59 protein-coding genes (1 of these 59 cut by a window edge) are annotated in these 57,671 nt (G+C 41.4%); 27 read left to right on the top strand and 32 right to left on the bottom strand.

The features are described from left to right. Nucleotides 1-118: 118 nt before the first annotated feature. Nucleotides 119-1,105: an NADPH:quinone oxidoreductase family protein gene (locus tag AC3ISE_RS06770; RefSeq protein WP_489223577.1), complete on the bottom strand. Its 987-nt coding sequence runs from the start codon at nt 1,103-1,105 to the stop codon at nt 119-121. A gap of 103 nt (nt 1,106-1,208) precedes the next feature. On the opposite strand from AC3ISE_RS06770, the gene AC3ISE_RS06765 reads away from it, so the two are divergent. The 5 genes from AC3ISE_RS06765 (at nt 1,209) to AC3ISE_RS06745 (ending at nt 7,989) form a co-directional block, all read left to right on the top strand. Next, complete coding sequence (locus AC3ISE_RS06765) at nt 1,209-2,276, top strand: DUF3900 domain-containing protein (RefSeq protein ID WP_489223576.1); 1,068 nt, start codon at nt 1,209-1,211, stop codon at nt 2,274-2,276. Between the two features lie 201 nt (nt 2,277-2,477). Then, complete coding sequence (locus tag AC3ISE_RS06760; protein ID WP_489223575.1) at nt 2,478-3,875, top strand: Ig-like domain-containing protein; 1,398 nt, start codon at nt 2,478-2,480, stop codon at nt 3,873-3,875. Nucleotides 3,876-4,210: 335 nt separating this feature from the next. After that, nucleotides 4,211-5,568, top strand: a protein-coding gene (locus AC3ISE_RS06755; RefSeq protein ID WP_489221085.1) for an IS3 family transposase whose coding sequence is annotated in 2 segments (ribosomal slippage) — nt 4,211-4,682 and nt 4,682-5,568 — 1,359 coding nt in all. Because the reading frame shifts where the segments join, the coding sequence is not laid out codon by codon here. A gap of 435 nt (nt 5,569-6,003) precedes the next feature. Further along, nucleotides 6,004-7,236 (top strand): hypothetical protein, encoded by a 1,233-nt coding sequence (locus tag AC3ISE_RS06750; protein WP_489223574.1) that lies wholly within the window; start codon nt 6,004-6,006, stop codon nt 7,234-7,236. A gap of 216 nt (nt 7,237-7,452) precedes the next feature. Further along, complete coding sequence (locus tag AC3ISE_RS06745) at nt 7,453-7,989, top strand: S-Ena type endospore appendage (RefSeq protein WP_489223573.1); 537 nt, start codon at nt 7,453-7,455, stop codon at nt 7,987-7,989. Between the two features lie 431 nt (nt 7,990-8,420). On the opposite strand, the gene AC3ISE_RS06740 is transcribed toward AC3ISE_RS06745, so the two are convergent. Continuing rightward, complete coding sequence (locus AC3ISE_RS06740) at nt 8,421-8,582, bottom strand: hypothetical protein (protein ID WP_489224414.1); 162 nt, start codon at nt 8,580-8,582, stop codon at nt 8,421-8,423. Nucleotides 8,583-8,588: 6 nt separating this feature from the next. On the opposite strand from AC3ISE_RS06740, the gene AC3ISE_RS06735 reads away from it, so the two are divergent. Both AC3ISE_RS06735 and AC3ISE_RS06730 read left to right on the top strand, forming a co-directional pair. Further along, entirely contained in the window at nt 8,589-9,023 is a 435-nt protein-coding gene (locus AC3ISE_RS06735) for an S-Ena type endospore appendage (RefSeq protein ID WP_489224283.1), read from the top strand. Between the two features lie 314 nt (nt 9,024-9,337). Continuing rightward, nucleotides 9,338-10,168, top strand: a complete 831-nt coding sequence (locus tag AC3ISE_RS06730; protein WP_489223572.1) for an STAS domain-containing protein — start codon at nt 9,338-9,340, stop codon at nt 10,166-10,168. 169 nt (nt 10,169-10,337) lie between these two features. Here the strand turns inward: AC3ISE_RS06730 and AC3ISE_RS06725 are convergent, their stop codons facing one another. The 3 genes from AC3ISE_RS06725 to AC3ISE_RS06715 are packed head-to-tail and all read right to left on the bottom strand — an operon-like array spanning nt 10,338 to nt 12,761. Beyond that, nucleotides 10,338-11,378 carry an alpha/beta fold hydrolase gene (locus AC3ISE_RS06725; RefSeq protein ID WP_489223571.1) on the bottom strand — a complete coding sequence of 347 codons (1,041 nt, stop codon included), beginning with the start codon at nt 11,376-11,378 and terminating at the stop codon, nt 10,338-10,340. After that, nucleotides 11,368-11,952: a hypothetical protein gene (locus tag AC3ISE_RS06720; protein WP_489223570.1), complete on the bottom strand. Its 585-nt coding sequence runs from the start codon at nt 11,950-11,952 to the stop codon at nt 11,368-11,370. The genes AC3ISE_RS06725 and AC3ISE_RS06720 overlap by 11 nt, the downstream gene beginning before the upstream one ends. A 32-nt stretch (nt 11,953-11,984) precedes the next feature. After that, a complete protein-coding gene (locus AC3ISE_RS06715; RefSeq protein ID WP_489223569.1) occupies nt 11,985-12,761 on the bottom strand; it encodes an SDR family oxidoreductase in 777 nt (258 codons plus the stop codon). Nucleotides 12,762-12,993: 232 nt separating this feature from the next. Between AC3ISE_RS06715 and AC3ISE_RS06710 the strand changes: the two genes are divergently transcribed. After that, on the top strand, nt 12,994-14,043 hold the full coding sequence (locus AC3ISE_RS06710) for a lactonase family protein (RefSeq protein ID WP_489223568.1): 1,050 nt from the start codon (nt 12,994-12,996) through the stop codon (nt 14,041-14,043). A 45-nt stretch (nt 14,044-14,088) separates the two neighbouring features. Here the strand turns inward: AC3ISE_RS06710 and AC3ISE_RS06705 are convergent, their stop codons facing one another. After that, on the bottom strand, nt 14,089-14,313 hold the full coding sequence (locus tag AC3ISE_RS06705) for a hypothetical protein (RefSeq protein WP_489223567.1): 225 nt from the start codon (nt 14,311-14,313) through the stop codon (nt 14,089-14,091). A gap of 140 nt (nt 14,314-14,453) precedes the next feature. Beyond that, entirely contained in the window at nt 14,454-14,801 is a 348-nt protein-coding gene (locus AC3ISE_RS06700) for an ArsR/SmtB family transcription factor (RefSeq protein ID WP_489223566.1), read from the bottom strand. A gap of 147 nt (nt 14,802-14,948) precedes the next feature. Between AC3ISE_RS06700 and AC3ISE_RS06695 the strand changes: the two genes are divergently transcribed. Next, nucleotides 14,949-15,161 carry a hypothetical protein gene (locus AC3ISE_RS06695; protein ID WP_489223565.1) on the top strand — a complete coding sequence of 71 codons (213 nt, stop codon included), beginning with the start codon at nt 14,949-14,951 and terminating at the stop codon, nt 15,159-15,161. A gap of 27 nt (nt 15,162-15,188) precedes the next feature. On the opposite strand, the gene AC3ISE_RS06690 is transcribed toward AC3ISE_RS06695, so the two are convergent. Next, nucleotides 15,189-15,812: a peptidylprolyl isomerase gene (locus AC3ISE_RS06690; RefSeq protein ID WP_489223564.1), complete on the bottom strand. Its 624-nt coding sequence runs from the start codon at nt 15,810-15,812 to the stop codon at nt 15,189-15,191. Further along, nucleotides 15,809-16,813, bottom strand: a complete 1,005-nt coding sequence (locus AC3ISE_RS06685; protein WP_489223563.1) for an LLM class flavin-dependent oxidoreductase — start codon at nt 16,811-16,813, stop codon at nt 15,809-15,811. The genes AC3ISE_RS06690 and AC3ISE_RS06685 overlap by 4 nt, the downstream gene beginning before the upstream one ends. Nucleotides 16,814-17,023: 210 nt before the next feature. On the opposite strand from AC3ISE_RS06685, the gene AC3ISE_RS06680 reads away from it, so the two are divergent. Further along, the gene (locus tag AC3ISE_RS06680; protein ID WP_489223562.1) at nt 17,024-17,431 is read left to right on the top strand and encodes a hypothetical protein; all 408 of its coding nucleotides are present in this window, start codon (nt 17,024-17,026) and stop codon (nt 17,429-17,431) included. A 31-nt stretch (nt 17,432-17,462) separates the two neighbouring features. Here the strand turns inward: AC3ISE_RS06680 and AC3ISE_RS06675 are convergent, their stop codons facing one another. The 4 genes from AC3ISE_RS06675 to AC3ISE_RS06660 all read right to left on the bottom strand — a co-directional run bounded on the left by AC3ISE_RS06675 (nt 17,463) and on the right by AC3ISE_RS06660 (nt 20,951). Further along, nucleotides 17,463-18,032 carry an MEDS domain-containing protein gene (locus AC3ISE_RS06675; RefSeq protein ID WP_489223561.1) on the bottom strand — a complete coding sequence of 190 codons (570 nt, stop codon included), beginning with the start codon at nt 18,030-18,032 and terminating at the stop codon, nt 17,463-17,465. Between the two features lie 95 nt (nt 18,033-18,127). After that, a complete protein-coding gene (locus AC3ISE_RS06670; RefSeq protein ID WP_489223560.1) occupies nt 18,128-18,958 on the bottom strand; it encodes an STAS domain-containing protein in 831 nt (276 codons plus the stop codon). Between the two features lie 98 nt (nt 18,959-19,056). Beyond that, on the bottom strand, nt 19,057-20,013 hold the full coding sequence (locus tag AC3ISE_RS06665) for an ABC transporter permease (RefSeq protein ID WP_489223559.1): 957 nt from the start codon (nt 20,011-20,013) through the stop codon (nt 19,057-19,059). Then, complete coding sequence (locus AC3ISE_RS06660; protein WP_489223558.1) at nt 20,010-20,951, bottom strand: ABC transporter ATP-binding protein; 942 nt, start codon at nt 20,949-20,951, stop codon at nt 20,010-20,012. The genes AC3ISE_RS06665 and AC3ISE_RS06660 overlap by 4 nt, the downstream gene beginning before the upstream one ends. A gap of 223 nt (nt 20,952-21,174) precedes the next feature. Here AC3ISE_RS06660 and AC3ISE_RS06655 point away from each other — a divergent pair, with 223 nt between their 5' ends. Beyond that, on the top strand, nt 21,175-21,687 hold the full coding sequence (locus AC3ISE_RS06655; RefSeq protein WP_224771381.1) for an RNA polymerase sigma factor: 513 nt from the start codon (nt 21,175-21,177) through the stop codon (nt 21,685-21,687). Then, nucleotides 21,688-22,602, top strand: coding sequence for an anti-sigma factor family protein (locus tag AC3ISE_RS06650; protein WP_489223557.1), 915 nt, complete (start codon nt 21,688-21,690; stop codon nt 22,600-22,602). It begins immediately after the preceding gene. Nucleotides 22,603-22,724: 122 nt separating this feature from the next. On the opposite strand, the gene AC3ISE_RS06645 is transcribed toward AC3ISE_RS06650, so the two are convergent. The 3 genes from AC3ISE_RS06645 to AC3ISE_RS06635 all read right to left on the bottom strand — a co-directional run bounded on the left by AC3ISE_RS06645 (nt 22,725) and on the right by AC3ISE_RS06635 (nt 24,995). Then, a complete protein-coding gene (locus tag AC3ISE_RS06645; protein WP_070876841.1) occupies nt 22,725-23,123 on the bottom strand; it encodes a peptidoglycan-binding domain-containing protein in 399 nt (132 codons plus the stop codon). A gap of 157 nt (nt 23,124-23,280) precedes the next feature. Next, on the bottom strand, nt 23,281-24,720 hold the full coding sequence (panF, locus tag AC3ISE_RS06640; protein ID WP_489223556.1) for a sodium/pantothenate symporter: 1,440 nt from the start codon (nt 24,718-24,720) through the stop codon (nt 23,281-23,283). Beyond that, nucleotides 24,717-24,995, bottom strand: coding sequence for a YhdT family protein (locus AC3ISE_RS06635; protein ID WP_489223555.1), 279 nt, complete (start codon nt 24,993-24,995; stop codon nt 24,717-24,719). The genes panF and AC3ISE_RS06635 overlap by 4 nt, the downstream gene beginning before the upstream one ends. A gap of 574 nt (nt 24,996-25,569) precedes the next feature. On the opposite strand from AC3ISE_RS06635, the gene AC3ISE_RS06630 reads away from it, so the two are divergent. Continuing rightward, entirely contained in the window at nt 25,570-27,105 is a 1,536-nt protein-coding gene (locus tag AC3ISE_RS06630) for a glycine betaine uptake BCCT transporter (RefSeq protein ID WP_489223554.1), read from the top strand. 80 nt (nt 27,106-27,185) lie between these two features. On the opposite strand, the gene AC3ISE_RS06625 is transcribed toward AC3ISE_RS06630, so the two are convergent. The 6 genes from AC3ISE_RS06625 to AC3ISE_RS06600 form a co-directional block, all read right to left on the bottom strand. Then, the gene (locus AC3ISE_RS06625) at nt 27,186-29,459 is read right to left on the bottom strand and encodes a choice-of-anchor I family protein (protein WP_489223553.1); all 2,274 of its coding nucleotides are present in this window, start codon (nt 29,457-29,459) and stop codon (nt 27,186-27,188) included. A gap of 214 nt (nt 29,460-29,673) precedes the next feature. Continuing rightward, entirely contained in the window at nt 29,674-29,841 is a 168-nt protein-coding gene (locus AC3ISE_RS06620; RefSeq protein WP_489223552.1) for a hypothetical protein, read from the bottom strand. Between the two features lie 40 nt (nt 29,842-29,881). Next, nucleotides 29,882-30,277, bottom strand: coding sequence for a hypothetical protein (locus tag AC3ISE_RS06615; RefSeq protein WP_489223551.1), 396 nt, complete (start codon nt 30,275-30,277; stop codon nt 29,882-29,884). A gap of 143 nt (nt 30,278-30,420) precedes the next feature. After that, nucleotides 30,421-30,927 carry an RNA polymerase sigma factor gene (locus AC3ISE_RS06610; RefSeq protein WP_489223550.1) on the bottom strand — a complete coding sequence of 169 codons (507 nt, stop codon included), beginning with the start codon at nt 30,925-30,927 and terminating at the stop codon, nt 30,421-30,423. Nucleotides 30,928-31,278: 351 nt separating this feature from the next. Next, nucleotides 31,279-31,860 (bottom strand): ATP-dependent Clp endopeptidase proteolytic subunit ClpP, encoded by a 582-nt coding sequence (gene clpP, locus AC3ISE_RS06605; RefSeq protein ID WP_070876848.1) that lies wholly within the window; start codon nt 31,858-31,860, stop codon nt 31,279-31,281. 30 nt (nt 31,861-31,890) lie between these two features. Next, nucleotides 31,891-32,580, bottom strand: a complete 690-nt coding sequence (locus AC3ISE_RS06600) for a sigma-70 family RNA polymerase sigma factor (RefSeq protein ID WP_489223549.1) — start codon at nt 32,578-32,580, stop codon at nt 31,891-31,893. Between the two features lie 361 nt (nt 32,581-32,941). Between AC3ISE_RS06600 and AC3ISE_RS06595 the strand changes: the two genes are divergently transcribed. Further along, entirely contained in the window at nt 32,942-33,517 is a 576-nt protein-coding gene (locus tag AC3ISE_RS06595) for a DUF2179 domain-containing protein (protein ID WP_489224282.1), read from the top strand. A 117-nt stretch (nt 33,518-33,634) separates the two neighbouring features. On the opposite strand, the gene AC3ISE_RS06590 is transcribed toward AC3ISE_RS06595, so the two are convergent. Continuing rightward, nucleotides 33,635-34,501 (bottom strand): PPK2 family polyphosphate kinase, encoded by an 867-nt coding sequence (locus tag AC3ISE_RS06590; protein ID WP_489223548.1) that lies wholly within the window; start codon nt 34,499-34,501, stop codon nt 33,635-33,637. A gap of 572 nt (nt 34,502-35,073) precedes the next feature. On the opposite strand from AC3ISE_RS06590, the gene AC3ISE_RS06585 reads away from it, so the two are divergent. Beyond that, entirely contained in the window at nt 35,074-35,355 is a 282-nt protein-coding gene (locus AC3ISE_RS06585; protein ID WP_489223547.1) for a hypothetical protein, read from the top strand. 118 nt (nt 35,356-35,473) lie between these two features. Here AC3ISE_RS06585 and AC3ISE_RS06580 read toward each other — a convergent pair whose 3' ends face one another. Further along, nucleotides 35,474-36,346 (bottom strand): LysR family transcriptional regulator, encoded by an 873-nt coding sequence (locus AC3ISE_RS06580; protein WP_489223546.1) that lies wholly within the window; start codon nt 36,344-36,346, stop codon nt 35,474-35,476. Nucleotides 36,347-36,498: 152 nt separating this feature from the next. On the opposite strand from AC3ISE_RS06580, the gene AC3ISE_RS06575 reads away from it, so the two are divergent. Together AC3ISE_RS06575 and yyaC are read left to right on the top strand one after the other, a co-directional pair. After that, a complete protein-coding gene (locus AC3ISE_RS06575; protein WP_489223545.1) occupies nt 36,499-37,617 on the top strand; it encodes an AbrB family transcriptional regulator in 1,119 nt (372 codons plus the stop codon). A gap of 23 nt (nt 37,618-37,640) precedes the next feature. Next, entirely contained in the window at nt 37,641-38,234 is a 594-nt protein-coding gene (gene yyaC, locus AC3ISE_RS06570; protein ID WP_489223544.1) for a spore protease YyaC, read from the top strand. A gap of 15 nt (nt 38,235-38,249) precedes the next feature. Here yyaC and AC3ISE_RS06565 read toward each other — a convergent pair whose 3' ends face one another. Together AC3ISE_RS06565 and AC3ISE_RS06560 are read right to left on the bottom strand one after the other, a co-directional pair. Further along, nucleotides 38,250-39,560: a CitMHS family transporter gene (locus AC3ISE_RS06565; RefSeq protein WP_489224281.1), complete on the bottom strand. Its 1,311-nt coding sequence runs from the start codon at nt 39,558-39,560 to the stop codon at nt 38,250-38,252. A 176-nt stretch (nt 39,561-39,736) separates the two neighbouring features. After that, nucleotides 39,737-40,600, bottom strand: coding sequence for a LysR family transcriptional regulator (locus AC3ISE_RS06560; RefSeq protein WP_489223543.1), 864 nt, complete (start codon nt 40,598-40,600; stop codon nt 39,737-39,739). A 144-nt stretch (nt 40,601-40,744) separates the two neighbouring features. Here AC3ISE_RS06560 and AC3ISE_RS06555 point away from each other — a divergent pair, with 144 nt between their 5' ends. Together AC3ISE_RS06555 and AC3ISE_RS06550 are read left to right on the top strand one after the other, a co-directional pair. After that, nucleotides 40,745-41,872, top strand: coding sequence for a 2-methylaconitate cis-trans isomerase PrpF family protein (locus AC3ISE_RS06555; RefSeq protein ID WP_489223542.1), 1,128 nt, complete (start codon nt 40,745-40,747; stop codon nt 41,870-41,872). Between the two features lie 75 nt (nt 41,873-41,947). Then, nucleotides 41,948-42,094 carry a hypothetical protein gene (locus tag AC3ISE_RS06550; protein ID WP_489223541.1) on the top strand — a complete coding sequence of 49 codons (147 nt, stop codon included), beginning with the start codon at nt 41,948-41,950 and terminating at the stop codon, nt 42,092-42,094. 92 nt (nt 42,095-42,186) lie between these two features. Here the strand turns inward: AC3ISE_RS06550 and AC3ISE_RS06545 are convergent, their stop codons facing one another. Continuing rightward, nucleotides 42,187-45,261, bottom strand: a complete 3,075-nt coding sequence (locus AC3ISE_RS06545; RefSeq protein ID WP_489223540.1) for a pullulanase — start codon at nt 45,259-45,261, stop codon at nt 42,187-42,189. Nucleotides 45,262-45,785: 524 nt separating this feature from the next. On the opposite strand from AC3ISE_RS06545, the gene AC3ISE_RS06540 reads away from it, so the two are divergent. The 4 genes from AC3ISE_RS06540 (at nt 45,786) to AC3ISE_RS06525 (ending at nt 49,431) form a co-directional block, all read left to right on the top strand. Further along, nucleotides 45,786-46,913, top strand: a complete 1,128-nt coding sequence (locus AC3ISE_RS06540; RefSeq protein WP_489224280.1) for a YibE/F family protein — start codon at nt 45,786-45,788, stop codon at nt 46,911-46,913. Beyond that, nucleotides 46,910-47,686 carry a YibE/F family protein gene (locus AC3ISE_RS06535; RefSeq protein WP_489223539.1) on the top strand — a complete coding sequence of 259 codons (777 nt, stop codon included), beginning with the start codon at nt 46,910-46,912 and terminating at the stop codon, nt 47,684-47,686. Before AC3ISE_RS06540 ends, AC3ISE_RS06535 begins: the two co-directional genes overlap by 4 nt. 794 nt (nt 47,687-48,480) lie before the next feature. After that, nucleotides 48,481-49,104: an HNH endonuclease family protein gene (locus tag AC3ISE_RS06530; protein ID WP_489223538.1), complete on the top strand. Its 624-nt coding sequence runs from the start codon at nt 48,481-48,483 to the stop codon at nt 49,102-49,104. A gap of 84 nt (nt 49,105-49,188) precedes the next feature. Beyond that, entirely contained in the window at nt 49,189-49,431 is a 243-nt protein-coding gene (locus tag AC3ISE_RS06525; protein WP_489223537.1) for a hypothetical protein, read from the top strand. 202 nt (nt 49,432-49,633) lie between these two features. On the opposite strand, the gene AC3ISE_RS06520 is transcribed toward AC3ISE_RS06525, so the two are convergent. From AC3ISE_RS06520 to AC3ISE_RS06510, 3 genes are all read right to left on the bottom strand, one after another. Further along, nucleotides 49,634-50,968, bottom strand: a complete 1,335-nt coding sequence (locus AC3ISE_RS06520; RefSeq protein WP_489223536.1) for a hypothetical protein — start codon at nt 50,966-50,968, stop codon at nt 49,634-49,636. Between the two features lie 42 nt (nt 50,969-51,010). After that, entirely contained in the window at nt 51,011-51,910 is a 900-nt protein-coding gene (locus AC3ISE_RS06515) for a DUF3895 domain-containing protein (RefSeq protein ID WP_489223535.1), read from the bottom strand. Between the two features lie 67 nt (nt 51,911-51,977). Further along, nucleotides 51,978-52,532: a GNAT family N-acetyltransferase gene (locus tag AC3ISE_RS06510; RefSeq protein WP_489223534.1), complete on the bottom strand. Its 555-nt coding sequence runs from the start codon at nt 52,530-52,532 to the stop codon at nt 51,978-51,980. A gap of 104 nt (nt 52,533-52,636) precedes the next feature. Between AC3ISE_RS06510 and AC3ISE_RS06505 the strand changes: the two genes are divergently transcribed. Next, nucleotides 52,637-53,179 carry a GNAT family N-acetyltransferase gene (locus AC3ISE_RS06505; RefSeq protein WP_489223533.1) on the top strand — a complete coding sequence of 181 codons (543 nt, stop codon included), beginning with the start codon at nt 52,637-52,639 and terminating at the stop codon, nt 53,177-53,179. 323 nt (nt 53,180-53,502) lie between these two features. Here the strand turns inward: AC3ISE_RS06505 and AC3ISE_RS06500 are convergent, their stop codons facing one another. Next, complete coding sequence (locus AC3ISE_RS06500; RefSeq protein WP_489223532.1) at nt 53,503-53,826, bottom strand: ArsR/SmtB family transcription factor; 324 nt, start codon at nt 53,824-53,826, stop codon at nt 53,503-53,505. Beyond that, on the bottom strand, nt 53,827-54,246 hold the full coding sequence (locus AC3ISE_RS06495; protein ID WP_489223531.1) for an SRPBCC family protein: 420 nt from the start codon (nt 54,244-54,246) through the stop codon (nt 53,827-53,829). 170 nt (nt 54,247-54,416) lie between these two features. Between AC3ISE_RS06495 and AC3ISE_RS06490 the strand changes: the two genes are divergently transcribed. The 3 genes from AC3ISE_RS06490 to AC3ISE_RS06480 form a co-directional block, all read left to right on the top strand. Beyond that, a complete protein-coding gene (locus tag AC3ISE_RS06490) occupies nt 54,417-55,247 on the top strand; it encodes an aminoglycoside adenylyltransferase domain-containing protein (protein ID WP_489223530.1) in 831 nt (276 codons plus the stop codon). A 579-nt stretch (nt 55,248-55,826) separates the two neighbouring features. After that, complete coding sequence (locus tag AC3ISE_RS06485) at nt 55,827-57,113, top strand: phytoene desaturase family protein (RefSeq protein ID WP_489223529.1); 1,287 nt, start codon at nt 55,827-55,829, stop codon at nt 57,111-57,113. Between the two features lie 10 nt (nt 57,114-57,123). Further along, on the top strand, nt 57,124-57,671 hold the 5' portion of the coding sequence (locus AC3ISE_RS06480) for an RNA polymerase sigma-70 factor (protein WP_489224279.1). The gene runs 316 nt beyond the window's last position; 548 of the gene's 864 nt are visible here — the first part of the coding sequence; the start codon lies at nt 57,124-57,126; its stop codon lies off the right edge, out of view.

The following is a 57,671-nucleotide window of genomic DNA, read 5'->3' as shown; positions in this document are numbered from 1 at the left end:
TAAACTAGATCACGGGACACAAGAGGGCTAACTCTCTAGGCGTGAAATACGTTTAGTTAACTGGATTATACACATAAGCAAATGAAAACGCAATGATTTAATTGAAAATTCTATCTTCTTACATTTTCACAAGTGTTCTGCCCCTGACTTCCCCATTTAAAATTTTTTCAACAATGGACGGAATTTCTTCTAAAGACACTTCATTCACAATTTCTTTATCAAGATTGGCCGGCTTCAGATCAGACGCAAGTCTCTCCCAGACGGTCAGCCTCTTTTCCATCGGGCAGTAGACGGAATCAATTCCCAATAGATTAATGCCTCTTAAAATAAATGGATAAACACTCGCTGCAACCTCTGCTCCGCCAGTCAAACCGCTTACTGCCACGGATCCTCCGTATTTAGTTGCGCTCAGCAAATACTCAAGTGTTTTTCCCCCGACTGGATCAACTGCAGCGGCAAAAAGCTGTTTGCGAAGCGGTTTACCGTCGTCAGAAGTAACTTCTTCTCTCGATAAAATTTCTGAAGCTCCCAGCTGCTTTAAATACGCATGCTCTGATTTTTTTCCGGAACTCGCCGCAACCTCATAGCCTATTTTAGATAAAATATCGACGGCAATGCTTCCGACTCCGCCTGTTGCACCGGTAACCAGCACTTTTCCATTTTCAGGAGCCAGTCCGTTTTCTTCCAGCCTCAAAATGGATAATGCTGCTGTAAATCCAGCAGTACCCAGAATCATTGCTTCTTTTAACGTTAACCCTTCAGGCAGCGGAACAACCCATCCTGCAGGGACACGTGCGAACTCACTGAAACCGCCAAAATGAGAGATTCCGAGTTCATAGCTTGTAACGATGACTTCATCGCCCTTTTTAAAAGATTTGCTGCTGGACTCTGTGACCGTGCCTGCTAGGTCAATGCCTGGAACCATCGGGTAATTTCTTACGATCGATTCAGGAAGCGTCGCTAAGCCATCCTTATAGTTAATGCTGGAGTATGCAACCTTAATCGTGACATCACCCTCCGGCAAGTCTGACAGCGTCAGCGGCTTTATTTCCGATTGGATCTTATCCTCTTGCTTATCAATGACAAGGGCTCTGAACTTTTCCATAGAATCGACTTCCCTTCTTCTTTTAATAAAGCCATTGTAATAGATTGACTGCCATAGTCCAATCTTTTACACTTGAAGAACTGAAAAAGAAGCAGGTGAATCTATGGAATTTAAAATTAACTATCTTTCTTTTTACCTCATCCAAGTGGATGGAAAAGAAGAGAATGCCAATAAACAATATAAACATTTTCAAACTTTAACAACTGAAGAGTACGAAGGAAACGCGCTGAAAGATTTCTTGGATGGAGAACTGAAGAAAATCGTCAAACGCAAAGTCGAGAAGCATCCGCGCAGTGAACAGGTTCCGACGAAACTTGGATACTTTGTCGTAGAACCCGGCTATGAGCTTGATTCCAACCCAAACTACAACCTTTTCCATAAAGCGCTGACTGCTGATACAAAGGATTCGTTTAAAGAAGCAAGCGAGCGATTTGTGGGAGCTTATCTGGATGCAAGTGCCGTTCGGGGCGGGGCTTTTTTAGTTCTTTCCGCCACGCCTGAAAAGTATTTTGAAGATACTTTTCTGTTCATCTTAAAATGTGATTTTGAGCCGAAAGTTGCCTCAATCTCTGATGAATCAACCCTGATCCGCAACGTGCAGATGGCCATCACAACAAAAAACATGAAATCCATCCAATACCCGTACATGCCTGAAGAAGGTATGACTGAGCCGGGAGAGCTGAAAATTCATCAGGCCTCACATGCACGCTACTTTGAAGACTTCCTGAAATTCGTCGAATACGGAGAATCCATGCCGGAAATCATGAAAACCCAAGTCATGAGCATGGTCCAGGAGCACGTGCTTGAAACATACGAAGAAAACAGCCAGGAACGCCAACAGTTCGAGCATGACATGGAAATCTGGGAAGCCAGCGAAAAGCGTGAAATTCAAGAGCGTCTGGATACCCATCAAGTCATTGAAGCTGCAGCGCAGATTGTCGAACACACACCTGAAGCTGAGCTGAAAATGAAGCTTGGTGAAACTTCCATTAAAGGATTGCTTGCAGACTATGGCGAGAATATTCACTTGGGGAAAATCAATGGCAGATATGTGCTCTTGGTTGAAGCCGATACGATTCAGTTTGAGAAAGGCGTTTCACCGATTGAGTTTCACCGGCCGGAGGAGCTTGGGGAGATTATTGAGAGAATTGAGCGAAAGAGTGCTGATTAATAATAGGATTTTCATGACGGTTAAGGGTTTTAAGGCCCAAGCGTATAATACTGAACCGTGCAACAGGATACCTTGACCTATAAGTCAAGGTATCCTGTTTTCTTTCTAATTTATAGGTATTTAGAATTATAAGATGGTAATTTTAAGTATTTCATAGTACTATTAGTATGTTCTTAATAAAGAATAAGGGAGAGGTTAGTTGTGCGTAAAAAATGTATCATTTCATTAGTTGCTGTAGGTCTATTTGCTTCATCATTGTCGGTAGGTGCTGTAAAAGCTGAAGGAAACGAGTACGAACTGTCTAAAAAGAGTATTGAAAGTCAAATTGAAAAACCACTTAATAAAGGAATCATTGATTCACGCACATTTAATCAGCTTGAAAAAGAAGTAAAAGGATCTCAATCTTACTTAACAAATAGTTTAAATAAAATGGGAGTTATGAGCAGCGCCGCAGCCAGCGATGAAGAATATTTGCTTGAAATGGAATACAATGACACTTTTAATACTGCAAACGCCTCTTCGTATAATAAGCCAACAATAGGACAATTGCTTCCTTTATATGATGTAGATTTTCATAAAGTCGTTGTACCGCAAAATGGTTTGCTAATGGTAGCTGGGGGGACTAACTCCTATGCTATTGATCTAGCATTTGCCGCTATGCAAAAAGATTTTGTTGAGAATGATAAATTAGTATATTTGGGTTCTGAGTATGAAGAGGGAATTGAGTACCAGGTGTACCAGGCTAAGGGGGGCACCTACTACGTAGGCGTTATCGACAATGATAACGATTACTTTGATGACAATACAGAAGAAGATTTATATGTACTTGCAACTGCATTCGCAGACAATGTGGCTCCAAACAAGCCAACTGTCAACAAGGTAGATAATAATGACAAAGTTGTAACCGGCAAAGGTGAATCTGGTGCCACAATTACTGTTAAAAATGGAAATACAGTAGTAGGTTCTGCTAAAGCTGCATCTAATGGTAATTTCACTGTTAATATGGCCGTTCAAAAAGCCGGTGCAAAATTGACAATCACGGCCAAGGATAAGGCGGGAAATGTTAGTGCAAGTGTGTCAGTAACTGTTGTAGATGGGACAGCACCAAGCAAACCAGGTGTAAACAAAGTTGATAACAATGATAAAGTTGTAACTGGAAAGGCAGAGGCCAACTCTTCAGTTACAGTTAAAAGAGGTGATGCATTATTAGGAACAACAAAGGCGGCAGCTAACGGTTCTTTCTCTGTTTCCATACCTGTTCAAGGAGCAGGCGCCAAGTTGACAGTTACAGCCAAAGACAGTGCAGGAAATGTAAGTACATCTGCATCAGTGACTGTAGCAGATGTAATTGCCCCTACAAAGCCTACTGTTAATAAAGTCGATAGCAATGACAAAGTTGTAACCGGCAAGGCTGAATACAATTCTACAATCACAATTAAAAATGGGAAAACTGTACTGGCAACAGGAAAGACCCCAAAAAGTGGATCATTCTCAGTTGCTATACCGGTTCAAAAAGTGGGCGTTAAGTTAACTGTTACTGCAAAAGACGGTGCAGGAAATGTAAGTTTAGCCACTACCGTTACAGTAGTAAAGCATTAAAACCTTACGAAAATGATAATTTTTAGGTGACAATCTATTCAAAAGTCTTGTTTATTATTAATAGATGAAAAGAGGCTGTGACAAAAAGGTTTCAGCCAAAGAAAAATCCGAACTATTATGTGAAATTCCAACTTGAATTTCGTTTTAGTTCGGATTTTTTCTTTGGCTCTTTTCATAAATATTGTTGCTGCCAGACTAAATGTTAGAAACTTTAAGTGGATTGCAGCGGAAGGAACTTGACTCCTGCGGGAAATAGAGCAAATTGGGAGACCCCACAGGCATGAAGTGCACCCCTATTGTTGGACACACATCTAACAACAGGAGGTGTACTTCAATTGCGTAATTTTACATTAGAAGAAAAAATTCAAGCCGTACAACGTTATTTGAATGGTTTAGTAAGTTATCGAGAATTAGCTAAAGAGGTTGGAGTCGATCACTCCGTTCTCCGAAACTGGGTGATGCTGTTCAAACATCATGGTGACCAAGCATTCTCCTTTCCCTATACAAACTATTCGCCAGCCTTTAAACTGAGGGTAATTCAATTTACAAATGAAACGAATTACTCGATTCGAGAGGCATCGGCCATTTTCCACCTACCAGATCCTTGTATGCTCCGTAGGTGGAAGAAAAAGTGGGAGATTGGTGGTGAAGATGCCCTTAAAATAAAGGAAAAGGGGCCATCTGCCATGTCATCTCATAATCAAAAGAAAAAGAATAAGAAAGAAAATTCCTCTGACCCATCTATAGAAGAACTGAAAAAAGAAAACGAACTTCTTCGTATGGAGAATGCGTATTTAAAAAAGCTGCGAGCCTTAGTTCAGAAAGAATCAGTAAAACACTCAAAACGCAAGTAATCTATGAACTAAGGCACGAATTCCCTGTTAACCAACTGGTGAAGATTGCTGATTTGCCGAAAAGCACCTACTATCACCGCGTTCAATTATGGAAACAGCCGGATCCTGACCGCAAGTGGAAAAGGAGAATTCGCTTCATTTACCGTAAGCACAAAGGACGCCTTGGCCATCGCCGTATCACAGATGTCCTTCAAGCCAAAGGGTATATGATTAACAAGAAGAAAGTCCTTCGTATTATGAAAGAGATAGGGCTTCAATGCATCGTACGAATGAAGAAGTACAAATCCTATAAGGGCGGGGTCGGAAAAACAGCTCCAAACATCTTAAATCGTAAATTCAAGGCCGAAAAACCAAATCAGAAGTGGGTGACAGACATCACGGAATTTAAATTGTTTGGACAGAAATTATACCTGTCCCCTATTCTGGACCTGTTTAATGGCGAGATTATCACGTATACGCTCAATACAAGGCCTACGTTTGATTTAGTAGAGACGATGTTGATAGAAGGCCTACAGCGCGTGAACGAAAACGACGAACTCTTACTTCATTCTGACCAGGGCTGGCATTATCAAATGCCTCGATACCAGCACATATTAAAAGAAAATCACATTACTCAAAGCATGTCTCGAAAAGGAAACTGTTACGACAACGCCGTTATAGAAAACTTTTTCGGGATATTGAAATCAGAATTTCTGTACTTACAACAATTCGAGAGTATAGACCACTTCAAGAAAGAACTCGAAGAGTATATACACTACTACAATCATTTGAGAATCAAATCACGATTACAACGTAAAAGTCCAGTGTCTTATCGAACTAGTTTTGAGCAAGCTGCTTAGTAAATAAAGTGTCCAATTTATAGGGGGCAGTGCAGCAACGCCGAGGAGGCTCCCATGCTCCCCGCGGAAAGGAACGGACATTATTTATCATGAAAAATCACATTTTATGCGAAAATAGCCCTTTCATGGAATCGTTTTCACACTATTCAATGTTCGGCTTTCATTCAGGAGATGATCGTTACGTCCTAGTCTCTCAGATTGTAGACAAAAGGCATTCGGATATTCTTTATCCGAATGCCTTTTGTCATTTTTGTGAATTCTTTGCTGTTAGTCTACGCCATTGTTCATTCTTCGTGTAATGATTACCAGCCGCCCTATGTTTTCTGGAAATATGAAACTGATTAAAATAGTTTGCCCTTTTTTTGCACCTGGTCTATCTGTCCATTCATATCATATCTTTTGTTCATATGCTAGTACTGAAAGGTGGTGACCACTATGAGTTATTCGCATAGCGATAGTTATGGATTTTGCAAGGAGTGCTATAAGCAAAAACAGTTTTGCACATGTCAGCCTTCCTGCTCTTCAGACATAGGCAGTCAAGAGATAACTGAACTTTGTGAGCAAACATTTTCAGAGCATAATCCACAATCTCAATCTATAGGGGAACAAGAACAGCAGCAACAGCAGCATCAGGGAGGTCTTGAACAAGCGCAGGGTCCTCAAATTCAAGACCAAATTCAAGAAGGTCAAAGGCAGGGTCCTCAATCGCAAAAACAATTGCAGGGCGACCAAACGCAGGGAAATCAAACTCAAGGTCCTCAAACGCAAGGCCAAACTGAAATTCAAGAACAAACGCAAATTCAAGACCAGACGGAAGATCAAGATCAAACTCAAGGTCCACAGCTGCAAGCTCAGAGACATGGCGATCAAACCATGGAAAACAACCAGACCATTTCAACCCCAGTGGACGTAGATGGTGTCAATGTGAATGTAGAATGCGGCGATTGTAAGCCTATTATTATCTTTCAAGATGATTTCTTTGAAAAACATAAGAATAGTAAGCACCGCGACCAAGGGGGTGATGACATGGAAAAATGTACATGCAAGGAAAATAAATGTCCAAAGGATTGTGATTGCTGTGTCCAAAATCTTGCGGATCTTCTAAGAAAGGTTCAGGAATTTCAAACGACTTTAGCAGCACCAGCAGATCGGGCAATTGACATTTATTTTAGCTCTCTCACAGGTTTAGTAAATCCCGCTGAAGGACAGGTGATTACAGAGGTAGTGGATTGTTCGGTCCTTAGATTTAGACCTGCTGATCAGATTACGGTTGTCCCCAATACAGCCGTGCAATTATGTGATGTTGCAGGTATATGCGCGACAGATACAGATGCTACACCTGAAGTTTCCAATGTTTTTGAATTTCTCCTTCAACAAGCTAATGATGACACAGAAGAATGCTCGTGCAAAAAGAAGAAAAAGCCTTGTAATTGTCCTTGCTGTGCCTCAGGTATTGGAGCAGAGTTAAGATGTACAGCTACTTTCGGACTGCTCCTTGATGTTTTTATCAAGGGACAAACTTCCCCCCTCCCTCTCTATGTACTGACGGTAAAAGACTGTCTAGCCTACTTTGTTGATGACATTACTGCTCCAACCGAGATTTGTGTTTTCACATTATGCGCAATTAGCGGGTTTACTGTAGTAAGTCAAATATTAGGCACGATTTAATAGAACCTCAAACAGCTCCACTTTAATGATTCAAAAAATTCTCAGCAGGTTTATTTAACAAGTTTAGTATGTTTAAGGATAGAATTCTCCTGATCAGTAATTCCCTCTCATTCAAAAATGGATGTTTGTGCTGATTGATTAGCCTGTACGCCGAGGAACACCGGACATATATTGATAGGGAAACTAAAACCTAGGACTCAAGGAGGAAAAAAGTTAATGATCATTAATTCAGACGGTAAACCATGTGGCTGTAGAGAGGTTGAAAAATGCACGTGCAGAAAAAAAATGGGGGATTATCCAAAGATGCACCATTATGAAAAATATGAGATGCCTAAGAAAAATTGGCATGATGAAAAGGATCCTTGCCCGGATCGTGTAAAAGGGTTCAATTTATGCAGAAAAAGAAATGAATTAAGATGTTTTAAACATTGCGAGCCGATTTCTCAGCCTTGTGATACATTGTTTTATAACTATTTTACAAGCAGAACCAATTTTGAATTCAGCGGATTGGTTGTGGTTACGAACACAGGAAATCCTACTAGCGGCTGCTCCATGCAAGTTCGTGTAACAGATAGAGCTGGTACAGCAGAACTTGTTGCAACAGTTAGTGCAGGAGCATCAGTTCCAATCTTTGTTGAAGGGTTAATCTCACTTGATATTGCATGTGTAGATGGACAACTGCCTCTACCATCAACTTGCAGCGGTGAAGTCATCTTTGACCTGGAATACTGTGCAACAAAAAATTGCTTATAAACAACGTATATCGATTATTATTAAATTTCCTCCATTTATATAAATGAGTGAAAATCGACAGAATTAGTTAATAACAGCAAATACAACTCATCAGGTAAAAATCCATTTATCTTGTCTTAATCTAAGTGAATCTCTGTCTAAAAACGAGACAGAGATTCACTTTTTTGATGTGTAAATCAAAAAAAATTCCCTTATGCTGGCGGATTATAGAACACACCTTTCATGGCATGAACCATATTTTTCATACATCATCAATGCTTTAAACCAATATAAATACCCAAAAATGGGCGTTTGCACTGATGCCAAGAATCCCATTTTACATATGTTAGTAGTATCTTTACCGAGGGTACAGGGGAGGAAGCTTTATTATGTTTATAGATAAGCCGTGTGGATGTAAGGGCTTCAAACGATGTAATCGCTGTGAAAGTACTTCAAACAGCCCGATCATACACATTAACGAATGTGAGAATCATAAAAAGCGCAAATGCAAAGACGACAATCATTGCGATAAAGACAGATGCAAATGCAATCATTGTGATATAGACAAATGTGAATGCGACCATTGTGAAATAGTCAAATGCGAATGCAATCATTGTGATATGGATAAATGCAAAGATGAAATTATACTCTGTGTAGAAGAAACTAAAGGCTTTGATTTCTGTCGCAAAAAAGAAGAATTAAGGCTCTTTAAGCATTGTGGACCCATTTCCCAGCCATGTGATGCTGAATTTTATAACCATTTTACGAGCAGGGCCAATCTTGAATTTAGCGGCTTGATTGTGGTTAAGAACACAGGGAATCCCGCTTGCGGCTGTTCCATGCAAGTTCGTGTCACAGATAGATCCGGTACTGAAGTTGTCGCGACAGTCAGTCCCGGAGCATCCGTCCCAATCTTTGTCGAATGTTTACTCTCACTTGATATAGCATGTTTACCAAGTGAAGCAGAATTGCCTTTACCAGCAACATGCAGAGGTGAAGTCATTTTTGACCTGGAATACTGTACAACAAACTGTGTTTCAAAACATCATTATTAAATATAGGACGTTTCTTTTTTAGTTATTTTAAAGAAGAAAAAAACCGCACGAGTGAGTTTTTATCGTGCGGTTAACTATATACAATTAACTGGACTGTGTGGGAATCAAACCTGCCTTGGCACTCAGTTCTCAAGCATTTTTGAAGACCGTACATGCTATCAGTGCCGCAAGCTGTGTTGTTCAGCCAACCATCGCATTTGAAAATAATTGTTTTGTTCTTTATATTTTTTAATCAACCCCTCCCTCACTGTCTATTCCTCCAAAAATCTTATATACTTAACCTATCTGAGTTTCAAAAGGGGAATGGATTCCGAATGAAGGAAGAGCTGCATTATATCGGCCATAAAATACAGGAAAACGCTAGGCAAATCACACTGAATATACCAAATGTTCAAGACACACAACACACACAGCAGCTAGATAAATCCGGATTCCCATTAAGAGAACGTATTGCCTATCGGGATGAACTGATTGGATATTTAGGACAGGCTTTATGCGGAGAATCTGTAAGTGAGCAAGTGGAAAATTGGAGCATCAAAATTTCTAAGCGGGCGATTCATTTTAATGTACCGTTAAGCCAATGTCTGCGTGCAATTGCCGCTTACCGTACAGCATTATGGGATACTCTCACTGAAGAGCTCCATAAAAATAATTTTTCAGCCATCACAATGCTCGATGTGTCAAAAATCATTGACCCCCTAATTGATAAAGCATCCAGTGTCACAGGCAGTGTTTATGAGAATCACAGCAATGAATTAATGGAAATTGCTTATTCAGCGCTTGAAGAATTATCTGTTCCAGTTGTTCCGATTGCAGACGGCATCGCCGTAATCCCCCTTGTTGGCGCAGTCGATACGCGCCGCGCTTCTTTAATTATGGAGATTGCTCTTCATGAAGGAGCCCGTCTGAATGTAGAGCATATGATTCTGGATGTATCCGGAGTTCCAATCATCGATACAATGGTCGCTGATCAAATTTTCAAAATTGTTAACGCTCTGAAGCTGAGCGGCATTGATACCGTTCTGACAGGCATTCGCCCTGAGATTGCCCAGACGATTATGAGCCTTGGATTAGATTTTAATGCAGTAACTACGAAGTTTAATATGAAACAGGCTTTGCATGATTTCGGTTTTCGAAAACATTAAAAATGTAAAAAGAGAATGCCGTATGCACTCTCTCCTAACAAGTTAACTTTCTGTTGATAAGGTTGAAAAAAAACGGAAATAGACAATGCCTGCAAAACCTAAATACTCAATCACAGGTGAAAGTTCATATTGCATGGGTTCATCATAAAAATACATGCTCATCCTCCATTCATAAACTTGGATTTGATCGCTTCGGCAGCCAGTCTGCGAGAAGTTCCGGCAGCTGTCCATCTTTTACAGTTAGAGGAACATGACCGTTCTGAATCAGACGGAATTCTTTATCTTCGCTTGAGATCAGCTTCATGATCGGTTCGCTTTGTTCTTTTGGTACCAAGCGGTCAAAAGCGGACGCAATGACCAGGACATTGGCTTTTATGTTTTTCAGGTCTGCTTTTTGACCATTTATTTTCATTTTGCCTTTTACTAACTTATTTTTTTTCACAAAATCGTGAATCAAGTCTTTTAAAAAAGCTCCTGGGATGGGAATGTAGCTTTTCGTCCATTTGTTGAAACGTCGCCACTTCATGACGTATTCCGGATCTTCGGCCTTTGCAAGAAGAGTGAGATAGGGGCTGTAATAGATTGGAGATGTGAGCAGCCGTATGCCTGCTTCAACATGGCTTGCAGGAAGGACTCCATATTGATCGATGATTTCATTCAAATCGAGATCTTTCTCTTTCAGAGCTTTTGTCCATTCATCAAATAACGGAACATGCCGAAAGTCGATTGGAGTTGAAAATAGGATTAAGTTGCGGATTGATTCTCCTGCGAGAGAAGCATAGATTGCAGCAAGTGTTCCCCCAAGACAGTAGCCAATTAGAGATAAGTCCGCTGCACCTGAATGGCAAAGAGCAAACTCCGCTGCCTCTTTTATATAAAGCAGAATGTAATCAGCAATTGAAAAATCTTTATCTTCATAATCAGGGATTCCAAAATCAAGCAAATAGACATCAAAACCATTATTGATAAATGATTCGATTGCACTGATGCCTGGCTGTAAATCAAGGATAAACGGCTCATTTACGGGAGAATAAACCATGAAAAGAGGCGTGCTGTATTTCCGTACAGACGGCTTATAACGCCACAGCGTCGCTTTATTTTTTTTCCAGACTGCTTCTTTTTCAGTAAATCCAGTCTGGATATCATCATCATTAAAAACACTCGTAAAATTCTTCCACCGCTCCAGTTCAATATCCTTTTCAGGTTCCATGGATGATGGTTCCTCTCTTCTTTTTTTCTCTTTTTTCTCCGCGGGTAATGATAAGATCTGAAGTTTTTTCTTCTGAATTTGCAGTTTGCATTCCCAATGTCTGCTCGGACTTTCGCTCATTCAGGGATTCTTCAAAACGTTCACGGTACTCTTCAAACAATTCTTCGATCATGTTCTTTGCTTGATGCTTCTTTACTTTTTTCATCTCTTTCATCAAACACTTAAGTGAATCCTCCAGGCTTTCTATTTTATCTTCAATCTTCCCGATAGCCTTGCAAGGACTTCGCTTCAATTCATGCAGCCCTGCTGTCATGCTTTCTGCTATTTCTTCGGCCTGTGTAATGAGTCCAGCAGCATATTTCATATCTTCTTTGCTTGGCAGGCTACGGGAAAGATCCATTATTTTTTCCGCCATTCCGCTTGCAGACTTCACTTTCAGAGCTCCTGATTTTAAGAGAACTTCTGCTGCCTGAACGATGCCCTTTTGATTTAATCCTGCCTGAATCATTCCGTTTAGCAGCTGCTCGAGTTCTCCTCCCTTTTCTTTTAAAAGATCATAAAAACGTTGATCCATTTTCTTTTACTCCTCTTCTTAAATGAATTTGATTATACTAATGCCGTAATGCCTCCATCGACAACCAATACCTGGCCAATTACATAATCAGAAGCTTTTCCTGATAAAAACAAAATGGCCCCATCAAGATCCTGGTCATTGCCGAACCTTCTTGCAGGAACTCCCTTTAAAATCATCGCATTTTCCTTTTCAAGGACACTGCGGGACATTTTTGTTGGAAAAAACCCTGGTGCAATGGCGTTCACTTGAATATTATGTCTTGCAAGCTTTACCGCGAGATCTTTTGTAAAGGTCATGACTGCCCCTTTGCTCGTGCTGTATGCGATTGTATCCATCAGCTCCGGCTGTGTTCCTCCCATTCCCGTTACAGAAGCAATATTGATGATTTTCCCTCCGCCTTGGCTGATCATGACTTTTGCCGCAGCCTGGCTGAATAAAAACGATCCTCTCACATTTACATTCATGACTTTGTCCCATTTATCCGCTGGATGATCAAGCGCAGGGGCCATCCATGAGGTTCCGCTGTTGTTAACCAGTATATCGATTGAGCCAAACTGTCTGAGCGTTTCGGCAACGACTCTCTCAATGTCCTCTTGCTTTGACACATCGCACTGTAAGGCTAACGATTTGACCCCTTTTGCCTGCAGCTGCTCACTTACCTCTTCACATGCCTTCAGATCCCTTGAACAAACCACAACATTTGCTCCTGCTTCTGCAAGCGTCATAGCCATTCTGGCACCAAGACCTTTTCCCCCGCCTGTTACAATGGCCGTTTTATTTTTCAAGCTGAACAGTTCGTTGATATTCAAAATTATCCTCCTCTTTTATGATTTGATTAATTCTTTGATACTTAATAATATAGTGAGAATCTTGTAAAATGGTGTCGAATTTGATGGAATAGCCTCAGCATATTTTTCAGTAAAAGGGGTTTCTGTTTTCAAGACGGAAGGGTATGGATGAATAACGGACCTTTCAGATGAGAGTTCACGCGCTTCATGTGCTAAAATAAAGTCATACCTATGAATATGAGGAGGAAAAAAGATGAAGTACACTGGCTATATCGGTACATACACAAAAGGTGACAGCAAAGGAATTTACTCGTTCACTCTTGATACGGACGAGAAAAAACTGGGGGAAGTCAGCGTTGCTGCTGCCATTGGAAGCCCTACATATTTAAATCTAAGCAAGGACAACCGCTTTGTTTATGCCGTTGCCAATGAAGGCGAGGCAGGAGGCGTAGTTGCTTACTCAAGAAACACGGAAACAGGTGAATTGAAAGAATTGAACCGTCAGCTTCTTCAAGGCGCATCACCTTGTCATGTCAGTGTAAATGACGAGAATCAGTTTGTCGTAGCAGCGAATTATCACAATGGAACCATTCAATCTTATGAAATGAACGCTGATAGTGAAACTCTTTATCCTTCGCTCTCAATCAAAAAGCATGAAGGAGACGGCCCTAACAAAGAAAGACAGGATGGACCTCATGCCCATTATGCAGGCTTTACTCCTGATCAGAAATACGTGGCCGCCATCGACTTAGGAACAGATAAACTGTACACATACGAATTAAACAAAGGCGAATTAAACGAAATACACAGCCTTCATTTAACGGCAGGTAGCGGTCCAAGACATATGACGTTCCATCCGAACGGCAAAATCGCTTATCTCATGACGGAGCTGAGCAATGAAGTTGTTGTCCTTGCTTACAACGGAGAAGATGGCAGTTTTAAAGAATTACAGTACATTTCAACCATTCCGGATGATTTTACTGAAAATAACCAGGGCAGTGCCATCCATATCTCTTCTGATGGAAGATTCGTTTATGCAGCCAACCGCGGCCATGACAGCATTGCCATCTTCAGCACAAACAGCGATACTGGCGAGCTGACATTTGTTGATCGCACTTCAACAGAAGGCAACTGGCCCCGTGATTTTGCCCTTGATCCGACAGAGAAATTCTTAATTGCTTCAAATCAGGAAAGCAGCAGCCTTATTTTATTTGAAAGAAACCCAGAAACAGGCACGCTTACACTGCTTCAATCAGATGTAACCGTTCCGGATCCGGTTTGTGTGAAATTTTTAAATCAATAAATGAAAAACCCACTCTTTTTGCAAGTGCAAATGAGTGGGTTTTCTTTATTCTACTTGTTTAAGCATGTCCTCAATGTTCGATAAACGCCTATTCAATTCCTGATTTGCTTTTAGCTGCTCTTTTTGAAAAGTAATCTGCTCCCGATCTAATTTGATTCTTTCTTCAGCTCGTGCTTCCATTCTCCTAAACAAGCGGATGATCACGAATAATGGAACAGCCACTAATAAAAGCATGATGATAATTGGTCCTAAAGAAGTTAAGATATCCACTTCTGCTCCCCCCATTCCTTCTTATAACATGTGTTCTCATAGATTGTTTTTTTGTTGTCGCTGCATATTCGATTTTGGCGCACGATCTTTGGTATCGAAGTGCGTATCCGTGCTGCATAAAAGGTTTTGACGCACAACCTTCAGGGTTTCTCAGGGTGGGACAGGGACTCCTTCTTCTTCTTAATGGTCAAACTTTCAGCCACACTGGCAATCAGAGATTCATCGATTGGAAGATTGAATGGGATTAGCTCAAAATATTTCATTGCTTTCCCGCCTTCCGAGATTTCATGCTGGCCCTTAATTAATTCAGCATCTTCAAGTTTTTGAAGGTGCAAATATAGCAGCGCCCGGCTGATTCCGAGCTCTCTTGCAAGCTGGCTGACGTATTGTCTCTCTTTATAAAGGACAGCCAAAATTTTTAAGCGGTATGGATTTGAAAGAGCCTCTAAAATCTTTAATAGTTGGTCACCATTTAATTGATGTTTCATATGTAATAATTATATGACAGGTGTAAAATCAAGACAACATATTTTTGGAATATTTTTATATTTTTTCTATTATTATGAAATTACAAGTAGGATTCCATACATTTCAAAAGGAATAGTATTCTAGATAAACAATACGGAGGTGCTTCAATGGAAACCATCTTTCTCGCTGTCATTCTTGGTGTCATCGCTTTTTCTCTCTACAAAATCATCAGGAAAAACCGCAAGCTGCCTAGTAATCAATATACTCCTGTCAACGACATCGACAATGGACTTGTCCGCCATTATTCGAACGAAATTTCAATGAGCGAGACCAAGCATGAAGCTCCTTATGAAGAAAAAAATCATAAAAAGTCAAAATAAAAAGCAGCGGACCCCCGCTGCTTTCCTCTACTCCACCTTTTCAGGCTCCCCGTACTCCTCGCCGAATGTATCGACGGTTACGGTTTTCATTTTTTGATCTTCTACTGGCTTTTCACCATTCGTTTCTGCGCCTACGATCTCATCTACTACATCCATGCCTTCTGTTACTTTTCCAAAAGCGGCATATTCGCCGTCTAGGCTTGGGTAGTCAGCAACCATGATGAAAAATTGGGATCCGGCACTATCCGGTGCCTGCGAACGTGCCATTGAAATGACTCCCCGTTCATGCTTCAGCGGATTCTCAAATCCGTTTGAACTGAATTCCCCTTTAATGCCGTAGTCAGGACCCCCTGTTCCAGTTCCTTCAGGATCGCCGCCCTGAATCATGAATTCAGGAATGACGCGGTGGAAAATCAGACCATCATAAAATTTATCGTTGATCAGCGAAACGAAGTTCGCCACTGTGTTAGGGGCAATCTCCGGATACAGCTCAACTTTGATTTGCTTATCGTTTTCCATTGTAATTGTGACAATTGGATTCTTTTCAACCTTCTTAGCCGGATTTTCAGAACTTTGATCCTCTGCTTCATTGCCGCAAGCTGCCATTAATAACAAAAGCAGTGTCATTAGTACAAAACCAAATTTCTTCATTTCATCATCTCTCCCATTTCATCTGCGATTAATTTGTAAGATTTGAGGCGATCCTCATAGCTGTGTGTAATTGTGACAATCATCAGCTCATCCGCACCGTATTTTCTTTCGATTTCCATAAGCTGCTTTTTGACTTCAGATGGATTTCCAATCACCATCTTCGCCTCCGCTGCCTCAATCATTTCCCGTTCCTCAGGACTGTACTTGTAAGCCTTAGCCTCATCTATAGATGGAATTCCGCCAGTTATTCCCTGGAGCTGCTGTATTCTCCACAGATGTGCGCTGCTTGCCATTTCTTTTGCTTTTTCTGTCGTTTCTGCACAAACGGCATTTACAGTCAGAATGGATCTCGGCTGCTTCAGTTCATATTTTGGCTGAAACGAATCCTTGTATCCTTTCAGCATTTCCGCCACGTCCTTATCACTCATAAACTGGCCGAACGCGTAAGCGATCCCCGTTTGAGCAGCAAGCTTTCCGCTTTTTTCACTTGTGCCGAGAAGCCAGACTTCAGGGGATACGGAAGGCATCGGAGAAGCCTTAATTTTTGAGAACATATTCTCATCTGGAAAATCGTTATGTAAAAAGCGAAGCAGTTCTTTCAATTTTTGCGGCATTGTCCGCACGTTTTCAAGGAAATTATCGGACAAAGCCATTGTTGCTTCAGCTGATCCCCCTGGAGCCCTTCCAATTCCAAGATCAATTCTTCCCGGAAATAGAGTGGCAAGCAAATGAAACGTTTCAGCCACTTTGTATGGCTTATAATGCGGCAGCAAAATCGCACCAGCCCCGATTCGGATCGTATGTGTTCCGGCACCAATATAGCCGAGCATCACTTCCGGTGCAGGACACGCAAGTCCCGGCATATCATGATGCTCGGCGATCCAGTATCGGGTGTAGCCTGTTTTTTCAGCCAGCTGCGCAAGCTTCAAAGATTCCTGCAGCGCGGCTTGCGGGGAAGCAGACTGCGCAATTGGTGCCTGATCTAAAATACTCAGCTTCAAACCTTCCCCTTCTTTCTGGATTTTGATGCTTCTATTATACACGTATGATTGCCTAAAAATGAAGTGTTCTCGCTTTTGTATGAAGCTTACACACTTCTTTTTTACGGGTCTGCTTTTTCTGCTTATCCGCAAGTGGCATAAATTGCCTCTTTCCCTAAAAAGAATGGTTCATGTCCAATTTGCAAAAGCTAATGGGCAGAGGTGATAAGCATGACACATGTTACTCTTTTATTTTTATTCTTATTCTTTTTATGGCTGCCCTTATTGATTGTCCTCTTCTATCTTCATATTCATGCTGATCCAGAGATCTTTCAGAATCAGGGTCAAAAGTGTGACAGCAAGATGCAGCGCAGACTTTATGATACCCTCCGCAACAATGGCTATTATGTACGGGTTAAAGAAAAGTGCGGACCCTATACACTGGATTTAGTACTCCCCTATTATCGAATTGCCCTCCGCTGCTCCCGTGATTCCGACAAAATTGAGGACCTAAAAAAAAGGAAATACCTCAATAAACAAGGCTGGCGCGTCATACCTGTCAAAGAAAAAGAGCTGAACGGCAAAGTAACCACGATTTTAGCTAAGATTGAAATGGCTGCTTTTCAATACAAAAAATAAGAGCGGAGATTTTCTCACCGCTCTTACTTTTTTATTTCAATTCTGCTTTTGAAAGATTCAAAATATCATCATCCGTCATGAAAAAATCATGATTATTCATTAAGTTTTCTTTCAATTCTTCAGGAACTCTTTCAGCATCATAGGCGCAAACAGAAATAATCCCCATTTCAGAAACCGCTTTGTTTGCATTCATTTCGTAATCGCCAATCGTCTTTATCACATCATTGACTTTTCCCCATTCTACATGAGCCCAAGTCCGAATAGAATCATTAGCCTGTAGATAAGGATTAATAATAGAAGTAAAGTAATCGGTGATTTTTATTGAATTAAACTCACCATTCAAACTATAAAAATCAAAATTGTTTATGAAGTGAACTTTAGCAAACTGTTCTTTAGACAAAAGCTGTTTGGTTTTGCTGACAATGGCAGGTGACAATCTTTCATTTTCTATGACAAAAACGCGATCTCCCTGTTCCACCCCAGACACAATATAAGCAACAATATTTTCAAGATATCGTTCTTGATTATGAATGTAATACAGGATATGTCCGCCTGCTTCTTGCATTAAATCTTTTGTGAACTGATCTATTTTTTGTTTCACGTACATTTCCCCTTAATGGGCTCTTAACATTTTATCTTGAGAAACAAAGATCCCCCTAGACTGTTCGCAGACATTTTCAATTTATGTCCTAAAGCCTATTTAGCTGCAAGTGCCTGAGATAGTGTCGATTTTATGGAAATATTATCAAACGTCAGTCCAAGCTGCATCGATGTTAACGCAATTTCAGGACGAATGCCGGACAATGTTGTTTTTATGCCGATCAGGTTCAGAGCATCAATCAATTGGAAAATTTGATGTGCCACCATCGTATCAATCATCACGACACCAGATAAATCGATATACAAATGAGACACTCTTTTTTCAGAACATTGCTTTAACGTATTTTCAAGAACCATTTTAGCGCGAGCTGTGTCAATATCTCCAACGAGCGGAAGCAAGGCTGTGTCATCTTGAAGTTTGATAACTGGTGAGCTGAGCTCATAAATCATTTCCTGCTGAGCTCTTAATTGCCTGTCCGATGTTTTTTGAGTTTCTTCAACAAAGTGATAAATTACCCTGTCATGTGCTCTCACGATTAAATCTTTCCAGGCATTAAACTGCTCCTGAGAATAGTCCCCAGGATGAAGACGCGCAAATGTAGTGACTTCATCTAAATACTGACTGCGCGTTCTCATAAATTCTTTGATAATAAACTGAATCGGTGTACTTAAATGCTCGCCGTCTTTAGCGATTTTCTTGATCCATTCTTCAAACAGGTCCATAAATTCCTTTTCTTCCTCAGCAAAAACCTGAATAAATCTTTGATGAAATTCCTGGTTTTGCTCCTTCAAAGCTTTAATCACTTCAGGGTCATTTGAGGTGTACACGCCGCCTGTTTTGGATTTATCCAGAGAGTCATACCATTCTTCCGTTAAATGATGTGCCCGCTGCTGCAAATAGTTATAGAATTTCTTATTTCTGTGCACGATATTTCTCCTCCTGATTTCTCCACTCTTATCTGTCCTCTATTTTACTCCATAAACCAAAAAAGAACCAAATGAATTGATTCTTTTTTGGTGGAAAATTATATGCTGATATCTCTTTTCTGGAAATACAAGAACGTTATTGTCATAAAGACCGCATAATAAATGGCCAAAATAAGCAATGAGATTGGCAGCGTAATGGTTTCAAGGATTTTATCCTGGTAGGCATACACTGTCAGATCCATGTGCGGAAAAATTAAAAATTTCGTCCATGTGTATTTTTCTGCCAAGAAAAGAATGACTCCTCCGATTGTCGAGGAGAAAAAGAGAACAAAAATCCCGATGCCGACTGCAAGTGCCTGACTCTTAAATAAAGTCGACAACATGAAAGCAATCGCTGTTACGATGAATAGACTCGGCAGGAAATAAAGCAGTTTCAGCACAGCCTGATCGCCTACAGCCACGATGTTTTCAGGGTTCATTTGACCTTCCATCGACATTTCAAACATTCTTTCACCAAAATCTCCTGCACCAAACATGATCAGACCTGCTAAATACCCGGCAGTAAGCAGCACAAGCAAAAGAAGAAGCGAGTAAAGCGTCGCTGTGATGTATTTAGAAAGCAATACCTTCCATCTTCTATGCGGTCTGATCAGCAGCTGTTTGATGGTGCCGTCCGAGAATTCAGACGCCACATTTGCACTGCACACAATAACCGCAAACAATGTAACGACAGACGTCATCATAAAGACAACGTTATTTAGAAAATGCCAGGTGCTTTTGGCATTAGGATTAATATCCTCCTGCAAATACAGCTGCTTTTCCCCAATTTGCATTTGCTGCCATTCCTGTTCCTCTTCCGGCAGTTCTTTCATATCCTGCTGCAGCTGCGTGATTTCTGCCTGAACATCCTGGCGCCAGTTATCGCTCGGTTTCTCTGAAAACTTATAATCGATAAAAGCAGCTCCGGACACGAGGACTGCAAGTAAAATAAGATATATCCAGCTGGACAGCTTCGAAAAGATTTTCATCCATTCATTTTGTATGAGTCCAATCATAGCATTTGCTCCTTTTTCTCTTTGTTCGTCAGCTCTAAAAAGCGGTCTTCTAGTGTTGCTTTACGGCTTGCAATTCCGTATACGCCGACTCCGTTTGAAACGAGCAGCTGATTGATGGCCATCGTTTTTTCCTTGTCCAAATGAAGTTTAAGCTGGTCGCCTTTTGCTTCCATCACACCTTCATATAAACCTTTTTCTTTAATAAGAATAGCCGCCTGAGAGCTGTCACTTACATCAAAAACAACCTCGCGTGTCATTTCCTGACTTTCTTCCATTGAATCATGCATGGATGAGATGTGAATCAATTTTCCTTTTTCAATAATGGCAAACCTGTCGCACATCAGCTGCATTTCTGACAGCAGATGGGATGAGACCAGCACGGAGATCCCTTCGTTTGCGAGTTTGCGCAAATAATCTCTGAACTCTCTGATTCCCTGGGGATCGAGACCGTTTGTCGGCTCGTCAAAAATCAACACAGACGGATTATGCAATAAAGACTGTGCAACTCCGAGCCGCTGGCGCATGCCAAGCGAATACGTTTTCACCTTTTGCTGCATCGCGTTCTGAAGTCCTACAAGTTCAATGACTTCGTTTCTCCGTTCTTCTGAAATATCTTTTACAGCCATCCGTTCATAATGAAGGATGTTTTTTAATCCGCTCATATATTTGTAAAACTCCGGATTCTCTACGATTGCCCCAACCTCACTCATTGCTTCCTTGAAGGAATCATCGAGATTATGGCCATTAATGATCACCTTCCCGCCGGTGCGGTTGATCAGACTGACAATCATGCGGATAATCGTTGTTTTTCCGGCGCCATTAGGACCAAGCAGACCGAAAATTTCCCCTTTTTCAACTTGAAAGCTGACATCATCCACGATTGTTTTTTTGCCGATTTTCTTTGTCAGAGACTGCACTTCAAGTGCATACTGCGTCATGTTTTAGACCTCATTTCTTTCTGTCGATTTATGTATTCAAATGTAATACGAATAAGAAGGGAAAAAGTTTCCATTATTATAAAATAATTTCATGTGTACATGCTGTCCTTTGTTATAATGACAGAGGTTTGATTTTTTTATGAATAATTTTACATATTTTTGAAACTAATGTCATTACGCGACGTCAATTCAGTAAGGAAAAAGGGTGGGGAGATTGGAAACAGTGAATGTTGAAAAGCTGATTGAAGCACACCGTCCCCGAATGGAGAGGACCATCAGGAAGTTAATCAAGAATCCTTCTCTAGTCGATGACATCCTTCAAGATGCTTCAATAAAAATCTTTCGGTACTTTTCAGACAAAGAGAGAGAATATCCTGAAAATATCGAAGCATGGATTACCATACTTTCAAAAAATACAACCTATGATCATCTGCGGAAAATGAAACGCAATCAGGATACGGTTCAGCATGTAAGTGAAGAATACAAGCACCACATCAGCATCGACACTGAAACACCGGAACGGGCATTTCTGTCGAAAGAAATGATCGGCGAGGTTAAAGAAGTTTTTCAGACGCTTGATCAGGAAACAAAGAATATTCTCATCTTAAGAAATCAAGGCCGTTCATACGAAGAAATAGCTGCAAGCCTAAAAATTTCCCTTGCAAAAGTAAAAACAAGAGTATTTAGGGGCCGCAAGAAATTAATGGACGCTCTTAAAAGTAAGGGGGTGCTATAAATGAACTGCGTAACATGCCAGGAAAAAATTCTGATCTTTGATCAACTGTCAGAGACGGAACAGGATGCCCTGCTTGAACACATTGAAGAATGCGAGGAATGCTCAGAAGCCTTTGAACACTTTCTGCAGCTTGAAGAAGCATTGGACATCATTCTCGAAGATGAAGCCGTCGTTCTCCCGCAGCAGAATAAGCAAAAGCCAAATCCATATAAATACTTAAAACGCGCAGCACTCATTTGTGCATCCCTTTTCATCCTTTGTCTTGCCGCCTGGAATACACCGCCGGTCAAAGCAGCGATAGAAAGAGCGCTCAATGAATTAATTGGAGACAAGTTTTTAGAAATGGACAAACCGCTTGAGCATAAGGATGAAGATAAAAAGAAGAAGAAAGATACAGAACTGATTATTCGGACCGTAAAAGAAACACCGAATGGCAACAAAATGATCACATATGAATCAGGACCAAAAAATCGGAATGAATATGCAAATGGCAACTTTGAAGTCTCAGATGGAAGTGTACGAATAACCTATTTCAAAGACGAAAATATATACACATCAGAACCATTAGACGGAACCATCTCACAAATGACACAAGATATCTTTAAAGATTTAGATCCCAGCCAAATTAAGCACCTTGGGGAAACGACCTATGTCGGCCGCAAAGCTGATATGTATGAAATTACGTTTGATGATGGATGGATCGCAGAGTATTGGTTTGATAAAGAAACAAACTGGATCATTAATGAGTACAGGATAGAGAATGGGAAAAGATTGCCGAATGATGATGGACCTAAGCTAATCGAATTCAAGGTTGTTGAAGCAGAAAAAAACCACAAACTGTTTGATACTTCTCCCCCGGAAGGAGCCGAACTTGCAGAATTTGATCCGATGCGGATTTTAAAGCTGGATGAGTAAAAGCAGATAAAAAGTACGTACCGTGCTGAGGTTTTAAAATACCAAAGACTCGTCGCTTTTGACGAGTCCTTTTTTGTTTGCAGTTCGAATTCTCACTTTTAATGAATGGACAATCCGTTTTTTTAATACCTCGCAGTCGATAAACAATAATAAGTATCCTTGCCCACAATTCCGTCTGCAGAAAGGCCTTTGTCAGCTTGAAATTCCTTGACTGCCCGCTCTGTCCCGCTTCCAAAGATTCCGTCAGCAGCGCCCGGTGAGTAGCCTAGGCATGCAAGCGTTCTTTGAATGCTTGCTACATATGATGATTTGTTTCCTGAATAGCCATTTTTAGCGAGAAAGGAATCGCTGAAATCAATGACCGTGTTGCTTAAGACGACACCGCATATGGAGCCTCCAGATTGGACATATCCTTTGTCCGACGTATTAACAATCCATTGATACCCCTCTTTTTCCGTTCGTGAACTTCCTGACCATGAACTTCTTCCATTGCATGAATACGCTTTTGCAGCTAGTGACATTCTTATTTCCCCCTGATCAATCAATCATTCAGTTCTGGTGTCCGGACTGCTCTTGCTTACTTTCATATGTATGTGTCCAAATTAAAAGAACCGTACTATATGTACGATTCTCTAAACAAGAAGTTTCACTTTTACCAGGAAAAATGAACCAATTTATTTATTTACCTAACTGAACACTTAGTCGCTGTGTTAGGAGACTTCCTGCAACATAGGCACATAAGGAAATCAGAATCGGAAGCACAACGGTATGCATGCCGAGCGCATTTGGATGCAGCCTGTCAAGCAGAATATAGGAACCCATCCCCAAAATCATGGATGACACGGCACCATATTTATTTCCTTTGCTCCAATACAAACCGAAAACAACCGGCCAAATGAAAACCGATTCGAGTCCTCCGAACGAAAACAAGTTCAGCCAAATCAGCAGTTCAGGCGGGCTTAATGCGAACAGCACCACGGAAATCCCGATTACGCTTGTTACCCAGAAGCTTGTGTTTTTTACCTGTTTTTCCGTAGCTTCAGGTTTAATATAGTTTAAATATATATCCTTTACTATTGCTGAGCTGACCAAAATCAACAGTGAATCAACGGTCGACATGATCGCAGCCATCGGAGCGGCAAGGACAAGTCCTGCAAGCAAAGGCGGCAATACTTTCAGCGTCAGCATCGGCATCACCTGATCTCCCACTTCTACACCCGGCAGAATTGGCCGGGCAAAAACACCAATTAAGTGCATGCCGAGCATAATAAACCCGATGACAGCTGTACCGATAATGATTGCTCTGTGCATCGAACGAGAATCTTTGTAGGACATTGCTCTGACAGTAATTTGAGGCAAGCCGACAACCCCGACTCCAACGAGTATCCAAAAAGAAGAAACATAGAGCGGAGTTAAATCGCGCTCTGCCCCATAAGGAGATACAAGATTCGGATTTTCTGCGACAAGTTCTGCCATAATGTTTGAAATTCCTCCGCCTGCAATAATTGTTGCCACAAGCAGAACCAGCGTTCCAACAAACATAATGACACCTTGAACCGCATCTGTCAGCGCGACCGCCCTGAATCCGCCGATAATGACATACACAAGAACGGATACAGCAAATATGAACAAAGCGGTTGTATACGACAAACCAGTCAGCGATTCTATCAATCTTGCACCGCCAACCCACTGGGCAGCCATCGCCGAGAACAAAAAGACAATAATACTGATGGCTGAAATAATGACGACCGCATGACTTTTATATCGTTCTTTCAAAAAATCAATCAGCGTAATCGCCTTGTACTGCCGCGCCATGATCGCAAACTTTTTCCCAAGCACCATCAGCACAAAGTATCCTGTTGCAAGCTGGGCCATGGATAAGAGCACCCATCCAAGCCCCCGTGTGTAAGCAACACCCGGTCCGCCGATAAAGCTGCTCGCGCTTCCGTATGTCGCGATCATCGTCATTGCAAGCACAAAACCCCCGAGTTGTCTTCCGCCAAGAAAATATTCCTGCAGAAAAGAATCTGAGGATTTCACAAAACGATTGGCCCAAAAACCGACAAAGAAAATGAGAACTAAAAAGAGGAATAACGGAAAAATAACGGCCCAATTCATCCGACATCACCTTCTTCCTTATCCTCAAACGATACTTCCTTGAAAAAGAATTTCACGCAGATGATGACAAGTGCCGTCATCACGACAAACCCAAGTACACAGCTGTAAAAAAACCACTCTGGCAATCCAAGTATGTACCGGTAAGATTCAGGATCACCTGAACCAAGCCCATAAGCAAAGCCAAACCACCAAATAAAATTAAAAAGAACGAGACCAATTCCGATTTTGGCTTCTTTATGAGCAATTTTAAAACGCACATCTTCTTTTTTCTTCATCTCATATCTCCTTTTAGCACAGTTCGCAATTCTAGTTTTTATTATATCTGTCTTTTAGAGAATATTCATTACAGTTTTTCATGTGCATTTTTTCACAAAAACAGGTTTAAACCCCTCCAGAATGGGGAATTGTTCTCAGAGCTTTGCTTCGAAAACACAAAAACCTGCAAAACATCATACCTTTCTACCAATTACAAATTTGTGAAAAGACTCATCAGGAAAAGACATTATCTGCTTAACTAGTGTATACTGTTGAAGTGCCTTTTCAGAAAACCATCAAGATCCCCCGCATCCGAGCAAGATGTCCGCGCGGCAAAACAAACAAATAACCAAACATCCATCCAGATGTAATATGCCTGAATAATTGTTCAGGCAGCTTAGTGTTCATGAGGAAATAATAGCTAAGTGAGAATGATTAGTTAACGTATTTTATTAACGCAATCTTTAAGGGTTAGTTACTATTGCTTCATAAAAAAAGAAAGAAATATATTGGTTGGTTTTGCATGTTTTTGTGTTTTCCAATTGAAGTAAAGCCCTCTGCGAATCTATCAAAGATGGGAGTTTTTATTTTAATATGAAAAATGTTACAGCTGTATTTTACGTATCAGCTGCCATTTTGGCCCTTCTCGTTTTGGTTGGTGTTGTTGCACCATCTTCACTTGAGAGTGTCACAGGCAGTATGCAAGGATTTATCACAGATAAACTGGGATGGTATTATCTGATTGTGGTTACCGCGTTTGTTTTTGTTTGCTTATATTTGCTCGTAAGTCCGATTGGCCGGATTAAACTTGGGAAACCGGAGGATAAGCCTGAGTTTTCACGCCCAACCTGGCTTGCAATGCTCTTTAGTGCGGGAATGGGAATTGGTCTAGTATTCTGGGGAGCGGCTGAACCGATCAGCCATTATGCATTAAGTTCTCCAACTGGTGAAACAGGCACAGATCAGGCAATTCGCAACTCCATGAGATTTACCTTTTTCCATTGGGGTGTCCATGCGTGGGCCATTTATGGAATCGTTGCACTGGTTCTTGCTTACTTTACTTTCCGAAAAGGTGAGCCTGGATTAATCAGCGCAACACTTAAACCAATCATCGGCCGCCATGCAAATGGACCGATTGGAAAAGCGATTGACGTGATTGCAGTTATTGCGACTGTCATCGGTGTAGCGACTACTTTAGGTTTTGGAGCGGTTCAAATCAACGGAGGTTTATCCTTCTTATATGGCATCCCTTCAAACATGGTCGTTCAATTTATCATCGTTGCCGTATTTACCATTCTTTTCATTATTTCTGCACTGAGCGGACTTGGAAAAGGAATTAAAATCTTAAGTAACGCAAACATGATTTTAGCTTTTGCACTCTTTATGTTAATGTTCATTTTCGGACCAACGCTATTTACACTAAACCTGTTCACAGACACACTTGGAACGTACCTCCAAAATATCTTGAACATGAGTTTCCGCATCTCGCCTTTAAATGAAGAAAACCGCAGCTGGATCAACGGCTGGACGATTTTCTACTGGGCATGGTGGATTGCATGGTCTCCTTTTGTCGGTATCTTTATTGCCCGTGTATCTAAAGGAAGAACGATTCGTGAATTTGTCGTATTCGTCTTACTGATCCCATCACTTATCGGATTTATCTGGTTCTCAACTTTTGGCGGATCCGCTATTTTGCTTGAGCATGAGGGGATAGCTAAGATTTCAGCACTCGCAACAGAAGAATCCCTTTTCGGTGTTTTTGAAAATTATCCGATGGGCACAATTCTTTCTATTATTGCGATGCTGCTGGTCGGCACGTTCTTCATCACATCAGCTGACTCAGGTACATTTGTGCTTGGCATGATGACAACAAACGGTTCTCAAAATCCAAGCGGCAGCGTGAAAGTGATCTGGGGAGTATTCTTAGCTGCAATCGCACTCGTCCTCCTTTATTCAGGCGGATTGCAGGCTCTGCAGAACACGATGATTATTGCGGCCCTTCCGTTTTCTATCATCATGGCGCTTATGACCATCAGCTTAATAAAAGCATTAACAAAAGAGGCGAAAGAACTGGGCATGAATCAAGTGCCGGTTAAAAAGCCGAAGAAAAAAGTAGAAACTCCAGCCTGACGGCTTGGAGCTTCTGCTTTTTTTTCTATTATTCTGTTAAACTGCAGTCTAAATGAATGGCAATGTACCTGAGAATTCCTTCAATCCCCGTCCGGACCCGCTTGCACTTCGTTTACGGCAACTGTCCCGCTGACTTCATTTCCCACTAAAACTAGCGGACGGCCTGTCGGACTCTTTTCAGCAGGCACAAATTCAAGTCCTTCTGGGGAAACGTCACCTGCGATTTCACTTGAAAAGTCTCTAGTATTAATATAGCCTGCAAATTGAGCTTTTTCAGGGTTCGAAATATTATACGCCATAACTCCGCCAATTCGCTCAAGACCTGTGAACGCAAACACCTCTTGACCGATCATGCCTATTTTTATATCCTCTGGCTCAGGTCCTTTTTTTGCACTGCGCTTCTCAAAGGCGTTATCGTCATTTGACCAGTTGAAAAATTCAGGATAGCGCTCTGCTGTTATTTTTTCAAAGTCGCTTCCGCTGTCATAAACCAGTTCCATCGTGTCAGCTTTCCAAATGGAGAACGATCTTCCGCCTAGCGTATAAACAGCGTCGTCGCCTCTGTCAGTCAGCACTTCGAGTTTATCGTAATCTCCGGAGTTCTTCATTTTTTCAAAAGCCGCTTTTGCTTCTTTAGGTGACATTCCTTTAAAAAGATTGGATTTCAGCTTGATGCTGTCCTTTATATCTGAAAAGTCCGTGACGTTTTCAAACTCTTCCCACTCTGTGGCATCGCCTTCATTTGCCGTAACAAGATAGCTGACTCCTTTGATGTCCACATGGGCAATGGAATCTGGCATATATGCACCTAAAATCGGAAGACGCTCCATTTCAATTTTGTTATTTCGTGCAGCATCCAGCTCATTTCCAGGCAATGAATGATCCTTGTAACCGAGAGATTTGACTGATTTCACTTTGCCTGAGGCCACGTCGATGGCCGCAATAGCATTGTTTTCTTGAAGAGATACATACGCTTTGCTTCCGTCTTTAGACAAAGCAAGATATTCCGGCTCCAAGTCATGTACGGCATCTGCTTTATTGCCGTTATTCCGGATGTGAACATGACGATCAATCACTTTTGCATCATTAAATCTTGTCTTCTTCACTTCACCCGTTTCATAATTCACAATGGTTACTGATCCTTCAGGATCAACTCCATTTTCAAGTCCTGCTCTAGGTTCACCTTCATCAGCTGTCAGAATGAAGCGGCCATCTTCAGACATTTTCACCATATCCGGCTGGATACCGGCATCAAACGTCTTTAATACATTCCCATCATAATCCATTACAACGATTTTGCCTGCTTTCGTATAGTCTGCCTCCTGAACCGCCGCAGCGATCACTTTCTGTTTCGGATTGATATCAATGCTCGTTACATCACCGTAATTGAACGTATCCGAGTTCACGGCTTCTGCAACGTTAAGTGACTTTTCTTTTTTCAGCTCCTGGCCGTCTTTAGAAGTTAAATCTTTTAAACTGACAATATCAATGGTTTGGCTTTTTCCATTAATCACGTAAAACTTCTTATTATCAGGATTGTATTTCACAATCTCTGCCACTCCGCCATCTTTGTCCGTTACACCTGTACTGAAACCTGCCACCTTTTTCAGCTGAAGAGTATCAGGCATCTGTTCGTTCTTCACTATATCTCCAAGACTGCTCACAATCAGGCGCGGCTTTTTCTTTTCATCAAAAGCAACAATCCCATAAGCCGTAATGGAATCCCCTGTTTCGTAATCCTGCAATGTGCCAGCTGAAGGATCTGCGTAGGCAGTCAATGCACCGTCAATTGTGAGTGTATCGGCGGTTTTAGCTGTAATTTCACCTTTTACTTTCACTAAAAATCCTTCTTTAGAGGCCGCATCCTCAGCAGAAACCCTTGCCTCATCAACATCTGCTTCTTTTTCATCTAATAGGACAGTTTCCTGTGTCAATATTGAACGACTGCCTTTTTGATCTTGAACCATCCCGCTTATACGGACACGCTGGCCTTTCTTTGCATCAAGTCCGACAGCTGCTATTCCTCCAGTTTCATCTTGTATATATGTTACAGGCATGGCATCAGCATGAACCTTTACATTTGCTGCCGACACCGTACCTTCCACTGCAATCATTTGACCTTTAAGGCCTTTTTCTGATTTTATATCGGAAATTTTCATCGTTTTATTGAGAGATACATCACCTTCTTTTTCCCCTGACACCATTTGGGAAGAAGCATTTCCTTCTCCGCTGAAAACTCTCTCAGATGTCGTTTCAGCTTTTGCAAAATAAGAACTTGCCGGAAAACTCGAAGCCAGTAAAACACCTGCTAAAGATAATGTGCCGAATTTACGAAACAAATCTGTGTTTTTCATGAATTCTCCTCCTGAACTTGGTTTTCTATAAATAAAGGGTAACGTGAAAACCATGCCTGAGGCTATCAGATTTATGTAAATTTTTGTTTGGTTTTTGTAAAGAAAGGATATTTTATACTCTTACGATTCTGCTGATAGGCTTCAAATAGCCTATATATTAGAATAACAGAGCAAAAAAAGGAAACTCCCTTCTTTCCCGGAGTTCCCTTGGATATCAATTTGTGCCTGTTCCATTCGTATTTATGCTGTTTTGATTACTAACTTCATGTAATTTCTCTTCTTGCAGACTTCCATCCGGCGGTGACATCCCGGATTTCTTTTCAAAATAGACAGCCAGAGCACAAATGATAACTACTGGTATCAAAAAATAGAGCCAAATCATATAAACACTCCCTTACCTGAATGATTAGAAGGAAAAAGAGTTAATTAATCACTTTTTGTATCAAATTAACCCCATCTTCGCGAACATAGTTTATCGTATACTCTTCCCCTTGATTAAATTGATCACAGTACGTTTCGGCTTTAGCTTTATCGCCAGTTTCATAGCGGAAATCCATTTCCAGGTAGTCGTCTTTCAGGACGCAATGATAACCGCCATAAATTTCAGAAACGGCTTTATTGTCTACATTTATTGTTCTTTCACCATCTGAGGCAGGAATAAGTTTATTAATGGATAGTCCCACAATGACTAAAATAAGAGCGATAATCAGGACAATGATTGTTTTCTTTTTTTCATATCCTGTGAAAAGCATAAAGATCCCAAGTCCGATGAAACCGAGTGTTACTGCATAAAGGACTAATGTGAAAATATAAATCATATATGTTTCCTCCTCTCCTATACCTGATAATACGGAACACACGAGTTAAAGTTTCACTTTTCTGATAATTATTCCCATTGTATGTTCCTTAAATAGGACTAGACCTTAAAAAGAGGATGAACTCCTGTGAGCTTCATCCTCTTTCAAAGCGCGGCTTTCAATTCCTTTCGCGCTCTATGTATTTTTGTTTTAACAGTTGAAAGGTTCAAGGAAAGATACTCTGCAATCTCCTGATCTTTCATTTCCAAAAACAGTTTCAGCATCATGATTTCCCTGTAATCCGATTTCAGCCCTGAAACAAGAAGCTTCGTCTTTTCTTTTAAAAGTGAATAGTCAATCGTATCCTCTATCTGTTCCCTGCCGTCCGCTACCTGCTGCTCTTCTATGGAAATCTCATTTCTCTTCTTTCTTAAAAACAAATCAATCGCCGTTCTCCTGGCAATAGACGAAAGCCAATTTTTCAATTTCTCTTTTTCAAAAATCGTGTCCATCTTCAAAAATGCCTTAAGAAAGGTTTCCTGGGCAATATCCTCAGCCAAATGGGGATCCTTTGTCATCCTCAGGGCAATCCGGTAAATCACCGTATAATAAGTTTGATAAATATCGTTAAAAGAAGTCTGATCGCATGCTGCAGCTGCTGTAGGGGGCATGTCTGACTCACCCGTCTTTCTATAATTCTAGTTAAATTAACATTTTATATAAAAACTGCATTCAGGTTAAATTCACTCTTATATCTTTTCTCCTCAAATTATATGCCAGCTTATCCCATTATGAAAGGAAACTTTTTCTTAAGATTTTTTAAAGAAATTTAAGAAATGACGATGGAGATATAAAGACATAAAAAAAGGACCTTTTGCGGCCCATTTTAACTTCTATTCTATCTGCTCTTCCTGGGTTTCAATCAGATTTCCCCAATCTTTATTTTACAAATATTCCTTCTGCTTATTTGTTAATTTTACGTAAAAACACACATCCGCTTTACAGCAGGTGTGTGTCCCCTATCATCTCGAAACAATAATCTCATCAATAATCCCATATTCCTTCGCTTCAGCTGCACTCATGTAGTAATCGCGGTCGGAATCTCTGGCTACTTTTTCAATGGATTGGCCTGTGCGCTCAGCGATGATTTCGTTGATGTGCTCACGAAGCTTCAGGATGCGGCGGGCGGAGATTTCGATTTCTGTTGCCTGGCCCCGTGCTCCTCCCAGCGGCTGATGGATCATGATTTCGCTGTTCGGGAGTGCAAACCGCTTTCCTTTTGTTCCGGCTAAAAGGAGCATTGCTCCGAATGAAGCAGCCATTCCGGTGCAGATGGTTCTGACATCGGGCTTGATATATTGCATCGTATCAAAAATCGCGAACCCCGCTGTTATGGATCCTCCGGGGCTGTTTATATAAATGGAAATGTCCTTTTCGTTATCTTCTGCCGCTAAAAATAGGAGCTGCGCGACAACGACGTTCGCGACATGATCATTAATTTCATCCCCGATCATAATGATCCTGTCCTTCAATAGGCGGGAATAAATATCATAGGAACGCTCTCCGCGCCCAGACTGTTCAATAACATAAGGTATCGTACTCAATGGAGTTCCTCCTCGTTTCGATTTTGCAGGCTATGCAGCCATGCACAGAGAGGCCGAAGAAGAGAAGCTCGGTAAAGGCCGCACATTTGTAAGGATGAGTGCCGGACTTTCAGTACCTTCAAATGTAAGAATGTCAGGCAATGCCTGAAGCAAAGGAGAGGGATCCTGAAATTGCAGTGACGTATACATCAAGTCAGACAGCAGTTCGCGTTCTTCCTCATCCCAGAAGGAATCAGCTTCTTTCTTATCCTTTGCCAATCGTTTCTTTGCCCGAAACAACGCGGATTTTATTGCCGTTTCGGAAGTCTCAAGCATTTCAGCAAGCTCCCTCGTCTGATATTGAAATCCTTCCTTCAGCAGAAAAAGTACGGCTTGCTTTGGTGTGCACTTCTCCATTAAATGATCAATCAGTTCAGCCAGCTCATTCATTCGGGTTGCATGATCTCCTGTACTCATTTCAGGGAGTTCTCCAAGAGATTCTTTTCTCCTTTTCCGAACCACATCAACCCACTGATGATACGCCATCTTATTCAATAGTGCTGGACTGATTTTTCCTTGCTCATATTTAAGAAACGCTTTTACCATCACATCCTGGGCTACGTCTTCCCCGTCATGTTTGTTCTGGGTCAGAAACTGGCAATATTGCTGTAATTTCGGATAATACTCAAGTGATGCTGGCCATTCCTGCTTTTCTAAGTCTGACAGCCTGTTACCGTGCATGATCTCACTCCTTTTAAACCTCTCTGCTTTTTAAACGAATGTAGGGGGATGAAAAGATACGGGGTCAGTTATTTATTTTTATTTTATACAAAGTAAAATGGTTTTGACCATTAGGTTGAAAAAAGCCTGCTCTCATTTAAAGACTCCAACTTCTGTTACATTCTTTTCAGCATGTCGCGATTCAATTCCCCCACCGAACACCCCTCGATGAAAGCGTTATTAATATATGATAAGGATAACGCCTGCGGGAAATCCATTCAACAGATTTCCTGGTAATTTTATGAATGATTAAGAATAACTGAAAATCCATACGAAATATGTTAAGCTTTCCGTATGTCATGAAGAAGGAGTTTTTTACATGTTGCTTCAAGCGTTGTTGATCTTTTTATTGCAGCTGGTTTTTGTTCCGGTCCTCACAATGAGAACCATCCTTCTTGTAAAAAATCAAACAAAATCAGCAGCTGGTGTCGGGTTATTGGAAGCGATTATCTACATCATCAGCTTAGGAATTGTTTTTCAGGATCTATCAAACTTTTATAACATTATCGCTTATGTCGTCGGATTCAGTGTGGGCTTGCTGCTCGGAGGTTTATTGGAGAAGAAGCTGGCCATTGGCTATATAACGTATCAGGTAAATGTTCCGGAGAGAAATACGGAGCTTGTCAATGATTTAAGAAATGCAGGTTTCGGGGTAACTTCATTTGAAGGACAGGGCATCAATTCCATCCGCTTCCGCTTGGATATCGTCTCTAAACGGTCACGCGAAGAGGAATTGCTTGAAATTATTCAGGAAAGAGAACCAACTGCTTTCATGATGTCCTATGAAATCCGCTCGTTTAAAGGCGGCTATTTAACAAAGTCGATGAAGAAAAGACAAAGTATGTTTATGAAGAAAAAAATGAAAGGACCTGCAGAATCCTATTCTGAAAAAGGCTGATGTGAATTCATAACGGGTTCCGTATTGAAAAAACAGCAAATTGCAGCAGAAAACGGGTACTAAATTGCAAAGCAATTAGTACCCGTTTTTTTGAACACAAAAATTTCGCTCACTATATTAGTCATCCTCATTTTCCAGCAGCTCGATATATTCATCGAGCTTCTCCCGGTTTTCTTGTGAAATTTCCGGAAATTGCGGATCTATTTTTTCAAGACATTCAATCATGACTTTCGTGATGATGTAGCGCGAATACCATTCATCGTCTGCCGGAAGAATGTACCATGGGGCGTAATCCGTTGACGTATTGCTTAACATATCTTCAAAGATTTCCTGGTAGCTGTCCCAATGCTGCCGTTCTTCTACATCGCTGAATGAAAACTCCCAGTTCTTTTTCGGATTTTTCATTCGTTCCAGCAGTCTATGTTTCTGTTCTTCTTTCGACATATGAAAGAAAAATTTAATCACTTCAAAGCCATTTTCCACCATATAGCGTTCGAAATCATTTATTTGACGAAAGCGCACTGACCAGATTTCTTCCTTTTCCTTATCGTCAGGTATTGTTTCATCATCCAGCAAATCATGGACTCTTGGTGCAATCACTTCTTCATAATGGGACCGATTCAGGATGCCGATCTGTCCTCTCGCCGGAAGTCCTTCGCGAATCCTCCAAAGATAGTCATGGCTAAGCTCTGTGTCAGACGGCTTCTGAAAAGAAGTCGTTTTTAAACCTTGTGCAGTTAAATTCGAAAAGATATAGCTGATAGCCTCATCTTTACCCGCGGCATCCATTGCCTGTAAAACAACTACTATGCCTTTTTTCTCTTCTGCATGAAGGCGCCAGTGCAATTCTTTCAGTTTGTCAACGCTTTCCGGAATATGCTGATTAAGCAGTTCCTTTTCCGTAAAGCCATGGTCTTCTGTTGTTTCGTAATTCTTTAGTTTAACTTTTTTATTTCCCTCAACCATATATTTGCGTATGTTCATTTGTTCCTCCTATGTCTTCCTTGAAAAACGGAAACCTATCCATTTTGGAATGAGCGATATAGAAATTTTTTCTAATGTCTCCTTCATTATTACCCTCGATTTTCAATACACAAACGAGCTATGGTTCAATTCACACAGATGTTGATATTGCCAACCACAGCTTCGCTTAAATCATCAATAATCAAGGCTCTTATCTTAAATATAGTTGCTATTAGACTAAATGTTAAAACCTAAAGTGGATTGCAGCGGAAGGAACTTGACTCCTGCGGGAAATAGAGCAAAATGGGAGACCCCACAGGCAACGCCTAGGAGGCTCCCATGCTCCCCGCGGAAAGCAAGTTCCTCTCGCTGCAAGGAACGGGCAACATTTATAATGAAAAACAATAATCTATGCGAAAACAGCCATAATCAAAGAGAAACGAACTTTTTTCATTCCAAAGGAAATTAATCCATTCTTCATTATTTTCTCCCTTTTGACCTGTTTATTCTAACGCCGCCTGTTGCATATTTGAAACTTTTAAAAATCTTAGCCGTAAAAATAACATATAAAAAATAATTGTAGGAGGAGTCTAATGGACATCCAAACACAAACTTCTCAAAATGTGAAGGTTGTAACAAAAAAGAAAATTACGGTTTCTATGTTTTTGGTTATATATGGAGTTTTTTCTGCCATATCATTAGTATTAACAATCTTTACTGTCCCAATTTCTATAGACGAAAATCTGAAATTTATTTACGATGAAAAGTTAATGTTAAAACCAAATGAGATAAAGGAATATTTACTATTTATATTTGGTTCCGCATTCGTTTACTTTTTCATTCTTTATCTACGGCGTAAAGATCTTCATAGATAATCTTGTTTTTTTATTAAACTCTAGCAAAAAAATAACCAGCCTATCAAAGGTCTGGTTATTTTTCAATTTGTTCATTTTTATAGAAAAGCGAATGTAAAATAGGTAGCCTTTTTCTCCTCTAAATCCCATTCTCCAAATCCAGTTCCTCGATAAAATCAACGAATGCCTTCACAATATTCAGCTGCAGGGATTCCTCGTGGAAAAACATCCACGTTTTACGCATAATTGGCTTTCCTTCAGAGGTTTTAATAACAATTTTGTGAAGGTCATCGACATCACTTAAAATCATACTTGGCAAAATAGCATAGCCCAATCCATTTACAACCATTTTTTTGCACGTATCGGCTTTATCCACTTCTATGCTTATCAATGGGGGCTGCGTGAAATGTTCAGACCACCAATGATCTACGGCTGTTTTCAGCAGAGGATCTGTGTGGTAATCAATTCTCGGCAAGTCGGGGAGTTTTGAGATATCGATTTCACTTTTTGAAGCAATGCACAAGGTTTCTTCAAACAGCGGACGCTTTTGCCCTTTCCAGCTGTAATCTCCCCTGACAAACCCGATGTGAACATCCCCGCTGTAAATTAAATGGGCAATCTCGCTGCTGAATGCGGTCGTTACCTTGAATTCAACATTCGGGTACTGCTCTTTAAATAATTTTAAGAGATTGGGAAGTTTATAATCTGTGAAAAAATTAGACACGCCAAGCCTTAATGTTCCAACCGCGTTATCCTCCATATTGAGGACATTTTCTTTTATTTTCTGAATGGCAGACAGCATATCATGGGCGCATTTCGCCAAATATTCGCCTTGTGGTGTAAATTGAACGCCGCGTCTTCCTCTGTGAACGATGGTCACACCGAATTCCTTTTCCAGCTGCTGCAGGCGATTCGTTAATGCAGGCTGCGAAATATATAAATGCTGGGCGGCTTTTGTAATGTTTTTTTCACGGTAAAGCGTCTGCAAAACCAGCCAATCCCGTTCATCCATCCTCTTTCCCCCCTCTGTCAGACATCAATAATATTTATGGATAAGGATAAAAAATCAATATTTTATTTATATCTGAAAGTATACTATATTTGGGTTAATAAGTTGGTGATTCGTCCATTCACTGCTTTAAATCATAGGAAGAAGGAGCTTGTATGAAAGAAAACAGCGAATTTCTCCAATTTGTTTTCTTTATGGCAGTATGCGGGGCTTGCGGATTTCTCTTTTCCCTCACAGGTGTTCCGGTCGGATGGATGATTGGAACGCTGCTCTCGGCAGCTTTTCTTTCAATCACGAGTCCGAAATGGATGAAGATGCAAAGGACAGGTGTTCCAAATCATTGGTTATTAATTGGTCAGGGGATCTTGGGGATTGAAATGGGCATGAAGTTAAATGATTCTGTTTTTATTATTTTCAAAGAGAATTGGCTGATTGTCACGATGATGCTGTTTCTTTCTATTTTATTTGCTTTACTGTCCGGCCTGATTTTATGGAAATACAGCAGACTTGATATGCTGACCAGTTTTTTTGCCTCAGCACCCGGCGGCCTGTCAGCCATGCCGAGTATGGCAGAAGAAGCAGGCGCCAATACAGGAATGGTAAGCATCATTCAGACGATGCGGATATTCATTGTTGTTCTCTCCATTCCGCTTCTTCTCTTTATATGGATTGGAAGTCCTGTCCAGGACACGGTTTCTCCTGCAATTTATTCTTTTAATTTCGAAGATTTGGCAGGGACTGCGGTCTTCGTGCTGGCCGCATGGCTTGGCTCTTACACATTTAAATTATTAAAATTTCCTGCTCCATGGCTGATCGGTGCAATGATCAGTGTAGGTATAGTCAAGTCTTTCAGTTCCATAGCCGGTTATGATCTCACAGCTTGGTGGCCTCATGAGTTTATCATCCTTTCACAACTATTTATCGGAGCAAGCATTGGCTCCCGTTTTCACAAAAGGATGTTCATCGGGTTAAAAGAAACGCTGTTCATCTCTTTTTTAAGCACAACAGGTCTTGTACTATCTATGTTTCTATGTGCTTATCTTGTATCTGCTGCAACAGATCTGCCATTCATCACCTCTGTGCTCGCATTTGCCCCGGGCGGCATTGCAGAATTGACAACTGCTGCCATCGTGTTTCATGCCGACTCCGCATTTGTCGCAGCGGTTCAGGTGCTCCGGATCGTCGCAGTCTGTATGATTCTTCCTCCTTTCTTTAAATTCTTGCATGTCTTAGAATGTAAGAAGAAGAAACAATCGCAGGCTTCTGCCTCATAACAGAGCCTATTGGGGGGACAACAGTGAATCTTTTTTCTAATGAAAAGCCAGAGGAACCTGCTTATCGAGTGAAATCCAAAAGTAAAACAGAAGAAAAGGAAATGGAAGCTGCAGCCCGGAAATTACGGGAAATTTTCCAGCAAGCTGCACAGGAGAATCAGGAGATTGTTTTCCTATGCATTGGTTCAGACCGGTATGTCGGTGATTCATTAGGACCTTTAGCCGGAACAATGCTCTCGGAAAAAGAAATCCCCTTCCGCATTTACGGAACGCTGGAAGAACCGGTTCATGCCTTTAATCTAAAAGGAATCCTTAAAGAGATTCAAAAACCATTTAAGAAACCTCTCATTATCAGCATGGATGCTTGCCTTGGAACTCAAGATCAAGTCGGTTCTGTCTTTTTTAATAAGGGTCCTCTTGCACCCGGAAAAGCGCTGGAAAAGATGCTGCCGGAAGTTGGTGACTACCATTTCAAAGCGATCGTGAATTATATCGATCCGCTGCCCGCTTCACAATTTTTAAATGATACCCGCCTGTTTACGGTCATGAACCTGGCGAAGATTATTGTCAGCATCATTTCAATCGCCGCGCAAAAAGAAACGGAGCCCCGCATCTAGCAGGCTCCGCTCTTTTTAAGTAATAGCACCAGTTATAAAGGCTGCAATTATTATCACAATGGAGCATAGAAGAGTCCACTTAAAGGCGTAGCGCTGAAATTCGCCAAGATCCGTTTTGACCATCCCAACAAGTAAGAGCGTGGAAGCAACGAGCGGACTCAGAAAATGAACAGGCTGGCCTAAAACAGAAGCTCTCGCAATCTCCAGGGGACTTACTCCATATGCAGCTCCTGCCTCAGCAAGTATCGGCAATACGCCAAAGTAATACGCATCATTGGAAAGCACGAATGTAAACGGCATACTTGTCAGCGCCACAACCAGCGGAAAAAAAGAACCTACAGATTCAGGAATAATAGCGACCAGGGAATTTGAGATCGCATCCACCATTTTTGTTCCGGAAAAAATGCCTGAAAAGATACCTGCGGCAAATACTAAGATAACAACGGTTAAAGCATTTCCCGCATGAGAAAGAATCCGCTCTTTCTGCTGCTCTAAATTCGGGTAGTTGATCATTGCGGCAACCACAGCTCCAATTAAAAACAGAACGGGAACCGGCAGAATGCCCATGACCAGGATCACCATAACTGTAAGGGTTAAAATGAAGTTGACCCATCTTAATTTTGGGCGTTTTATATCTTCCTGAAGCGTGTATGCGGCTGCCGCTTCACTCAGCGCCAATGATTCCTTTGAAACTTCTTCCATTTCAATAATCCCTATTCGTGCCCGCTCCTTTTTTCCAAGAACAAAAGCGATAAAAAGAATACATCCCATTCCTGCAAGCATTGTCGGAAGCATAGGGAGAAAGAATTCATTTGCATCAAGGCCTAATGAGGCAACCGCTCTTGTAGCAGGTCCTCCCCAAGGTGTCATGCCGCTCATAATACTGACAGACAGCATCGAAATCGTAGCGAGAATCAGCGTATTCATGCCAATGCGCAGGTAAAGCGCAAGCATGGCAGAAATGGTAATCATATGTGTCGTAGTTCCGTCTCCATCAAGCGCAACGATCATGGCGATAACAGCTGTTCCTATCGCTATTTTCACCGGATCGCCTTTCACCAATTTCATCATTTTATGAATAAGGGGATCAAATAATCCCGCATCTATTAAAATACCGAAAAACAAAATCGCAAACAGGAGTAAAGCTGCTGAAGGGGCTACTGTCTTCAAGCCTTCCATCATCATCTCCCCAAGCTCTAACCCGAATCCCCCAATCAGCGCAAAAACAATCGGTACAATAACCAGAGCTGTAACAGGAGATAACCGCTTCGCCATAATCAAATAGGTAAAGACCGCCACCATCGAAATTCCTAAAAAAGTAAGTATCTTCATCCCCTCCTCGTTTTAAGTAACCGCTTACAAGTAATTCTAATTATCATTCGCAATATTGCATATTTTAAGATTATTAGAAACTAGGAAATAAGTAAAATATATATTTTTTTAGGTTTTCTTTAAAAAAATCTTATAACCAGTCATTAGAACGGGTAAATTTCCCCGTTCCCTTAAATATCAGGATGATGATTTAAAAAGTCAATAAAATGCTTAACAGTAGACAATTGCAGAGAATCCTGATTGTACATAAGCCACGTATTTCTCAAAACAGGCTCCCCATTTTTATAAGACAGGCCATACGTATATAGATTATCAGATGGCTGGAGGCAAATTTCAGGCAAAATCGCAATTCCTAAATCATTTTTCACCATCTCCTTGCACGTTTCCTGCCTGTCTGTTTGCATTGTTACAAATGGTGGCTCTGAAAAACGGTCATTCCACCACCCGTTTATCAAATTTTTCAAGGAACTATCTGTCTTATATTGAATAAACGGCAGCTGAGGAAGCCGGTCCATATTGATTTCATTTTTTGAAATCAGACACAGCCTTTCTTTATGGAGAAGTGTTTTCGTTCCATACCAGTCATAATTTCCGCGCAAAATGCCAAGCTGCACGCTTGAAGAATCCAGCAGGCTCATAATCTCAGTACTCCAGCCGGTGTTCACGCTGAATTGCACATTAGGATGCTCGGTTGAAAACCCTTTTAATAGTTTAGGAAGTTTATATTGTGCAAAGTTGCTCGATACTCCAAGTCGTAAAGTTCCCCTTACTTCTTTTTGCATGTTCAACATGTAGTCTTTTGTTTTCTGCAGATTTTGGATCATTTCTTCTGCATAAGCAGCTAAATGCAGCCCCTCGGAGGTAAACTCTATGCCCCCTTTTATTTTAAAAAACAAACGGGTTCCGAACTCTTCTTCCAAATTTTTCAGCCTATAAGTCAGTGCAGGCTGTGATATATACAGACGTTCAGAGGCCCGACTGATGTTTTTTTCCTCACTTAAAATCCTCAAAGCGATCCAGTCTTTTTCATCCATCCCTTTCAGCTCCAATCTTTGATTATAATTTTTTTCATGTATTTCAATAAGAATTTATCTATTTTACTTATGATTCTCTCTATCATACTATATTTTTAAAAGCACCGGTACTTTTTGAAATGAATAAGAAAAGGTGGTTACGAGATGAAAGTGCCTGTCGTAGTGATGCGCGGAGGAACAAGTAAAGGCGTTTTTCTGAACTTTGAAGATATGCCGTCTGATCGTTTGCTGTGGGATGAATTTTTACTCGATATTATGGGAAGCCCTGACCGCAGGCAGATTGACGGACTCGGCGGAGCCAATTCATTAACCAGTAAAGCGGCGATTATCAAAAAGTCAGATTCAGAAGAAATGGATGTCGAATACACCTTTGCCCAAATCAGCATTGAAAATCAACTGGCTGATTTTAAAGGAAATTGCGGAAACATCTCCTCTGCAGTTGGCCCTTATGCAATTGAGCAGGGACTTGTTCCAGCAATCGAACCGATTACGACCGTAAAAATTTATAATACCAATACTAAGAAGATCATCATTGCGGAGGTAGAAGTTGAAAATGGCCGGGTCAAAACAGAGGGAATGTGCTCAATCCCAGGTGTTCCCGGAACAGGGTCCCCAATCTATCTTTCGTTCACAAATGCAGAGGGTGCCGTAACTGGAAAGCTGTTTCCGACCGGAAACGCTGCAGATACTATTCAAACACCGAGAGGTCCCATTGAAGTTTCAATAGTTGATGTGGCCAATCCGCTCGTCTTCATTAACGCAAATGATGTGGGTCTTAAAGGAACAGAACTTCCCCATGAATTTACGCAGGAAAAATTGGCTGAACTTGAAGCAATAAGAGCGTCAGCAGCTGAATTGTGCGGTTTTGCAAAAAAAGAAAACGCAACGAAACAATCGCCCGCCGTGCCTAAAATGACTATAATCGCTCCGCCAATGGATTACACTGATGTAACTGGAACACCAAGATCCGCTTCTGAAATGGACTGCACCATCAGGATGATGTCCATGCAGAAACCGCATCAGGCCCTTGCTATTACAGGAGCGATTTGTACAACCTCCTGCGCATATCTAAAAGAAACGATCTTGTCTGATCTCATAACCGTAAAAAATGAAGTTTTCCGTTTAGGACATCCCGCAGGAATTATGCAGACAAAAACAGATGTGATCGCCGGTCACATTCGCGCCATTAAAGTCGTTCGAACAGCGAGAATCATCTTGGAAGGGTACGTGTACACAAAGAAAAACTATGATGTTTCCGGAATGCTTGCCTGAGCGCGGTCATAATATGTCCATTTCGAAATAGCATGTAATAAGAAGAAAAAATCAGCTCAACAAGGAGGAACGAAAATGTGGGTGATTACCCTCTTTTTAAAGGAAACCATCAAGATGTACGAATTCAGCACAGAAAAAGAAGCCAGAGATGCATTCAAAAAATTAAAAGGCAGCAAGTTTCTGTCTGAAATTGTTTACTTTAATGATCCTTGTTTTGGTTAACGCCTAGTAATATTCGGGCGTTTTTTTATGTTTTTGCTAATAAAAAAAAGAGTACCAAATGCAAAAGCCATTCAGTACTCTTTTTGAAATTCTTATACCGCTGCGCTTCTTCTTCTCATCATGAAGTAGAAGCCAGTTCCAGCGAGCAAGCTCACTAAGCCAATTAACAGCATGTTGTATTGGTTCGTTGCCGTTGCGGGCAAAAAGTTTCCATTTGAATCATTGGACAGCTGATTTTTAGAAGCTGCAGCTGCGGACTCCTGGCCTGCAGGTTTTTCCTCAGTAGAGCTTGGATCAGCCGGGTTGTCTGAATTTACAGGAGTGTCACCTGGTTCTCCAGGCTGTTTAGCCGGAGGAACTGGCGTTTCCTGCTCTTTTTCAGGTTTAGCAGGACCCGTTTTTTTATCGCTTACTTTTACAACAACAGTTGTTAACGGTTCGATTGTAATGGAATCTTTTTTCAGCTTAAAGCCTGATTGCTTTTTAACTTTTTTAGCGCCAGCTTCGTCGTTGTCGACTACCACTTCGCCTTTTCTTAAGTCTTCAGAAAGAGTAAGCTTTCTTGCTTTTGTATCCGCATTTACGAACACAGAGTAGCTTTCTTTTCCATTTGAAGATACGTTTTTATAGCCGATGACTAAATCTGAATCGTTCATTTCAGGGGCATCAATCATCGTAACATTTGAGTCAACTAACTCCTTGCTTCCTAGTCGGAATGCATCTGATGATTTTCTCAGTTCAATCAGACCAGCCGTGTATTCGCGTGTCGTGTTATTAATTGGGAATGTGCTGGCATCTGTCGCCTTTTCCCAGTCAAATTTGTTGATGGCATCTGATGAATCATAAGAATCGTGAATGAAGTAACCAAACACTTTTCCAGCTTCATCTTGAAGAGCATGGAATTTCTGTTCAGGAAGTCCCTCTCCAAACCATTGCTTTGTTCTTCCGTACTCCTGTCCAGCATGAAGGAAAGCAGTTCCCTGAGAAGTCAGAATCATGGAGTTTCCTAAACGGATTCTGTCATGAATTTCTTCGTTGTTCGCAGGAATGGCTGGATCTTTCTTAATCGATTGAGCGATGACATCATATAATGGAAGATTGTCATGCGCTTCAATATACTGAACCATATCACCAGGATCATCTGCAGCTGTATTGGTAGGCTGCCCTTTAATATTTTTCAAAATAAGATCAAGACTTCTTGCTCCGCCAGTCAGGAATCGCGGTTCCCCTTCCGATCCGAAACCGGATTTCAGTTCATTGCGGATTTCATCTGAGAAAACTCCGACATCATTTGTTTTGTTCATCCAATCTTGATCGGCACCTTTACCTGCAAGTGCCGGATCTGAAAGATGGCCACCGAACGTTCTCCAGCCTTCGCCGATGAATAAGGCATTTTCATTAATTTCAGCAGCTGCGTCGTAAGCATTCTGGATGGAATCATACGTTGCATCGCCCATCATATCAAAACGCATGCCGTCAATTTTGTATTCTTCAAACCAGTATTTAACCGAATCAACCATCAGCTTTTCAGCCATAACGTGGTTTGTCGCAAGATTGTTTCCAAATCCGCCGATGAAGTTTCCATTAGCATCCTGGAAAGCATAATAGTTCGGGACAATATCATTCAGCATGCTTGCTTTTGCCATATGCGTATAAACAACATCAAGCACAACACCCATTCCTGAATCATGCACCGCGTCAATGAGTCCCTTTAATTCTTTGATTCTGAGCTCCGGATCTTTCGGATTCATGGAATAAGCTCCGTCCGGTGAAAAATAACTGTGTGGATCATAGCCCCAGTTATATTCGTTGTTTGCAGCTGAATACTCAAGCTCGCGTTCTCTCATATTCGTTTCATCGCCGTAATACCAAGCCATGACCGGCAGCAATTGAACGTGAGTCACACCAAGTGATTTGATGTATTCGAGCTTATCTTTAAACGCGTCATACGTACCCCAGTCAGATGTTAAATCCCCTTCAATGGAAGGATCAGAAGTGAAATCTCTGACATGGATTTCCCAAATAACTGCATCTTCTCTTTTTTCATAGCCGTCAATTTTCGCAAAATCAAGTCCTGCCGGATCTGTTCCTGCAAGATCAACAATAGCTGCTTTTCCTACCATATCGCCATCAGGTCCTGCTTCACCTTTTGTATTCACAGTGAAAGGAGCCATTGATTTGGCATAAGGATCGAGTACTTTCTTCGTCTCGCCGCCATTTGTTACTTCGTATTGATAGAAGTATCCTTTTAAATCAGAGATTCCAAGATTCTCAGGCTTCGCTTCAACTGACCAGACACCTTTTTCTCCTAAGGCTAAATCGAGCTTGCCAATTTCTTTTGCTGAGTCGTTTTTATCATAAAATACCGCTGTTACTTTGCTTGCTTTAGGCGCCCATAATTTCAGCACAGCTTTCCCAGATTGATAGACAGCACCAAGATCATCGCCATCATAAGCATAAAGCTCATCAATCATTCTCCAGCCTTTAGTTGCGGCAACGGATTTACCAGCGTATGTAACGGTGTAAGAATCATTCGTCAGTTCTGCAGAAGTACTGACTTCCACTGTTGAACCGGACATAATTTTCACACTTTCAACCGGAATGTCTGTGCCGTTTTCATCCTGTACTTTGATTGCTGCAAGTAGCTCTTCTTCCGTCAAACCTTCTGTTCTTGTCAGTCCAATCATAAGCTTTTGTTTTGAAACGATTTCTGCACTGACAATGCCAATTGGATTTTCCCATTCAGATGATGTGTAAACGGTGTCATCCGCATTTTTAATCCACAGGTGATTGTAATCCTCAAGCATCGTGAACACTTTGTCCCCGCCTGTTTTCTCGCCAGTCACGCGATTGACAACAAGGAATCCGAGTTTCTTCGCGCCTTCTTTTACTTTTACATCGATGTAGAGGCCATGCTCATCAGCTTGCTCCTCGGTAAATGGCACAGCATCCTTTGGCCATTCCTTTGGTGCTTCCGCTACGTCTTCCCATAACCATAATCCAAGATCTTTATAATTTTTATCGTCCTTCACATAGTGAATTCTGACCGTGTTTTCAGGCAGATCCGGGTCCTTTTCTGCTGCGTTTGCTTTCGGCAAATACAGAGATGGAACAAACAATGAAACCATTAAAATCAAAACTAGTGCACTTTTCAGAATCCTTTGCATTCTTCAACCTCCATTATGATTTATTAGCTTGTACTCATTGAAACTTTGAAACTGGTAAGAGTGTATATGCGTGGCTGGGTGTTGCGCAGATGTGCAAACGATTTCATAAAGCGTTTACATTTATAATTAAAAGGAAAAATATGCTTGGTGTCAACATTAATTTTGAAAATTCAACAAATAACGCAGGAGGCTGCGCATCAAAACGTGCCTCCTTCATGTACTCAAATTAATTCGAGGGGTTTTAAAATTAATTCATGGGGTTTGCCATTTAATTGGAGGGGTTTTATAAATAATTCGCGGGGTTTCTAAATGAATTGGAGTTAAATGTGAACTTTCTACTACATGAACATCTACCTGACTAAAGTGCCTGATCACCGTTGCGTTACATCGTTAGCGAACTGGTGGAGGCAAGCACTTTTTTCTTATTTATTTCAACTGTCACCAGGAGATGTTCTTGACGCTGAGAAACCTGTCCTGTTATTCTAAGTCCATTGTTCAGATTCATACATACTTGCTGGAGGTTTATTTTGAAACACACAGGAAATATATCAGGTAACAATAAAAGGTTTTTACTGGCCATATTATTTGTTTGCTTTACAGCATCTTTTATATTTGTTCATCATAACTACTCCTTTTATGAACGCCCTATAGCAGAAGTAGTCAAAACAAAACAGACAGATGCATCAAACATGGTGGATATGCACGACAACCATGATCGTCTCTTTAGGCAGGAGATCACAGCCAGGTTGAAAAATGGAGAAGACAAAGGAAAGCTGATCCATTTAACCAATGAATATTCATCATCCGGAGGTTTTGATCAAGAGTATCATGTTGGTAATGAATTGTTTGTGTTAATTGATGAGAAAACAGATGAAGCTTTAACCGGTACAATTAAAGATGTAAAACGTGATAAATACCTTTTGATTGCAGCATGGCTTTTCATCTTTACCTTATTGATAGTCGGAAAAAAACAAGGGCTGTTTTCTGTGATCAGTCTGGCAGTCAATGGCATCATCTTATCGTACGCATTAGACGTTTATCTAAATACAACCGGCATTGATTTACTATTGATCTGCAGCATCAGTGCCATTTTATTTACGGTTATTTCTCTGATCCTCGTTAACGGATTTAATGGAAAAACGTTTGCAGCTATTATTGCCACGCTTTTAGGTACGTTTATTTCCTTGTTCATTGCCATGTTTGTCATAAAGGCAACGGCAGGAAACGGTCTTAGATATGAAGAGATGCAATTTCTGACTCGTCCCCCTAAGGTAGTGTTTATGGCGGGAGTTCTAGTCGGTTCTTTAGGAGCAGTTATGGATGTAGCCATTACAATGTCTTCCTCTATATATGGACTGTATGAAAAGAATAACAATATCCCCATAAAAGCACTGAAAGCTTCAGGTATGGAAATAGGAAAAGATATTATGGGACCGATGACAAATATCTTGTTTTTCGCTTATATAAGCGGATCTATTCCCATGCTGCTTTTGTATTTAAAAAATTCTTCTCCACTCGGATTCACTCTTTCCATGAACCTTTCATTGGAATTGGCCCGGGCTTTGGCCGGAGGAATCGGAATTGTTCTAACAATCCCCATCGGCCTGTATACCTCTATTTTTTTCATTAAAAGAAAGAGGGCAAAAGTATGAATGTATTAGTCACCCTCGCATCCATTTTGTTACTATTAATGATTCTAATTGGCGGAAGAAAAGGAGCAAGGTCATTTATCGCTTTATTTCTAAATTTCGGCGTTCTCTTTTTCACGATTCTCTTTATGGCAGATCCAAATCTTGATCCAATTATTTTAACCTTGGCAGCATGCGCAGTAATTAGTTGTATTAATTTATTTTTTATAAACGAAGTAAACAAAAAAACAACCACTGCCTTTATTTCAACCATTATTACGCTTGCCATTATGTTCATTGTTATTGTCATGTTGACAGATCACACAATGATTCAGGGATTTGGCGAAGAGGAATCCGAAGAACTAAGTATGTTCTCACGGTATATTGGGGTGGATTTTATTAGAATAGGAGCTTCCGTCATTATCATGAGCACGATCGGGGCCATTACTGACATTGCTATTTCCATAACATCCCCGATGCACGAAATTGTCAAACATAACCCGTCCATAAGCAGGAAAGACTTATACGCATCAGGGATAGAGATCGGAAGAGACATTCTTGGGACAAACACAAATACGTTGTTTTTCGCCTTCTTTGGCAGCTATTTGGGACTGCTGATCTGGTTTAAAGAATTATCTTACTCCCTTGGAGACATCGTAAATTCAAAAGTATTCAGCGCTGAAATCATCACGATCCTTTGTGCCGGAATAGGTGTAGCCATCATTATTCCTATCGCCTCCTGGATCGCTGCAGCCTTTTACATCATGAAAAAAGAAACAGCGGAACAAGATAAATAAAGTTTAGCATCAAGTGAATATTATACTAGGGGCTGTTCAGAAACTCGGTTTTACCTGAATTTCTGGGCAGCCCTTATTGCTGTCAATCATGTTGAAAAAAGGTGCCTGACTCCCATTGCGTTACAGCGTTAACGAACTGGGGGGGCAGGCACCTTTTCTCTGATATGAACATTTTTTTGAAAATTCTACAAATAACGCAGGAGGCTGCGCTCCAAAACAAGCCTCTTGCATGTATTCAAATTAATTCGCAGGGTTCCGAAATTAATTCATGGGGTTTGCCATTTAATTGGGGGGGTTTTGAATATAATTCGCGGGGTTTCTATATTAATTGGAGTTAAATGTGAACTTTCCCACTACATGAACACCTACTTATATTGCTCAAGCAGCGAGCTCATTTGATTTCTCCCATTCGTTTCACTCCCAGCACCCCCTTCTATGTACTCATTTTCTGAATATATTTACATTTGAAACATTCAGGTGTGGAACTGCTGCATACAGAGAACTTTCGATACAATATCCTCATTTTCAGAAAAAATGCTTATTACTTATTAACCTATTTATTCAAGGAGCCTTACCGTTTCTCTTTCTAATGTACTTACATTTCTTCCCCTAAATGTTAAGGGATTTACAAATGCTTAACTTGTAAAAAAATCTATTATTATACTATCATTTCAAATGGAGATACAAATTTCCATTTATCAATTAAACAACAATCCAGTGGCTGTTTTGTTGTTAACCTCTCACCTATCAAAAATGAGAGATTAATATAAAAATTACATACAGGAGGCATTTACATGCTGAAAAAAACGATGTTATTTGTTTTTGCACTGTTTCTCTCGTTCACATTATTCTTGCCGGACGCCTATGCACTGCCACCCGGCACTCCGTCGAAGTCCACGGCACAATCGCAGCTGAACGCGTTGACCGTGAAGACAGAGGGCTCCATGACCGGCTACTCCCGTGACAAATTCCCCCATTGGATCAGTCAAGGAAACGGCTGTGATACCCGTCAGCTGGTGCTTAAGCGTGATGCCGACTACTACAGCGGCAGCTGCCCTGTGACGTCCGGCAAGTGGTACAGTTACTATGACGGTGTTACGCTGTACAATCCGTCGGACCTTGACATCGATCATGTCGTCGCTCTTGCTGAGGCTTGGCGTTCCGGCGCAAACAGCTGGACAACGGACAAACGTGAGGACTTTGCCAACGACTTAAGCGGCACGCAGCTAATTGCGGTAAGCGCCAGCACCAATCGTTCCAAAGGTGACCAGGATCCATCTACGTGGCAGCCGCCCCGTTCCGGCGCAGCCTGCGGATACTCAAAGTGGTGGATCAGTACGAAGTACAAATGGGGTTTAAGCCTGCAGTCTTCAGAGAAGACCGCACTTCAGAGCATGCTCAATAGCTGCTCTTATTGATTGGATAGCTGTACGAACGAACGATTCACAGTTGGCTGGTCGTTCGTACAGCACCTTTACATACAAAATAATGGAGGTGCTTGTATGGAAAAGAAGTCAACTACTTTTACAGCAACCCACGGTGTCATGACCTCTGAAGTCGGCGTAATCAGCGGTGACCTTGAACTTGTCACCACGTGCGGTGATGACGGCGACCTGACTCTTGCCATCACATATGTTGGGGCTGAGGAGTGGTATTCCCTTCCGGGTGAGAAATACAGGCTGTATGATACGCGTGATCATGATGTTATTCACGAAATGCTTGTTAGGGTTCTTGAGCGCCCTTAAGCATGTATTCAAATTAATTCGCAGGGTTTTGAAATTAATTCATGGGGTTTGCCATTTAATTGGAGGGGTTTTGAAAATAATTCGCGGGGTTTCTAAATTAATTGGAGTTAAATGTGAACTTTCCCACTGCATGAATTAAAAAAGGTGTCTGCCCCCCGTCGCGTTATAACGTTAGCGAACTAGGGTTCAGGCACTTTTTCTATCAAAAAATAATCCCCAACCCCGCAAACGACAAATCCTCACACTCTACCTTCTGAACATAACTGTCTTTCTCAAATCTATGTGTATACCGGCTCAGTTTGACCATACCCACGTCGTTCTTCGTATAGAAGACAACAGTCGGACTTTCATTTTCATAGAAGAAAACCGGTCTGAGAGAAGGCGGGATCGTTTTGAATTCATTCCATTCACCAAGAGTATACAAATAGTCTACGACACTGTTTGCCACTTTGTATTCGTCCTCATCTATGGGCAAAATATCGCCTGCACTCCAATAGCACCCGTGCCACAGCGCGCCGAACTCCCCGATTTCATGATAGGCAATCGCTGCCTGCAAGTAGGATAGCGGCGAATAATCCCCGTCCACCGCCTGAAAAACATGATCATAAGCAAAATCAGGTTTCGGATGCTCCAAACTATGCTCGTCCGCATACATGCATTCTTCCGGCGGCGGCAGTTCCCGGTCATGCGGAATGGCGTATACGGCAGAATGCCCATTTCCTCCAGCTGTATATTGATAGGCTCTCAGTTTAAACCCTTTTCGAATCTTCAGCTGTGAAAAACTTTGAATCACACGTTCAGGATTATCTCTTGAAACCGCCCATCCTTCATTTTCATCGTAATACGTGGTAAAAGGCCCAAGATATAGATTAGGACGAGTGGCAGCAACCGTAAATTCAATGATCTCAGATAGTTCTTGGGGTTTAACCTCCCGCACGTACAATTGTCTGAGCTCTTCAATCATGCTATGCTTTTGCGCAGTTAACTGAGGGCATACATGATAATAATCGCCATTTTGATTCTTTTTACCAAACGAAGGAATGCCCGCTTGATTGATACGTTCCATCCAGCTGCTTTTCAGCTCTTTTAAAAAGGTATATGTACTTCTACTGTTTACTCCCCACCCGATGCAGATCCAAGGATTCTGTTTCAGCTCACTCAGCGGAACTTCCATATCAGAAGCAAGAACTATCCCTCTTCCGCCAAAATATTCAATTTGAGCAATGGCTTCACTGTCTTTCGTGTTCTGAAGCGTAAACAAATTATACAAATGAATTCTTCCATTTAGCGGCTCAAGCTGATAAAAAGCTTCCACCAATTTCACCACTTGTTTCATTGTGGGATCCAAGGAAATAGGTGCAAAAACACTTTGCCCATCACGCAAATCCTTTACAGTCTCATGACTGGCACTCCCAGGATTCAGAAGCAAAAAACTGCCAATGGATTTTTCGCTCTCACCCCATTGAAGATAAGCGGACTGGCGGAAAATGTGATTCTTCTTTTTCAGAAACGTTCCGAATGCTTTTGGCTGGTACATGAATTTGTCACCCCTCATTGCAAAAATTAAGATGTTAAACCTCTACTTAACTGAATACCACCGATCCTCAAACGTCTTACTGTCTAACTGACAGACTCCTTGAGCCACAAGCTGATCCATCACCATCGCAACATATACAAACGACTTCGGCTTTCCGGAGTCATAATATCCTTTAAACGGATGACTGTACTGACTGATATCCTCACAGATTTCGAGCACACTTATCGTTCCTGTGTTTTCGATTAAACGAATAATCGCTTGATGAATCTCATTCCCCAGAGGTGAATTCACCTTAGGAATGGCGGATAACTTCTTTGGTGCAGCTCTTGTAATCGTCGAAACGGCTGAAGGCTGACGCATTTCCTTTTGCCGACCCGCTTTCTCCTTCAAAATCATTCGATTAAGTCTATTAATCTGCCGGTCTAACAAAGGCAGATCGAGATCAAGGAGATCCTGCACCTCTTTAGGAAGGTCAAGGCCCATCGCTTTCGCTTCTGAAAGAACCTTTTGATCCCAGCCATTCATCACCTTATAGAGAATTTCATCCAGTTCAAAATCAATCTGCGTAAACCCTTTGATGATTTCCTTCACCACAGATGCCGGAATCCCGGTATGAAATTCAAAATGATCTTTTCCAAATTTCTTGATCTCGCCTGTCTCTGTATTCTTCACAATATACTGATACCTCAACGGCATCCCGCACTCACAGCGAAACGGGCGATTCCCAAGACCGCCGTCAAGCAGCTCAATAAACTCCCAGTCGTTAATTTCCCGGTCAAGCTCCTGCTCAGAACCACTGTAAGTTCCCTTGCTTTTCACCAGCTCATTTGAAAAAAGAGTCCGTTTTCCTCGCTTTAGCCTCTCAAGCAAATAAACCCTCTGCTCTTCTGTTAACTCTTGAAGAATCTCAGCCCGTTCCTCCGCTTCAAAATAAAAATCCATGGATGCCACCTCCACTACGTACTATTCGTCCTTATCCAAAGTTTTCCTTGTTAAGATTCTATTAATTTTACAAATGAAATTGCAGGGGCAAATCAGCAGTATTCCTTTTCCAAATCATATGGTCACACCCTTCTCCCCAATAATTCTGAAGCAAATAATCAGGTTCACCAAACTTCTTCTTCCAGACTTTCTGTGCACTCGAATAACCACTATCAAGGCAAAATTCGCTGATCCCTCTATTCTGCAAGGTAAGGAACATGACATGTAAAAGCAGAGTCCCTATCCCCCGTCTTTGATAATTATGATGAACAAAAACCGTCCCTATCTCGCTCAATCCGCTTAACGCTCCATCTGTGCAGCTAACAATCAGCTCACTCACAGGACCATATTCAATACAACCGACAATCTCTTTTCCATCCAGACCGATCAAAAAATACCGATCCTCCCCGTTGCTTTCCAAATCAGTCTTTAGGTATTGTCTCTTGCATGCCATTTCATCTTTCATATCACCAACCAGTTCCGATATTCCTTCTTTTTCAAACGTATCCCTGATGACTTTACTGAAAAACAGATTCAGCTCGTCTATATCTTCCATTCTTGGTCTTCTAATTTCAATTTTCATGTCACCCACTCCTTGACCTTTTAAACAATTCCACCCACCCTATTCCACCTTTTACCTTGTTAATCCTTCATCTTTCGCTACAATTAAGAGAGGGAGATGATTCAATGTTAAAAAATGAAAACATACATATAAGACCTTTCACAATCGCGGACGCAGAAGCAAGACTTCAGCTGCAGCTCAAAAACCGCGAGTTCTTTGAACAATTCTCCATGATCCGCACACCTGACTTTTACACCCTGGAAACGCAGCGCACCATGATCCAAGAATACGAACAAAAGAGCAAAGAAGACATCGAATATCAATTCGGTATCTTCCTGAATGAGGACAATCGCTTACTCGGCACCATCAGCCTCTTCCAAGTCATGCGCAGTTCTCTGCAAAACGCGATTCTCGGCTATTTTCTGGACCAAGCCCACAACGGAAAAGGCTACACAACCCAAGCAGTCAAATTAATTGTTCAATACGCCTTTGAAGAACTCAAACTCCACCGCATCGAAGCCGGTGTGATGCCGCACAACATTGGATCTATCCGAGTATTAGAGAAAGCAGGATTTCATAAAGAAGGACTTGCTAGAAAGAATGTAAAGATCAATGGGAAGTGGGAGGATCATGTGGTTTTGTCGATTTTGAATCCTGACGATGAATGAAAGGTGCCTATTCTCGGCGTCAACATAACGCAGGCGGGTGCGCTCCAAAACAAGCCTCCTGCATATATTCAAATTAATTCGCAGGGTTTTGTCATTAATTCATGGGGTTTGCAATTTAATTGGAGGGGTTTGAAAATAATTCACAGGGTTTCTAAATGAATTGGAGTTAAATGTGAACTTTCCCACTCCATGGGAGGGATTATGGCGATTTTGAACCCAAATGATGAATGAACAGGGAGAGTCTGACAAAAAAGCCGGAAGCTTCTATTAAGAAAAAGAGGTTCGTTCAAAGGAAGAAATCACTTTGAACGAACCTCTTTTTCTTACTTATTGTCTTCAACTAAATGCTTCAGCGTCGACAACTTATTCTCCCAGAACTTCTCATAATACGAGAGCCACTGCTTCACTTCAGTTAACGGTTCGGGGTGCAGCCGGTAGATCTTTTCACGCCCTTCTTTTCTGCCGGATATTAGTTCAGCTTCCGTCAATATCTGAAGGTGCTTTGTCACAGCTGTTCGGCTCATATCGAAGTGTTCAGCGATTTCGGTTATCGGCCGTTCATTTTCTGCGAGCAGCCTCAATACTTCACGTCTTGTTGGATCAGCGATCGCTTTAAAGACATCGTGTTTTTCTGCCGGTGCCGCCACTTAGCCCTCAACTGCCTTTTTTAGTCTTTCATTAACAATACCAACCCAGCCGCCATTCATGCGGTCGCGAATAACCGAACTCTTTTCATTCGCTTTTCCAATCACATCATCGTCTTCTTTCCATCCGCTATGAATCAAGGTGAACTCTGTCTGATCTCCTTTTTCTTCTAATAGAAACGTTACGACCCAGCCATCGTTATCCCATGCAAAAGAAAGCTTGTGCGGCTCGTCGATCACCAACACTTTACACGGTGATGGACCAAAAGGAGACTGAATATGAAACTCATATCCCTCCTCAGCTTTAAAGTCATTTGGCATGAACCAAACTGACATACCTTCTGCTGTCGAGACAGAATCCCACACTTTTTGGATTGGAGCCTTGAAGATCGCGGTTTGTTTAATATCCGGTAAAGTTGCCATGAACGTTCATCTCCTACAATTAATATATAACCATTTGGTTGTACGTTTAGAATATAACACCTTTTAGTTGTATGTCAATATGTAAAAGAGGAGCTTATCCTGCTAGTGGAGAATATTCACAAAATCGGAATTTGTTTTTGGAGGAAAGAAATGAAACGAGGGCAACAACGATGACACAAATCAAACCAACAAATGAACGTAACCATTTGCCAAAAGATGTGATCGAAGTAGTAGCCGTCTACTTGAAGATGTTAGAGGCAAGACTGCCAAACGTGCTGGAATCTTTCTATCTGTTTGGATCCGTTTCATTAGGTGCTTATCAAGAGGGAAAAAGCGACTTGGACTTTTATGGAGTTGTAAAAGAAAAGCTGACCGAAAGTGATATTGAGATCTTAAAGCAGGTTCATTTAGATATGAAAAAACAGTTTCCAACGCCAAGTTTAGATGGCATGTATGTGACGCGTGATGATCTAGAAGGAAGAACCGCAAGAGAGTCCTCATGTCCGTATTTTAATGAAGGCAAACTCCAGATGTACCGGCATTTCCGCCGAAACTGGATAGATGCTTATCAACTAAAAACATACGGCATCACAATAAAAGGACTTCCGATAAAAACGTATAACTTACCAGTAGATTGGAATCACTTGAAAACGAACTTGGTAGAAAACATTAATACCTATTGGCTCAACTGGGTGAAGGATTGTGAACGTGTCACATCACTCCAATTTCCTGGTCTATATGTAAGCGGCAGCATGATCGAATGGGGAGTACTTGGGGTGACAAGGCTTTTTTACTCCATTAGAGAAGAAGATATCACATCAAAAGTGGGGGCAGGAGAATATGCGCTGCGAACGGTTCCTGAAGAGTATCACCAAATCATCACAGAAGCGCTGCGCATTCGGAATGGGAATAAGTTCTCTCTTTATAGTTCGATGATTAAGAGAAGAAATGATGCTTTGAAGTTTATGAAGTTTGTGATTAAGGAGTGTAATCATTTGTAAGAAAGGTACCTGTTTCCCCTCCAAAACAAGCCTCCTGCATATATTCAAATTAATTCACAAGGTTTTGTCATTAATTCAAGGGGTTTGTCATTTAATTGGAGGGGTTTTGAAAATAATTCGAGGGATTTCTATATTAATTGGAGTTAAATGTGAACTTTCCCACTGCATGAACCTCTACCTATATTGCTCAAGCAGCGAGCTTCTGCCTGATCCCTGTTGCGTTAGCGAAACTGGAGGACGGCTATGAACTTGGTGTACAGGACTCAGCGCTGTCAAAGAAAGATTTTGATCGATTGCTTGTTTATTTTAGGTATAAAAATGACGGTGCACTGAAGAATCTGGTTAAGAGTGGGGTTACTAAACGCAAAATGACTGTTTCTACATAAAAGTTGAATGTTAGAAAAGAGTCTCCATCTTGATTGTTGGAGACTTCCTAAATTTAATTAACTCCTTTAATCCACGCAGCAATAATGTTCCAATCCTTCATTGTGCCGTCCTAAATTAAGATTTAAAAATAAAATTGTCACAGAACACCACCTCTTTTCGTCTTGTTTGTAAAACAGAAAGAGGGAATTTGTGATGAAAAAATATGAAGCAGCGATTATTGGAGGAGGAATTTCAGGATTAACGGCGGCGTTTTACTTGGCAAAGGCAGGGGTATCAGCTGTGGTTATTGAAAAGGGGAAACCTCTTGGGGGCCGTGCAAAAACCATTAAGAAGAACGGAGCGTATTTCAATATCGGCGCCCATGCCCTTTACAAAGGGGGCGCAGCGGAATCGGTACTAGATGAACTGGGTATTGAACTGTCAGGCGGGATTCCTGATACAAAGGGCAAAGCGATTTGGAACGGTTCGCTCTTCACACTTCCTGCAAGCCTCCCCTCCCTCCTATTCACAAAGCTTTTAACACTGTCCGGTAAAATTGAACTCGGAAACGTGATGAGAAAGCTGAAGAATCTGCAGCCGGCGTCAATTGGGAAGATGAGCTTACGGGAATGGGCTGAGGCTGAGATGACCGATCCAATGGTCCGGCATGCTTTTTACGCTTTATGCAGGACTTCCACCTATTGCATCGGACCTGAAAATCAACAGGCGGCGATTGTGCTCCATCAAGTGCAGAGGGGGATGAATGGTGTTTTCTATATCGACGGAGGGTGGCAATCCATGGTAGATCTTTTAAAGCAAAAAGCCATCGATTTCGGCGCAGCCATCGTTCATCAATCCGCTGTTTCGATTAAGAAAGAATCAGGATTCGTGATTACCTTAAAAAACGGGAACAGAATCGAAGTTCCGATGGTTCTTTCAACTGCAAGCCCTCACCAAACCTTCTCTCTAATAAGAGGAGCGCCTGGAACCACATTGGAGACAGGGAGACAGCGAGTCAAACCGATTTATGCCGCCTGTCTCGACGTTTCACTCCGTCAGCTCCCAAGACCTGGCGAGCAATTTGCCATCGGCATCGATCAGCCGATCCTGCTTACCAATCAATCGAGGGCTGCAAAATTAAGTGAAAACGGCTCCTCCGTAATCAGTCTCATCAAGTACTTGGGGACGGAAGAAGCTTCCAACGCCGCGTCTGATCAAAAAGAACTCGAAAACGTTCTGGAATTGATGCAGCCAGGCTGGAGAAAGGAACTGGAAGGCTATCAGTACTTACCTCACATAGCGGTCTCGAACGGTTCATGTGCACTGAATGATTATCTTCCCCTAGGTCCAGCTGTTCCTGATATCCCTGGTCTTTATATTGCAGGAGATGGAGCCGGACGCAGCGAATTGCTAGCAGATGCGGCATTTGCAAGTGCGAAAAGAGCAGCAGCCGCAATCATTCAACAGTCTGCAAATCCTGGAATGGTAAAGGAGGCATAATATGAGTCCGATTGAATCCGAATTGCTTTTCACCTCTCACCACCCCCTGCTTTTCTCTTTGGCGTATCGAATGCTCGGCAGTGTACAGGATACGGAGGATCTGCTTCAGGATGTGTTCATCACATTTAGTGAAACAGAGACAGGGGCTATTCAAAATCAGAAAGCTTATTTATGCAAAATGGTGACAAACCGCTGTATCGACCTTTTAAAATCTGCTTCAAAGAGACGGGAACAGTATACAGGCACGTGGCTGCCTGAACCGCTGATTACCGAAAACAGTCCGAGCGGCGACCCGGCCGGCCAAGTCTTCTTAAAAGAATCGGTATCCATGGCCTATCTCCTGCTGCTTCAGCAATTATCCGAGACAGAACGTGCGGTCTTTATCCTGAAAGAAGTGCTGCAATACAGCTATGAGGAAATTGCAGAGATTGTCGGCAAGAGCAGCACCAATTGCCGGCAGCTATTTTCGCGGGCAAAAAGGAGCATCGTTCCCCCAAAGGAAGCACCTAAAATGACCCAAAAGGGTAAATGGCTCGCCGAACAGTTTTTTGGAGCACT

The organism is Metabacillus sp. KH_069, assembly GCF_057838075.1.
The sequence above is the reverse complement of the archived record's forward strand: the minus strand, read 5'-3'. Positions and strand labels throughout refer to the sequence as shown.

Bases quoted from the DNA above. Each gene is read 5' to 3' on its own strand.
- AC3ISE_RS06770 (WP_489223577.1), bottom strand. From the start codon at position 1,105: ATGGAAAAGTTCAGAGCCCTTGTCATTGATAAGCAAGAGGATAAGATC.
- AC3ISE_RS06765 (WP_489223576.1), top strand. From the start codon at position 1,209: ATGGAATTTAAAATTAACTATCTTTCTTTTTACCTCATCCAAGTGGAT.
- AC3ISE_RS06750 (WP_489223574.1), top strand. From the start codon at position 6,004: ATGAGTTATTCGCATAGCGATAGTTATGGATTTTGCAAGGAGTGCTAT.
- AC3ISE_RS06745 (WP_489223573.1), top strand. From the start codon at position 7,453: ATGATCATTAATTCAGACGGTAAACCATGTGGCTGTAGAGAGGTTGAA.
- AC3ISE_RS06740 (WP_489224414.1), bottom strand. From the start codon at position 8,582: ATGATTGCATTCGCATTTGACTATTTCACAATGGTCGCATTCACATTT.
- AC3ISE_RS06735 (WP_489224283.1), top strand. From the start codon at position 8,589: ATGGATAAATGCAAAGATGAAATTATACTCTGTGTAGAAGAAACTAAA.
- AC3ISE_RS06730 (WP_489223572.1), top strand. From the start codon at position 9,338: ATGAAGGAAGAGCTGCATTATATCGGCCATAAAATACAGGAAAACGCT.
- AC3ISE_RS06725 (WP_489223571.1), bottom strand. From the start codon at position 11,378: ATGGAACCTGAAAAGGATATTGAACTGGAGCGGTGGAAGAATTTTACG.
- AC3ISE_RS06720 (WP_489223570.1), bottom strand. From the start codon at position 11,952: ATGGATCAACGTTTTTATGATCTTTTAAAAGAAAAGGGAGGAGAACTC.
- AC3ISE_RS06710 (WP_489223568.1), top strand. From the start codon at position 12,994: ATGAAGTACACTGGCTATATCGGTACATACACAAAAGGTGACAGCAAA.
- AC3ISE_RS06700 (WP_489223566.1), bottom strand. From the start codon at position 14,801: ATGAAACATCAATTAAATGGTGACCAACTATTAAAGATTTTAGAGGCT.
- AC3ISE_RS06695 (WP_489223565.1), top strand. From the start codon at position 14,949: ATGGAAACCATCTTTCTCGCTGTCATTCTTGGTGTCATCGCTTTTTCT.
- AC3ISE_RS06690 (WP_489223564.1), bottom strand. From the start codon at position 15,812: ATGAAGAAATTTGGTTTTGTACTAATGACACTGCTTTTGTTATTAATG.
- AC3ISE_RS06680 (WP_489223562.1), top strand. From the start codon at position 17,024: ATGACACATGTTACTCTTTTATTTTTATTCTTATTCTTTTTATGGCTG.
- AC3ISE_RS06665 (WP_489223559.1), bottom strand. From the start codon at position 20,013: ATGATTGGACTCATACAAAATGAATGGATGAAAATCTTTTCGAAGCTG.
- AC3ISE_RS06660 (WP_489223558.1), bottom strand. From the start codon at position 20,951: ATGACGCAGTATGCACTTGAAGTGCAGTCTCTGACAAAGAAAATCGGC.
- AC3ISE_RS06650 (WP_489223557.1), top strand. From the start codon at position 21,688: ATGAACTGCGTAACATGCCAGGAAAAAATTCTGATCTTTGATCAACTG.
- AC3ISE_RS06645 (WP_070876841.1), bottom strand. From the start codon at position 23,123: ATGTCACTAGCTGCAAAAGCGTATTCATGCAATGGAAGAAGTTCATGG.
- panF (WP_489223556.1), bottom strand. From the start codon at position 24,720: ATGAATTGGGCCGTTATTTTTCCGTTATTCCTCTTTTTAGTTCTCATT.
- AC3ISE_RS06635 (WP_489223555.1), bottom strand. From the start codon at position 24,995: ATGAAGAAAAAAGAAGATGTGCGTTTTAAAATTGCTCATAAAGAAGCC.
- AC3ISE_RS06630 (WP_489223554.1), top strand. From the start codon at position 25,570: ATGAAAAATGTTACAGCTGTATTTTACGTATCAGCTGCCATTTTGGCC.
- AC3ISE_RS06625 (WP_489223553.1), bottom strand. From the start codon at position 29,459: ATGAAAAACACAGATTTGTTTCGTAAATTCGGCACATTATCTTTAGCA.
- AC3ISE_RS06620 (WP_489223552.1), bottom strand. From the start codon at position 29,841: ATGATTTGGCTCTATTTTTTGATACCAGTAGTTATCATTTGTGCTCTG.
- AC3ISE_RS06615 (WP_489223551.1), bottom strand. From the start codon at position 30,277: ATGATTTATATTTTCACATTAGTCCTTTATGCAGTAACACTCGGTTTC.
- AC3ISE_RS06610 (WP_489223550.1), bottom strand. From the start codon at position 30,927: ATGCCCCCTACAGCAGCTGCAGCATGCGATCAGACTTCTTTTAACGAT.
- AC3ISE_RS06600 (WP_489223549.1), bottom strand. From the start codon at position 32,580: ATGCACGGTAACAGGCTGTCAGACTTAGAAAAGCAGGAATGGCCAGCA.
- AC3ISE_RS06590 (WP_489223548.1), bottom strand. From the start codon at position 34,501: ATGAACATACGCAAATATATGGTTGAGGGAAATAAAAAAGTTAAACTA.
- AC3ISE_RS06585 (WP_489223547.1), top strand. From the start codon at position 35,074: ATGGACATCCAAACACAAACTTCTCAAAATGTGAAGGTTGTAACAAAA.
- AC3ISE_RS06580 (WP_489223546.1), bottom strand. From the start codon at position 36,346: ATGGATGAACGGGATTGGCTGGTTTTGCAGACGCTTTACCGTGAAAAA.
- AC3ISE_RS06575 (WP_489223545.1), top strand. From the start codon at position 36,499: ATGAAAGAAAACAGCGAATTTCTCCAATTTGTTTTCTTTATGGCAGTA.
- AC3ISE_RS06560 (WP_489223543.1), bottom strand. From the start codon at position 40,600: ATGGATGAAAAAGACTGGATCGCTTTGAGGATTTTAAGTGAGGAAAAA.
- AC3ISE_RS06555 (WP_489223542.1), top strand. From the start codon at position 40,745: ATGAAAGTGCCTGTCGTAGTGATGCGCGGAGGAACAAGTAAAGGCGTT.
- AC3ISE_RS06550 (WP_489223541.1), top strand. From the start codon at position 41,948: ATGTGGGTGATTACCCTCTTTTTAAAGGAAACCATCAAGATGTACGAA.
- AC3ISE_RS06545 (WP_489223540.1), bottom strand. From the start codon at position 45,261: ATGCAAAGGATTCTGAAAAGTGCACTAGTTTTGATTTTAATGGTTTCA.
- AC3ISE_RS06535 (WP_489223539.1), top strand. From the start codon at position 46,910: ATGAATGTATTAGTCACCCTCGCATCCATTTTGTTACTATTAATGATT.
- AC3ISE_RS06530 (WP_489223538.1), top strand. From the start codon at position 48,481: ATGCTGAAAAAAACGATGTTATTTGTTTTTGCACTGTTTCTCTCGTTC.
- AC3ISE_RS06525 (WP_489223537.1), top strand. From the start codon at position 49,189: ATGGAAAAGAAGTCAACTACTTTTACAGCAACCCACGGTGTCATGACC.
- AC3ISE_RS06520 (WP_489223536.1), bottom strand. From the start codon at position 50,968: ATGTACCAGCCAAAAGCATTCGGAACGTTTCTGAAAAAGAAGAATCAC.
- AC3ISE_RS06515 (WP_489223535.1), bottom strand. From the start codon at position 51,910: ATGGATTTTTATTTTGAAGCGGAGGAACGGGCTGAGATTCTTCAAGAG.
- AC3ISE_RS06510 (WP_489223534.1), bottom strand. From the start codon at position 52,532: ATGAAAATTGAAATTAGAAGACCAAGAATGGAAGATATAGACGAGCTG.
- AC3ISE_RS06505 (WP_489223533.1), top strand. From the start codon at position 52,637: ATGTTAAAAAATGAAAACATACATATAAGACCTTTCACAATCGCGGAC.
- AC3ISE_RS06495 (WP_489223531.1), bottom strand. From the start codon at position 54,246: ATGGCAACTTTACCGGATATTAAACAAACCGCGATCTTCAAGGCTCCA.
- AC3ISE_RS06490 (WP_489223530.1), top strand. From the start codon at position 54,417: ATGACACAAATCAAACCAACAAATGAACGTAACCATTTGCCAAAAGAT.
- AC3ISE_RS06485 (WP_489223529.1), top strand. From the start codon at position 55,827: ATGAAAAAATATGAAGCAGCGATTATTGGAGGAGGAATTTCAGGATTA.